60 protein-coding genes, 1 tRNA gene and 1 other RNA gene (2 of these 62 only partly in view) are annotated in these 55,469 nt (G+C 62.2%); 24 read left to right on the top strand and 38 right to left on the bottom strand.

What is annotated here, in order from left to right:
- From rnhB to V8P86_RS12300, 4 genes are all read right to left on the bottom strand, one after another.
- Positions 1–466, bottom strand: partial view of a ribonuclease HII gene (gene rnhB / locus V8P86_RS12315; protein WP_336327569.1) — the 5' portion only. 167 nt of this gene lie to the left of the window's left edge; only the first 466 of its 633 coding nucleotides appear in the window; it begins with the start codon at positions 464–466; its stop codon lies beyond the left edge, outside the window.
- Positions 467–526: 60 nt separating this feature from the next.
- Positions 527–745, bottom strand: a complete 219-nt coding sequence (locus V8P86_RS12310) for a YgaP family membrane protein (RefSeq protein ID WP_336327568.1) — start codon at positions 743–745, stop codon at positions 527–529.
- A 33-nt stretch (positions 746–778) separates the two neighbouring features.
- The gene (locus V8P86_RS12305) at positions 779–946 is read right to left on the bottom strand and encodes a hypothetical protein (RefSeq protein WP_336327567.1); all 168 of its coding nucleotides are present in this window, start codon (positions 944–946) and stop codon (positions 779–781) included.
- 98 nt (positions 947–1,044) lie between these two features.
- Entirely contained in the window at positions 1,045–1,212 is a 168-nt protein-coding gene (locus tag V8P86_RS12300) for a hypothetical protein (protein WP_336327566.1), read from the bottom strand.
- 134 nt (positions 1,213–1,346) lie between these two features.
- Between V8P86_RS12300 and V8P86_RS12295 the strand changes: the two genes are divergently transcribed.
- Positions 1,347–2,258 carry a DUF7351 domain-containing protein gene (locus V8P86_RS12295; protein ID WP_336327565.1) on the top strand — a complete coding sequence of 304 codons (912 nt, stop codon included), beginning with the start codon at positions 1,347–1,349 and terminating at the stop codon, positions 2,256–2,258.
- Here V8P86_RS12295 and lipP1 read toward each other — a convergent pair.
- Positions 2,255–3,214, bottom strand: a complete 960-nt coding sequence (gene lipP1, locus V8P86_RS12290; protein ID WP_442909392.1) for a LipP1 family hormone-sensitive lipase — start codon at positions 3,212–3,214, stop codon at positions 2,255–2,257. The two genes, V8P86_RS12295 and lipP1, sit on opposite strands and share 4 nt — an antisense overlap.
- 170 nt (positions 3,215–3,384) lie before the next feature.
- On the opposite strand from lipP1, the gene V8P86_RS12285 reads away from it, so the two are divergent.
- Positions 3,385–4,812, top strand: a complete 1,428-nt coding sequence (locus V8P86_RS12285; RefSeq protein ID WP_336327563.1) for an arylsulfotransferase family protein — start codon at positions 3,385–3,387, stop codon at positions 4,810–4,812.
- Positions 4,813–4,867: 55 nt separating this feature from the next.
- On the opposite strand, the gene V8P86_RS12280 is transcribed toward V8P86_RS12285, so the two are convergent.
- Positions 4,868–5,014 carry a hypothetical protein gene (locus V8P86_RS12280; protein WP_336327562.1) on the bottom strand — a complete coding sequence of 49 codons (147 nt, stop codon included), beginning with the start codon at positions 5,012–5,014 and terminating at the stop codon, positions 4,868–4,870.
- A 150-nt stretch (positions 5,015–5,164) separates the two neighbouring features.
- Between V8P86_RS12280 and V8P86_RS12275 the strand changes: the two genes are divergently transcribed.
- Both V8P86_RS12275 and V8P86_RS12270 read left to right on the top strand, forming a co-directional pair.
- A complete protein-coding gene (locus tag V8P86_RS12275; protein WP_336327561.1) occupies positions 5,165–5,815 on the top strand; it encodes a helix-turn-helix domain-containing protein in 651 nt (216 codons plus the stop codon).
- Positions 5,816–5,890: 75 nt separating this feature from the next.
- A complete protein-coding gene (locus V8P86_RS12270) occupies positions 5,891–6,226 on the top strand; it encodes a HalOD1 output domain-containing protein (protein WP_336327560.1) in 336 nt (111 codons plus the stop codon).
- 49 nt (positions 6,227–6,275) lie between these two features.
- Here the strand turns inward: V8P86_RS12270 and V8P86_RS12265 are convergent, their stop codons facing one another.
- Positions 6,276–6,800 carry a DedA family protein gene (locus V8P86_RS12265; protein ID WP_336327559.1) on the bottom strand — a complete coding sequence of 175 codons (525 nt, stop codon included), beginning with the start codon at positions 6,798–6,800 and terminating at the stop codon, positions 6,276–6,278.
- A gap of 40 nt (positions 6,801–6,840) precedes the next feature.
- Positions 6,841–7,842 carry a lysylphosphatidylglycerol synthase transmembrane domain-containing protein gene (locus V8P86_RS12260; protein WP_336327558.1) on the bottom strand — a complete coding sequence of 334 codons (1,002 nt, stop codon included), beginning with the start codon at positions 7,840–7,842 and terminating at the stop codon, positions 6,841–6,843.
- Between the two features lie 109 nt (positions 7,843–7,951).
- Here V8P86_RS12260 and V8P86_RS12255 point away from each other — a divergent pair, with 109 nt between their 5' ends.
- The 11 genes from V8P86_RS12255 (at position 7,952) to rad50 (ending at position 23,491) form a co-directional block, all read left to right on the top strand.
- The gene (locus V8P86_RS12255; protein WP_336327557.1) at positions 7,952–9,502 is read left to right on the top strand and encodes a sulfatase; all 1,551 of its coding nucleotides are present in this window, start codon (positions 7,952–7,954) and stop codon (positions 9,500–9,502) included.
- 98 nt (positions 9,503–9,600) lie between these two features.
- On the top strand, positions 9,601–10,458 hold the full coding sequence (locus V8P86_RS12250; protein ID WP_336327556.1) for a hypothetical protein: 858 nt from the start codon (positions 9,601–9,603) through the stop codon (positions 10,456–10,458).
- A 21-nt stretch (positions 10,459–10,479) separates the two neighbouring features.
- Positions 10,480–11,451: a glycosyltransferase family 4 protein gene (locus V8P86_RS12245; protein ID WP_336327555.1), complete on the top strand. Its 972-nt coding sequence runs from the start codon at positions 10,480–10,482 to the stop codon at positions 11,449–11,451.
- Positions 11,452–11,479: 28 nt separating this feature from the next.
- The gene (locus tag V8P86_RS12240; RefSeq protein ID WP_336327554.1) at positions 11,480–12,541 is read left to right on the top strand and encodes a glycosyltransferase; all 1,062 of its coding nucleotides are present in this window, start codon (positions 11,480–11,482) and stop codon (positions 12,539–12,541) included.
- A 170-nt stretch (positions 12,542–12,711) separates the two neighbouring features.
- Complete coding sequence (locus V8P86_RS12235; protein ID WP_336327553.1) at positions 12,712–12,885, top strand: hypothetical protein; 174 nt, start codon at positions 12,712–12,714, stop codon at positions 12,883–12,885.
- Between the two features lie 17 nt (positions 12,886–12,902).
- A complete protein-coding gene (locus V8P86_RS12230; RefSeq protein WP_336327552.1) occupies positions 12,903–15,083 on the top strand; it encodes a hybrid sensor histidine kinase/response regulator in 2,181 nt (726 codons plus the stop codon).
- A gap of 141 nt (positions 15,084–15,224) precedes the next feature.
- A complete protein-coding gene (locus V8P86_RS12225; RefSeq protein WP_336327551.1) occupies positions 15,225–16,694 on the top strand; it encodes an ATPase domain-containing protein in 1,470 nt (489 codons plus the stop codon).
- Between the two features lie 10 nt (positions 16,695–16,704).
- Entirely contained in the window at positions 16,705–17,712 is a 1,008-nt protein-coding gene (locus tag V8P86_RS12220; protein WP_336327550.1) for a sensor histidine kinase, read from the top strand.
- Position 17,713: 1 nt separating this feature from the next.
- Entirely contained in the window at positions 17,714–19,486 is a 1,773-nt protein-coding gene (locus tag V8P86_RS12215; RefSeq protein ID WP_336327549.1) for a PAS domain S-box protein, read from the top strand.
- Between the two features lie 73 nt (positions 19,487–19,559).
- A complete protein-coding gene (gene mre11, locus V8P86_RS12210) occupies positions 19,560–20,813 on the top strand; it encodes a DNA double-strand break repair protein Mre11 (protein ID WP_336327548.1) in 1,254 nt (417 codons plus the stop codon).
- Positions 20,810–23,491 carry a DNA double-strand break repair ATPase Rad50 gene (rad50, locus tag V8P86_RS12205; protein WP_336327547.1) on the top strand — a complete coding sequence of 894 codons (2,682 nt, stop codon included), beginning with the start codon at positions 20,810–20,812 and terminating at the stop codon, positions 23,489–23,491. The genes mre11 and rad50 overlap by 4 nt, the downstream gene beginning before the upstream one ends.
- A gap of 1 nt (position 23,492) precedes the next feature.
- Here the strand turns inward: rad50 and V8P86_RS12200 are convergent, their stop codons facing one another.
- The 5 genes from V8P86_RS12200 to V8P86_RS12180 all read right to left on the bottom strand — a co-directional run bounded on the left by V8P86_RS12200 (position 23,493) and on the right by V8P86_RS12180 (position 27,485).
- A complete protein-coding gene (locus V8P86_RS12200) occupies positions 23,493–24,260 on the bottom strand; it encodes a DUF5781 family protein (protein WP_336327546.1) in 768 nt (255 codons plus the stop codon).
- Positions 24,261–24,327: 67 nt separating this feature from the next.
- Positions 24,328–24,627: a DUF8036 family membrane protein gene (locus tag V8P86_RS12195; RefSeq protein WP_336327545.1), complete on the bottom strand. Its 300-nt coding sequence runs from the start codon at positions 24,625–24,627 to the stop codon at positions 24,328–24,330.
- A 2-nt stretch (positions 24,628–24,629) separates the two neighbouring features.
- Positions 24,630–24,905 (bottom strand): ArsR/SmtB family transcription factor, encoded by a 276-nt coding sequence (locus V8P86_RS12190; protein WP_336327544.1) that lies wholly within the window; start codon positions 24,903–24,905, stop codon positions 24,630–24,632.
- A 47-nt stretch (positions 24,906–24,952) separates the two neighbouring features.
- Positions 24,953–26,428 carry a molybdopterin-dependent oxidoreductase gene (locus V8P86_RS12185; protein ID WP_336327543.1) on the bottom strand — a complete coding sequence of 492 codons (1,476 nt, stop codon included), beginning with the start codon at positions 26,426–26,428 and terminating at the stop codon, positions 24,953–24,955.
- Between the two features lie 13 nt (positions 26,429–26,441).
- Positions 26,442–27,485 (bottom strand): hypothetical protein, encoded by a 1,044-nt coding sequence (locus V8P86_RS12180; RefSeq protein ID WP_336327542.1) that lies wholly within the window; start codon positions 27,483–27,485, stop codon positions 26,442–26,444.
- Between the two features lie 461 nt (positions 27,486–27,946).
- Between V8P86_RS12180 and V8P86_RS12175 the strand changes: the two genes are divergently transcribed.
- Positions 27,947–30,136 (top strand): elongation factor EF-2, encoded by a 2,190-nt coding sequence (locus V8P86_RS12175; RefSeq protein ID WP_336327541.1) that lies wholly within the window; start codon positions 27,947–27,949, stop codon positions 30,134–30,136.
- Between the two features lie 197 nt (positions 30,137–30,333).
- Here the strand turns inward: V8P86_RS12175 and V8P86_RS12170 are convergent, their stop codons facing one another.
- Together V8P86_RS12170 and V8P86_RS12165 are read right to left on the bottom strand one after the other, a co-directional pair.
- Positions 30,334–31,224, bottom strand: coding sequence for a hypothetical protein (locus V8P86_RS12170; protein ID WP_336327540.1), 891 nt, complete (start codon positions 31,222–31,224; stop codon positions 30,334–30,336).
- Positions 31,225–31,314: 90 nt separating this feature from the next.
- Positions 31,315–32,049, bottom strand: a complete 735-nt coding sequence (locus tag V8P86_RS12165; protein ID WP_336327539.1) for an NAD(P)/FAD-dependent oxidoreductase — start codon at positions 32,047–32,049, stop codon at positions 31,315–31,317.
- Between the two features lie 68 nt (positions 32,050–32,117).
- On the opposite strand from V8P86_RS12165, the gene V8P86_RS12160 reads away from it, so the two are divergent.
- On the top strand, positions 32,118–32,648 hold the full coding sequence (locus tag V8P86_RS12160) for a type II toxin-antitoxin system RatA family toxin (RefSeq protein ID WP_336327538.1): 531 nt from the start codon (positions 32,118–32,120) through the stop codon (positions 32,646–32,648).
- On the opposite strand, the gene V8P86_RS12155 is transcribed toward V8P86_RS12160, so the two are convergent.
- From V8P86_RS12155 to V8P86_RS12080, 16 genes are all read right to left on the bottom strand, one after another.
- Positions 32,645–32,896, bottom strand: coding sequence for a DUF7312 domain-containing protein (locus V8P86_RS12155; protein ID WP_336327537.1), 252 nt, complete (start codon positions 32,894–32,896; stop codon positions 32,645–32,647). The two genes, V8P86_RS12160 and V8P86_RS12155, sit on opposite strands and share 4 nt — an antisense overlap.
- A gap of 39 nt (positions 32,897–32,935) precedes the next feature.
- Positions 32,936–35,095, bottom strand: a complete 2,160-nt coding sequence (gene metG / locus V8P86_RS12150) for a methionine--tRNA ligase (RefSeq protein WP_336327536.1) — start codon at positions 35,093–35,095, stop codon at positions 32,936–32,938.
- Positions 35,096–35,148: 53 nt separating this feature from the next.
- On the bottom strand, positions 35,149–35,589 hold the full coding sequence (locus V8P86_RS12145; protein WP_336327535.1) for a hypothetical protein: 441 nt from the start codon (positions 35,587–35,589) through the stop codon (positions 35,149–35,151).
- 303 nt (positions 35,590–35,892) lie between these two features.
- Complete coding sequence (locus V8P86_RS12140) at positions 35,893–36,261, bottom strand: DUF7534 family protein (RefSeq protein WP_336327534.1); 369 nt, start codon at positions 36,259–36,261, stop codon at positions 35,893–35,895.
- Between the two features lie 68 nt (positions 36,262–36,329).
- Entirely contained in the window at positions 36,330–37,400 is a 1,071-nt protein-coding gene (locus tag V8P86_RS12135; RefSeq protein ID WP_336327533.1) for a M20 family metallopeptidase, read from the bottom strand.
- 11 nt (positions 37,401–37,411) lie between these two features.
- The gene (locus V8P86_RS12130) at positions 37,412–37,552 is read right to left on the bottom strand and encodes a hypothetical protein (protein ID WP_336327532.1); all 141 of its coding nucleotides are present in this window, start codon (positions 37,550–37,552) and stop codon (positions 37,412–37,414) included.
- A gap of 57 nt (positions 37,553–37,609) precedes the next feature.
- Positions 37,610–38,845, bottom strand: a complete 1,236-nt coding sequence (lysA, locus tag V8P86_RS12125; protein ID WP_336327531.1) for a diaminopimelate decarboxylase — start codon at positions 38,843–38,845, stop codon at positions 37,610–37,612.
- A gap of 45 nt (positions 38,846–38,890) precedes the next feature.
- Positions 38,891–39,058 (bottom strand): hypothetical protein, encoded by a 168-nt coding sequence (locus V8P86_RS12120; protein WP_336327530.1) that lies wholly within the window; start codon positions 39,056–39,058, stop codon positions 38,891–38,893.
- 95 nt (positions 39,059–39,153) lie between these two features.
- A complete protein-coding gene (locus V8P86_RS12115; protein WP_336327529.1) occupies positions 39,154–39,276 on the bottom strand; it encodes a hypothetical protein in 123 nt (40 codons plus the stop codon).
- Entirely contained in the window at positions 39,276–39,698 is a 423-nt protein-coding gene (locus V8P86_RS12110; RefSeq protein ID WP_336327528.1) for a metal-dependent transcriptional regulator, read from the bottom strand. The genes V8P86_RS12115 and V8P86_RS12110 overlap by 1 nt, the downstream gene beginning before the upstream one ends.
- An 82-nt stretch (positions 39,699–39,780) precedes the next feature.
- On the bottom strand, positions 39,781–40,257 hold the full coding sequence (locus V8P86_RS12105; RefSeq protein ID WP_336327527.1) for a ferritin-like domain-containing protein: 477 nt from the start codon (positions 40,255–40,257) through the stop codon (positions 39,781–39,783).
- Between the two features lie 129 nt (positions 40,258–40,386).
- Positions 40,387–40,696: signal recognition particle sRNA (gene ffs, locus V8P86_RS12100), an RNA gene on the bottom strand.
- Between the two features lie 51 nt (positions 40,697–40,747).
- Positions 40,748–41,344 (bottom strand): class I SAM-dependent methyltransferase, encoded by a 597-nt coding sequence (locus V8P86_RS12095; protein WP_336327526.1) that lies wholly within the window; start codon positions 41,342–41,344, stop codon positions 40,748–40,750.
- A 373-nt stretch (positions 41,345–41,717) separates the two neighbouring features.
- Positions 41,718–42,821, bottom strand: a complete 1,104-nt coding sequence (locus V8P86_RS12090; protein ID WP_336327525.1) for an outer membrane protein assembly factor BamB family protein — start codon at positions 42,819–42,821, stop codon at positions 41,718–41,720.
- Entirely contained in the window at positions 42,818–43,831 is a 1,014-nt protein-coding gene (locus V8P86_RS12085; protein ID WP_336327524.1) for a M48 family metalloprotease, read from the bottom strand. Before V8P86_RS12085 ends, V8P86_RS12090 begins: the two co-directional genes overlap by 4 nt.
- 199 nt (positions 43,832–44,030) lie before the next feature.
- Positions 44,031–44,103: transfer RNA gene (locus V8P86_RS12080), tRNA-Gln, on the bottom strand.
- Positions 44,104–44,270: 167 nt separating this feature from the next.
- On the opposite strand from V8P86_RS12080, the gene V8P86_RS12075 reads away from it, so the two are divergent.
- Both V8P86_RS12075 and larE read left to right on the top strand, forming a co-directional pair.
- Positions 44,271–44,870, top strand: a complete 600-nt coding sequence (locus tag V8P86_RS12075; protein ID WP_336327523.1) for an IMP cyclohydrolase — start codon at positions 44,271–44,273, stop codon at positions 44,868–44,870.
- A gap of 44 nt (positions 44,871–44,914) precedes the next feature.
- Positions 44,915–45,772, top strand: coding sequence for an ATP-dependent sacrificial sulfur transferase LarE (gene larE / locus V8P86_RS12070; protein ID WP_336327522.1), 858 nt, complete (start codon positions 44,915–44,917; stop codon positions 45,770–45,772).
- Here larE and V8P86_RS12065 read toward each other — a convergent pair.
- Positions 45,769–46,398, bottom strand: coding sequence for a histidine phosphatase family protein (locus V8P86_RS12065; protein WP_336327521.1), 630 nt, complete (start codon positions 46,396–46,398; stop codon positions 45,769–45,771). The two genes, larE and V8P86_RS12065, sit on opposite strands and share 4 nt — an antisense overlap.
- 83 nt (positions 46,399–46,481) lie before the next feature.
- On the opposite strand from V8P86_RS12065, the gene V8P86_RS12060 reads away from it, so the two are divergent.
- From V8P86_RS12060 to thrC, 3 genes are read left to right on the top strand one after another with little or no spacing between them, the layout of a single operon-like run.
- A complete protein-coding gene (locus V8P86_RS12060; protein ID WP_336327520.1) occupies positions 46,482–46,718 on the top strand; it encodes a DUF8001 family protein in 237 nt (78 codons plus the stop codon).
- Positions 46,719–46,764: 46 nt separating this feature from the next.
- The gene (locus tag V8P86_RS12055; RefSeq protein WP_336327519.1) at positions 46,765–47,151 is read left to right on the top strand and encodes a helix-turn-helix domain-containing protein; all 387 of its coding nucleotides are present in this window, start codon (positions 46,765–46,767) and stop codon (positions 47,149–47,151) included.
- 55 nt (positions 47,152–47,206) lie between these two features.
- Positions 47,207–48,466, top strand: coding sequence for a threonine synthase (thrC, locus tag V8P86_RS12050; protein WP_336327518.1), 1,260 nt, complete (start codon positions 47,207–47,209; stop codon positions 48,464–48,466).
- On the opposite strand, the gene V8P86_RS12045 is transcribed toward thrC, so the two are convergent.
- Positions 48,448–48,639: a hypothetical protein gene (locus V8P86_RS12045; protein WP_336327517.1), complete on the bottom strand. Its 192-nt coding sequence runs from the start codon at positions 48,637–48,639 to the stop codon at positions 48,448–48,450. The two genes, thrC and V8P86_RS12045, sit on opposite strands and share 19 nt — an antisense overlap.
- A gap of 69 nt (positions 48,640–48,708) precedes the next feature.
- Between V8P86_RS12045 and V8P86_RS12040 the strand changes: the two genes are divergently transcribed.
- Positions 48,709–49,686 (top strand): CPBP family intramembrane glutamic endopeptidase, encoded by a 978-nt coding sequence (locus tag V8P86_RS12040; protein WP_336327516.1) that lies wholly within the window; start codon positions 48,709–48,711, stop codon positions 49,684–49,686.
- Between the two features lie 121 nt (positions 49,687–49,807).
- On the opposite strand, the gene radA is transcribed toward V8P86_RS12040, so the two are convergent.
- From radA to V8P86_RS12020, 4 genes are all read right to left on the bottom strand, one after another.
- Positions 49,808–50,854: a DNA repair and recombination protein RadA gene (gene radA / locus V8P86_RS12035; RefSeq protein ID WP_336327515.1), complete on the bottom strand. Its 1,047-nt coding sequence runs from the start codon at positions 50,852–50,854 to the stop codon at positions 49,808–49,810.
- Between the two features lie 161 nt (positions 50,855–51,015).
- Entirely contained in the window at positions 51,016–52,089 is a 1,074-nt protein-coding gene (locus V8P86_RS12030; protein WP_336327514.1) for a hypothetical protein, read from the bottom strand.
- 38 nt (positions 52,090–52,127) lie between these two features.
- The gene (locus tag V8P86_RS12025) at positions 52,128–54,056 is read right to left on the bottom strand and encodes a heme-binding protein (RefSeq protein ID WP_336327513.1); all 1,929 of its coding nucleotides are present in this window, start codon (positions 54,054–54,056) and stop codon (positions 52,128–52,130) included.
- A 59-nt stretch (positions 54,057–54,115) separates the two neighbouring features.
- Positions 54,116–54,535, bottom strand: a complete 420-nt coding sequence (locus V8P86_RS12020) for a universal stress protein (protein WP_336327512.1) — start codon at positions 54,533–54,535, stop codon at positions 54,116–54,118.
- A 311-nt stretch (positions 54,536–54,846) separates the two neighbouring features.
- Here V8P86_RS12020 and V8P86_RS12015 point away from each other — a divergent pair, with 311 nt between their 5' ends.
- The gene (locus V8P86_RS12015) at positions 54,847–55,425 is read left to right on the top strand and encodes a hypothetical protein (protein WP_336327511.1); all 579 of its coding nucleotides are present in this window, start codon (positions 54,847–54,849) and stop codon (positions 55,423–55,425) included.
- 5 nt (positions 55,426–55,430) lie between these two features.
- Here V8P86_RS12015 and V8P86_RS12010 read toward each other — a convergent pair whose 3' ends face one another.
- On the bottom strand, positions 55,431–55,469 hold the final stretch of the coding sequence (locus tag V8P86_RS12010; RefSeq protein WP_336327510.1) for an acyltransferase. Its footprint extends 861 nt past the window's final position; the window shows 39 of its 900 coding nt (coding positions 862–900); its start codon lies off the right edge, out of view; it ends in the stop codon at positions 55,431–55,433.

The raw sequence follows: 55,469 nt of genomic DNA, 5'->3' as shown, positions 1-55,469 counted from the left end.
CGGTGGCCAGTTTGTCGACGTGTGCCTCCCGTGCGACCTTGGCGAGAATACTCGCCGCGCCGACGATCGGATACTGCTCGTCAGCGCCGTGTTCGGCACGCAGATCGACCGAACAGTCCAGTTCGCTGGCGACGCGGCGCTCGAAACGGACGGCGTTGGTGTCGCCGGCGTCTGCGTAGCCCGACAGGCCGTCTTCGACGACGCCAGTGAGTGCTTCGCCGTGACCGGCGACGGTGAGTGAGTTCATATCGGTGTCGGGATCGTCGATGCGCTCGACGGGAATTTCGACGATTTCGGCGGTGGCAACCTCCCGAATCGCGGTATCGAGTTCCTGGCGGCGCTGGGCCTCGATATCTTTCGAGTCGCCGACATCCGCTGGCAGTTGCTCGGGGTCGGCCCGCACTGCGGCGACGAACATCGACCCGAGAACGGGCCCTTTGCCTGCTTCGTCGACACCGAACTCCATACCGCGAGTGCGAGACCGGAGAATAATTTTCTTGTGATGTTCCCGTTTGCGAGGGGCCGGTCACTCGGTATCTGTGCTCGTATCGAGTCCAAGTGCCTTGTTCAGCCCGCAGAAACAGGTCACGGCGTTGATTCCGAGTCCTGCTGCCGCGATGGCCGCGACCGTGCCCAGCGAGCGCCGACCCGCCCGCAGCGCAGAGAGGGCGACGATTGTGAACCCGACCGCCAGTACTGCGCGAACGATACGGTCCGTTCCGCCGACGTTTCGTTCGATCTCCATACTACCGTCTTAACGCGCCAGCATCTTGAAATTTCAGTCGACTTCTTCGATCAGAAAGGCCGCTGAGCCACAGATCCGGCACTGGTCGCCGTGCCGGACCGCGACGACCTGCCCGCCGCAGTTGAGACAGTGCAACAGCGTGCGATTCGGCTGGTCGAGTGCATCTCGGATTGCCTCCGTCTGTGGCGAGATGAACGGCATCTGTCGGAATCACCTGTCTTATCATGTGAACGATTCGATTAAATATCCGATTTCCAGTTAGTTGCCGGATCGATTCAGTTACGGTTCGACTACGGTTATCAGTCGTACTGCTCGACGATGACGGCCTCAGAGCTACAGCGGAGACAGGAGCCACCGTGTCGGATCGCGACGATCTGTCCGCCGCAGTTGAGACAGTGCAGCAGTCGACGGTTCCCCTCTGCCAGCGCCTGCTCGATTTCTTCGGTCTGTGGTGGGATCAGCGACATCTGGCGTCAATCGGACGTTCATACGGTCTATGGGAGTAAATATCCACTGTCGGCCGGAGTCGAAGACATACTCTTTCGGTTACAATACTGAATTTCAGCGAACACTTTTGATCGTGTACCCGCAGTATCCAGACATGAGCGGAACTCGTGACGAAACGGGAGAGGGGGAACTGGCTCCCGCCGAGGCGTTCTCTGTCATCGCGAACGAGACCCGACTGGATATCCTCGAATCGCTGTGGGAGTACGAGGACCGGCCGATCAGGTTCTCAGCGCTGTTCAGCCGGACCGATCTGGACGACAGCGCGCAGTTCAACTACCACCTCCAGGAACTCACCGACCAGTTTGTCGTCAAGACCGAGGCGGGCTACGATCTGAGTCACACCGGCGGGCAGGTGATCCGCGCGCTCCGAGCGGGGACGTACACCCACTCACCGGAGGTCGATCCCTTCGAGGTCCCGGGGGAGTGTACGCACTGCGGCGGCCCGCTCGAATCAAGCTACGAGGACGAACAGTTCACGATCACCTGCCGGAACTGCGGCAAAGCACACGGGAAGTACCCCTTCCCGCCCGGCGGGCTTGAGGACCGCACCGAGGCCGAAATCGCGACGGCCTTCGACGAACGAGTCCGCCATCTGCACTGTCTGGCGGCCGACGGCGTCTGCCCGGAGTGTGCCGGCCGGATGCACACGACGCTCACCCGCCAAGGCGAGTGTTGTCTGGATGTCTCGCTACGGGCCGAGCACCGCTGTGAGCGGTGTCGGCACAGCCTCTGTTCGCCGGTCGGACTCGTGTTACTCGACGAAGCTCCCGTCGCCGCCTTCTACGACGATCACGGCATCTCGCTCACCGACCGGCCGTACTGGACGCTGCCGTGGTGTGTCGACGACGCCTACTACGATGTCCAGTCGACGGAGCCGTGGCGGATCGAGGTGGCGATTCCGCTCGACGGCGAGCAACTGCGGGTCGCGCTGGACGGCGAGTTACGGGTCGTCGAGACGACCCGCGAGTCCTGTGACGGGACGACCGAGTGCGTCTCACACGATTAGCCGTCGAGCATCGTGTCGAGATCAGCTACCACCGCATCGTAGGCGTCGTGTGCGGCGTCGATGTCGACCGGGTCGGCGATCATATTGAAAAAGCCGTGGATCATCCCCTCGAAGTTGTGATGGTGGACCTCGTTGCCAGCATCGGCCAGTCGCTGTGCGTAGGCGGCCCCGTCGTCACGGAGCGGATCGAAGCCCGCAGTGACGACCGTCGCCGGCGGCAGTTCCGACAGATCTGCTGCGAGCCGTGGACTCGCGTAAATATTCCCTTGGTCGATCTCGTCGTCGACGTACTTGTCGTGGAACCACTCCATCGTCTCCGCGGTCAGGAAGTACCCCTCGCCGTTTTCTTCGAAGGCCTCGGTCTCGGCTGCATCGCCCGCGACAGGATAGACGAGAATCTGTGCGGCGATGGCCGGGCCGTCCCGATCACGCGAGAGCAGCGAGACGCCGGCCGCGAGGTTCGCCCCGGCACTGTCGCCGGCAAGAACGATCTGTCCGGGATCGATGTTCAGTTCCTCACCGGCCCCGCTGGCGTACTCCAGCGCCGCGTAACAGTCTTTCAGTCCGGCTGGGAACGGATGCTCCGGTGCGAGCCGGTAATCGACGCTGAGAACCGGATAGCCGGTTTCGGCGGCCAGTTTCCGGGCCGGGCCGTCGTGGGTGTCGAGGCTGCCGACGACGAACCCGCCGCCGTGGAAGAAGACGATCAGTGGCGTCGTTTCCTCGTCGTCTCGGGGATCGTACAGCCGGACCGGAATTTCGCCGTCGGGGCCGTCGATGGTCCGATCCTCGATTGTCGGGAGGTCGATATCCGGGTCGGCCTGTGAGAGTTGTTCCTGGACCTCCCGGGCCTCCGGCGGCGAGAGTTCGTGAAGTTCCGGAACGTCCATCGATTCGTACAACTGGAGGAACTGCGTGACCTGTGGATCCAGTTCCGCTCCGCGCTCGGCAGTGATCTCTGTCATCATCACGCATACCGGGCGTCGGTAGCATAAATCCACCGTACAGACGGCCGGCATGGCCGTATCTCGAAGCCGGATGAACGGTTGGCCGGCCAGACTCGGCAATCGACGAACACGTCTGGAAAGCGATATTCCTAAGACGGTGCCCCGTTGAGAAGGGAGCGATGAGCGAGGAGACCGACTCACAACCCCGCCCTCCGCTGCAACGAGGCCGAGCGCTTTTGTCCGGGGCCGGTGACGCGCTCACGCGCAACCGGATCCGGGTCGCTCTGGTCCTCGTCCTCCTGTTGTCTGCCGGTGTGATCGTCGCCGGTGCAACGAGTGACGGCCTCTCGACCGCCTCGGCCGAGGCAGCACCAGACGCTCCGCCCGCTGACAATATCACCGTCATCACGGAGTCCGGCCGTGCCGGAACGCTGATCGCCTACGATACCGATGGGTCGGTACTCCACTACAAAGACGAACGCACGAAATACTTCGACGTCGACGAGGTCGAGAACACGTCGGCGACCGTCGAGTACACCGCGACGGATACGATTCACACGAGCGGGCCGTACTGCGACTCCCCGCCGTGTGCTCGCAACGTCATCGAGCGAGCGAATCTCACGACCGGTGAGACCGAGGTCATCGTCGAGCGGTACAACCACCAGGAGACCGCCGGCGAGTGGCACGACCACGTCCGCGTCAACGAGACGCACGTCCTCATCGCCGACATCCTCTACGACCGCGTGTACATGCTGAACACCGAGACGGGGATCATCGAGTGGGAGTGGGACGCACAGGCCGATTTCGACCCCGCAGAATCCGGCGGGTCGTTCATGACTGACTGGACCCACCTCAACGATGTCTCGTTGCTCGACGACGGCCGGATCATGGCCAGTCTGCGCAACCACGACCGCGTCGTCTTCATCGACCCCAAGACTGGCGTGCAGGAAGACTGGACGCTCGGCGAGGAGAACAACTACGATATCCTCTACGAACAGCACAATCCCGATTATATCCCCGAATCGGAGGGCGGTCCTGCTGTCGTCGTCGCCGACTCGGAGAACAACCGCATCAAGGAATTCCAGCGTGTCGACGGTGAGTGGGAACAGAGTTGGGAGTGGGCCGACTCACAGATCCAGTGGCCCCGCGACGCCGACCGCCTCCCCAACGGCAACACACTCATCACCGACACCCACGGCAACCGCGTGATGGAGGTCGACCAGAACGGCGACATCGTCTGGGAGGTCGGCTCGACGCTGCCGTACGAGGCAGAGCGAATCGGCACCGGCCCCGAGAGTGAGGGCGGCGAGAGCGCCGAACGGCTCGGTCTCGAAAGCCGGACACCGAGTGACAGTTCGGGCGACGAGAGCGGGAGCAGCGTCAGTTTCGACCCGCTGACCGGAATCGGACACTTCCTCGAGGACCTGCTGCCCCACCGCATCGTCAACGGCATCTACTTCGCAATGCCGGTCTGGTTCGGGGCGCCGCAGTTCGCCGCCGCCGGGGCCGGTCTGCTCGTCGGGCTCGGCTGGCTCGGCGCAGAACTCCGCTGGCAGCTTCGCGACGCCGGCGTTCGGTTCCGGCTGCCGGTCTATCGCGAGGACTGACGCAGGCGTCTCGGAGCCTTCTGCCGATTCAACGATTCGATCTGTTTGCCAGCGGTTAGCTCTGCCGTGTGACGAAGACGAGGATACCGACGACGAGGAGACCGATACCCCAGTAGACGGATGGATACGGGAGATATACGAGCAGAAGCGTCACGAGACCAGAGGTGATGAGCGACCACCCGATGGTCGTTCGAATCGTCATTGATTATCTCTCGGCTTCGGCCGAAATTGTTAATTGCTGGCTTCGATGGCTCGTCACTCGTGACCATCGGCTCTATTCGCGCGAGGAGATCTGAAAACTACCTGATTCGACAGCGACTAACTCAAAAAGATGGATAACTAACAGGTAGGCATGGCTATCGAGGCGGCGTTTACCATCAGGCAAGAGAACTTTCCGTTAAGTGCCGTCTTCAAGCAGCTAACCGACGTTACGATCGAACTGGACCGCGTCGTCCCGACGGGTGACGCAGTCGTCCCCTACTTCTGGATCTCTGCCGACGACACCGACAAACTCACGACAGACTTGAGTGCTGATCTCGGGATCAACCAAGTCAACGTAATCGATCAGGTGGAGAAACAGATGCTCGTGCGCATCGACTGGAATCTCGGCTACGAGAGTGTTCTGACCGCTATCGTGAACACCGATATTACGCTCGTTTCCGGGACCGGCACCGACGAGCAATGGACTTTCGAGGTTCGTGCGAGCGAGCAGGAGGACCTCTCCGAGTTTCAGACGTACTGCCGGAGCAACGATATTCCGATCGAGTTGACCGAACTGCACGCAATTTCGTCGCTCAGATCTGATCGAGAGTACGATCTCACAGACGGACAACGGAAAGCGTTGATTCTGGCCTATTCCAGCGGGTACTTCGACTCGCCGCGAGGCGCGACCCAAGACGATATTGCGGACAAACTCGGAATCAGCCGACAGGCAGTCTCGTCACGATTACAGCGCGGGACCCGACGCCTCGTGACGAGCACGCTCATCGTTCCCGAAGAGTGACTCCCTTACCCTTATAAAACCGTGTTGCACGAGCAAAAGCCATGTTCAACCCTGTGAATGTTCTCTGTTGAAGTAATGACAGACGCCCAAAAGATCTCTAGTAGCGTGGATATCACGGACTCGATAGACTCTGTTTGTTTCGATGCGGACGACGAACTGTTTCACGCGACGTACGACAGTGCTCGTGATTCGACGACTGTCGCGGTCGTTGCAGTGGTTGCGGCCGCTCTCGGCACGGATCCGTGTGCCCTGTCACCGCTGCAATCCACGCTGGATACGGACGCGCTCGACGACCTGGTTTCGGAGCCGCGGACCGAGAATTATAACAGTATTTCGTTCTCCTACGAGGCGTTCGAGGTGACAGTGACCAGCAGAGGTGCCATCGTGGCCGAACCTACCGAGCACACGTAGTTGGCATCGTCGCGTCCCTACTTTCTCCGTCTCGGCCGCCGACGGACAGTTAGAAAACGATAATCTGTTCGCCGGCGAGATATAGCCCTGCCAGAATCGTCTGGAAGGTCAGCGACCCCAGTGCGGAGAGGGTGACGAAGGTGCGCAGCCGCATCGTCGACAGTCCCGCTGGGAACGTACAGAGCCCACGGACGAACAGCATCGTGTTACTGATCGGGACGGCGAGCAGGCCCCAGCGGTCGAACCAGCCGTCGAACCGGTCCAGTCGATCCTCGCCAATCGGAAGCCACCCCCTCTGGAGCACGTACTCGCGGCCGCCGCGGCGAACCACGACGAACAGGACTGCCTGCCCGATTGTCGTCCCGACGACAGCGATGGCGACGACGGCGACGACTTCGGGGATGGAAGTGCCGATAAACAGAAGTGCGACGGGAACGACTAGCTCGCTCGGCATGAACCGCAGCAGCATCGTCCCCTCCAGGAGACAGAGTCCGAGCAAAATCACCAGCCCGAACTCCGAGGTGAGCCAGGCATCCAGCCACCCGGGGACGAACTCCGATTGTAACGGCAGCATCTACTCCAATTGTCTGCGGATTCCGAATATAAGGCTTTCTTCACCTGCCGAGACTCATCCCGAAGTTGGTCGCCGCGGCCCCCCCGAGGAGTACCGGCAGCCAGTAGACCACGCCGCGGTAGATGAGCACCGCGGCCGTGACCGTCGCCGCTGGCACGCCCGTCGCGGGGACGAGAATCGCGACGAACGCGGCTTCGATTCCGCCGAGCCCGCCCGGGAGCGGGGCCGCACCCGCGAGATTGCCAAGCGGGATCGCAAAGAGGACGACCGCGACCGGAACCGTCTGGCCGAGCGCCTCGAAGGCGACAAACAGCGCAACGCCTTGCAGCAGCCAGCCGGCCAGCGAGAGCCCCAACACGAGCGCGAGGCGGCCGGGACTCGTCGCGATCGTCTCGACGTGGCCGAAAAACCGCCTGGCTCGGTCCTGCAACTGGAGATCGAACCCCGAGGAGGGAACCAGTCGACCGGCCATAAACGCCACCAGTCGACTCGCGGCGTCGACCAGCGACCACCGATACCGCCAGCCCACTCCCAGCACGACACTGACCCCGAGAATGATTCCGATCGCCGAGAGGACGGCGTCTTGCACAGCCTCGCCGACGGTCGTCGTCGTCGCGTAGTAACTCACGCTGACGAGGATGAGCGTCACCGAGGAGATGACGTTGAGCACGTCGACTGCGCTGATCGCCGCCAGCCCCGTTTCGTATGGCTCGTCGGTCACCTTCGAGATGAGCAGGGCGGCGACCGGTTCGCCGCCAGCTTGGCCGAACGGCGTGACGTTGTTGGCGAAGACAGCCGCGGTGTAGACGAGAAACGACCGCCAGACGGTAACCGAAGTGTCGAGCGTTTCGAGGATGCTCCGGAGCATCAGCCCCCAACAAGCCAGCCAACAGATACCCGCGACGATGACCACTCCGATCAGTTGTGGATCGGCAGTCTGGAGCGCGGCGAGAACGTCCCGCCCACCGACGAGAAAGAGCAGGACAGCGAATATCACGAGTGTCCCGCTCGCTCCGATCACGAGTGCTCGACGCCGGTCCATACCTCCACTCCCGCTGTAAGCATCTTCAACTGTTCGGTCTTCGCGCAGGGTTTCTGACCGATAACCGAGTCCGCGGTATTTATATATGGGTACTGACAACCACGACAGGATGAGCGAGCGCTCCCCGTCGAACGTCCTCTTTGTGGTTCTGGATACCGTCCGCAAGGATCACCTCACGCCGTACGGGTACGACCGCGAGACGACGCCGGAACTCGGCAAGTTCGCCGAAGACGCGACGGTCTTCGAGAACGCCGTCGCCCCGGCACCGTGGACGCTGCCGGTCCACGCGTCGATGTTCACCGGCCGCTACCCGACCGACCACGGGGCGGATCAAACGAGTCCCTATCTCGACGACGTGGCGACGCTCGCGTCCGTTCTCAACACTTCGGGTTACGATACCGCCTGTTACTCCTCGAACGCCTGGATCACGCCGTACACCCACCTCACCCGAGGGTTCGAGCACCAGGATTCCTTTTTCGAGGTGCTGCCCGGCGACGTGCTCTCGGGACCGCTCGCGAGCGCGTGGAAGACGATCAACGACAACGACACGCTGCAATCGATTGCGAACCGACTGGTCCACCTCGGCGCGAAAGCCCACTCGATACTCGCAAGCGGCGAGGGCGCAGACTCGAAGACGGGCTCGGTCATCGACCGCACGCAGTCATTTATCGACGATGCCGACGACGACTGGTTCGCCTTCATCAACCTGATGGACGCGCACCTGCCGTACTACCCACCCGAAGAGTACCGCGAGGAGTTCGCTCCCGGCGTCGACCCCGACGATGTCTGCCAGAACTCCAAGGAGTTCAACTCCGGCGCTCGCGACATCGACGACGAGGAGTGGGAGGATATTCGCAGCCTGTACGACGCGGAACTCGCCCACATGGACGCCGAACTCGGCCGATTGCTCGACTGGCTTCGCGAGACGGGTCGCTTCGAGGACACCACGATTGTCGTCTGTGCCGACCACGGCGAACTCCACGGCGAACACGACCTCTACGGCCACGAGTTCGCGCTGTACGAGCAACTGACCAATGTCCCGCTGATCGTCTCCCATCCCGACATCGAGGAGGGCCGCCGGGAGGACCTGGTCGAACTGATCGACCTCTATCACACGCTCCTCGATGCTGCCGGCGTCGAGACGACTCGCGCGGATCGAGAGGCCGTCCCGCTGGATCGCACACGCTCACTGCTGTCGGCGGAGTACCGCGAGTTTGCGGAGCCGTCCGATCCCGGACAGGCGGCGCTCACTGAGGCCGAGGACGACTACGCGTTCGTCGAGTACGCCCAGCCGCTGATCGAACTCCACCACCTCGAAGAGAAGGCCTCCGAGGCTGGCATCACGCTGCCCGACGATCACCGCGGCTACGCGACGCTGCAGGCCGCCCGCGGCGAGCGCGGCAAGTACATCCGGGCCGACCGGATCCCCGACGAGGGCTATCGGCTGGACGACGACCCCGACGAATCGGACTCGCTCGATCCTGACGACGACGAGCGAGTCGCCGAGGCACAGGAGGTACTCGAACGGTTCGGCGAGGAAATCGACGCCCCGTGGCTCGGCGAGGGCGACGCTGGCGGCCCGACCGATCCCGACGAGGTGCTCGACGACGCCGACGAGCAGACGCGGGAGCGACTGCGGGATCTCGGCTACTTGGAATAGCGAAGTTCTGCCGATTCTGTCAGTTTTGGGCACTGTCACCTCGATAATCGTGAACCGTTAGAAATACCACCACCGACGTGATTGGGTAGAGTAACAGAATGCGATCCCAGCAGTTTCTCGAATCCGAGTGGGACTACTGTCTTGTGCTCGATTCGTGTCGCTACGATGTCTTCGAGTCGGTCTACGACGAGTATCTCGACGGCTCACTCGAACGACGCGAGAGTGTCGGCTCCTCCACCCCTGAATGGGCGTACCGCACCTTCACCGATAGCCACGACATCGCGTACTTCTCGGGCAATCCCTTCATCAACAGCCTGGGCATCCCGCTGTCGGAGCTGAAGTGGGGGGCCAGTTGTGATTACGACTGGACTGCCACCGATCACATCTCGACTGTGTTCGACATCTGGAAAGAACAGTGGGACGACGACCTCGGGACGGTTCCGCCGGAGGCCATGACTGAGGCGTTTGAGGACCATCAGGACGTCGCCGAGGAGGCCGACCGCACCGTCCTCCACTACATGCAACCGCACGCGCCGTATCTCAGCCGCGGCCAGGGCGGCAAACTCGGCCAGATCAAGGAAGGCATCAACCGACAGGCCGAATCCGACGGCGAGGGCGGTGTCGTCTCGAAGATCGGCAACACCGTCCGCCCGAAACTGGAGAAATCTCTCGAAGGCAGTTCGTTCGCCCAGAAAGCGGGGCTGTGGCTGGAGATGGATCCAGTCGAACTCGTCCGCGGTGGCACCCGCCAGACCGGACTGGAGTACCACGAACAGAACCTGCGGATCGCACTCGAAGAGATTGTCGACCTGATCGAAGAACTCGACGGCGATGTCATCGTCACCGCCGACCACGGCGAAGCATTCGGTGAGGAGGGCGTCTGGGAACACCACATCGAGACGTACATCCCGCCGCTGATGGAGGTGCCGTGGCTGGAGGTCGACGGCGTCGCCTGAGCGGAGTCGCCCACTCACACGATGTTCGTAAGCCACTATCTCGAGTTCGAGTCCCACGTCACCGGCGGCATCAGCGAATCCGTCGCCCACCAGCGCAAGATGCTCCGCAAACAGGGGATTACCTACACCACCGACCCGGATCTCAACGCCGATGTGCTCCACTGTAACGTCATGGGTCCCCGGTCGGTCTACTACGCCAAGAAGGCAGACATCCCGGTCGTCGCCCACACCCACGTCACCGCCGAGGACTTCGGAGAGAGTTTCCGATTTACGAACGCCCTGGCCCGCCCGCTACGGCCGTATCTGGAACGAGCATATAGCCTTGCGGACGCGCTGGTCTGTCCCTCCGAGTACAACCAGAATCTCATCGATTCCTATACCGACCGGCCGACGCGAGTGATCACCAACGGCGTCGACACGGAGAAGTTGGAGGGTTTCGAGGATCTGCGCGAGGAGTATCTCCAGCGGTACGACCTCTCGCCGCCCGTCGTGTTTCTGGTCGGTCACGTCATCAAACGCAAAGGACTGGAGACGTTCGTCGAAACTGCCCGTGCGCTTCCGGAGGTGGATTTCGCTTGGTTCGGACCCATCGACCGCGAACTGAAGGGTCGATCCACGAAGAAGTTGATCGACGAGTCGCCGTCGAACTGCACCTTTACGGGCTTTATCGAGGATATCCGCGGAGCCTTCGCGGCGGGCGATATCTTCTTTTTCCCCACCTACGAGGAAAACGAGGGGATCGCACTGCTGGAGGCGATGGCCGCCGGCAAACCGCCCGTCGTCCGGGATATCGAGACGTTCTCGTGGCTGACCGACGGCGAGGATGCAGTCAAAACCGACAGCGACAGCGAGTTCGTCGAAGCGATTCGGCAGTTACAGGATGACGAAGAGCGCGAGCGACTCGGCGAGAACGCCCGCGAACGAAGTGAACCGTACCATCTCGACGCGGTCGCCCCGGCGTACGAATCACTCTACGAGGAGGTATGTCAATGATAGTCGACACAATTTCGGAGGCTCAGGTATGAACGTTGGATTCTTCACAGACAGCTATTTTCCCGAAATCGACGGGGTCACCTACACGCTTCAGTTGTGGTGTGACCGGCTCAGCGAGCGCGGCCACGAGACGGAAATCGTCTACCCGGACGGCGATTACGAACCCGAGGAGGGCGAGCATCCGGTCCCATCGCTGCCGAACCCCTTCTATCCGGGCTACTGTGTCCCGACCTACCGGCGTCCGTCGAAGCTTCCCGACCTCGATCTGGTCCACTGCCACGGCCCGGGGCCGGTCGGCTGGCTGGGCGTCCATTACGCCCACAAGTACGATCTCCCGCTGGTCTACACGCATCACACCCCCATCGAGGAGTACTTCCATCAGGCACTGCCGTGGGAATCGGTCGCGGGCGTGCTGAGCGAGCGGTATCCAACGCTCGAAAGCAAGTATCTGAGCCTCTTCGACGTGGTGACAGCCTCCACCAGCCGGATCGACCGCGACGTGGATCACGTCCAACTGCCCGTCGGCGTCAACATGGAGTTCTTCCAGCCGACCGACGAGCGGTGGTACGACGGCGAGACAGTCATCGGCTATAGCGGCCGACTCAGCATGGAAAAAAACGTCGCCGAACTGTTCGAGGTCGCCGAGGAACTCCCCGAATACGAGTTCGTCATCGTCGGCGAGGGGCCGCGCCGGCCCGACCTCGCTGCGCGCAAACCGGACAACGTCACGCTCCGTGATTTTCTCCCGCGAGAGGAACTCCCGATTTTCTACTCCTCCATCGACGCGTTCATCACCGCCTCGACTGCCGACACGCTCGGCCTGTCGACGCTCGAAGCCAACGCCTGCGGCACGCCGGTCGTCGCTGCCGACGCCCCGCCGTTCGACCGAACGATCGGCGTCAACAACGGCCACCGGTACGAACCCGGCAACATCGACGCCGCCGTCGATGCCATCGAACAGGTTCTCAGAACCGACCGGGACACCCGAAGCGCGATCGAACAGTACAGCGTCGGCCGAACGATCAACCAACTCGAAACGCTCTACGAGGGACTCTGCAACGGCACCATCGAGGATATTGAACTGGACTGATCGACTCGCTGTCGTGCGACTCAACTGTGAGCAGCTATCCCGGCGACGGCCGAACCGGTCCCTGGCGAAGCTATTCTCGGAACTGATGGGATAGAAAAGACGCCCAGCGATTTTCATCACGCAGAGAGTCTGTCCGTCCATTTATAAGCAAGATTCCAGTAGGGGTGGATATGTCAGACCTAGTCGTTTCGGGGAACGAACTCGGAAGAGGGGGACGCGAGCCACAGCAGGAGACCAGCTATCCGGAGCGGACCGGTGGGTCCGGAGGTTCAGTTGCCGGCCACGACACGACGCCGTGGGGGACCTATCCACAGTGGAGAGACCACATTCGGGGTCCCCGTTAGACTGTTCACCGACACAGATGACAGCAAACACTAACCAGATCGATTGGACTGCACAGGATCTCCAGATCGGCACTGATTCCATCGTGACCACGGTGTTGTTCGTCGACGATGACGAAGACTTCGCGCCGCTGGTCGCTCGGTATCTCGAACGCGAACACGGCTTCGACGTCAAGACAGAGGCCAGTGCAGAGGCGGCCCTCGAACGGCTGGATGCCGACCCGGAGATCAGCTGTGTGGTCAGTGATTACGCCATGCCCGGCATGGACGGCCTCGAATTCCTCGATGTCGCCAAATCCCGCCATCCAGAACTGCCGTTCATTCTGTTCGCCGGACAGGGATCGGAGGAAGTCGCCAGCCAGGCGATCCGACTGGGTGCCGACGACTATCTCGAAAAGGACACCGGCGACACCCGGTACGAACTGCTGGCGACCCGCATCGACAACTGCGTGACAATCGCCCGTCAGCAACAGAAACTACAGGACATCTACGCAGCGATCGAAAACGCCGGCCACGCGATGGTCGTCACCGACGCCGACGGCACCATCACCTACGCCAACCCGACGATGGAGCAAATCTCCGGCTACGAGGTCTCCGAGTTGAAGGGGGCGACCCCTGCGCTGCTCAAATCGGGCGTCCACGGCGAGGAGTTCTACCAGCGGCTCTGGGAGACGATCACCGACGGCGAGGTCTGGGAAGGAGAGGTCGTCAACGAGCAGAAAGGCGGCGAGCGCTACGTTATCGACCAGACAATTTCGCCGATTACCGAAGATGGCGAGGTCACGGGCTACGTCGCGATCAACCGCGATATCACCGAGCGCAAGGAACGCGAGCGACAGCGGGCGTTTTTCGAGCAGGCCGTCGAACAGGTCGGGACCGGGATCGCTGCCTACGACAGCGACGGCACTATCACCTACGCGAATCCCACCTACGCCGGCATGCTCGGGGCGACTCCCGAACACCTCGAAGGAGAGCCAATCACGCACGTCAACCCCGAATTCGACGCGGACCGGTTCGACGACTACTGGGACTCCTTCGAGGAGGGGGAGATCCGTCGCCGAGAGACTGTCAACCGTCGTCTGGGGACGGACGATACCTTCCCCGTCGATACGGTCACGACACACGTGCGGATCGAAGGCGAGGAGTACCACGTCGGGACGATTCAGGATATCACCGACCGGAAGGAGCGTGAGCGTGATCTCCGGACGTTCCGCAAGGCTGTCGAACAGGCCGGCCACGGTGTGCTGGTGACCGACGTTGACGGCACAATCGAGTACGTCAACCCCGCCTTCGAGGAGATGACTGGGTTCGACCGTGAAGAGGCACTCGGCAACACGCCCGCGATGCTCAAATCCGGCGAGCACGACCAGGAGTTTTACCAGCGGCTCTGGCAGACGATTCTCGACGGCGAGGTCTGGACCGGTGAGATCATCAACGAACGCAAGGACAGCAGACAGTACGTCATCGACCAGACGATTGCCCCACTCACGGACGACGACGAAATCACGGGCTTCGTCGCGATCAACCGCGATATCACCGAACTCAAAGAACAGCGCCGAGAACTACAGCGGCAGAACGACCGTCTCGAAAACTTCGGGCGGACTGTGGCCCACGACCTTCGCAATCCGCTTAACGTCATGGATGCCAATCTCGATATCGCCCGGACCGCCGACGACCCCGAACAAGCCCACACACGAATGGCGGAGGCCATCGACCGCATGGAAACACTCATCGAGGAGTTACTCGCGCTGGCCAAACAGGGCAAAAGTGTCCTCGATCCGGCACCCGTCTCCCTCGAAACGGTCGCCCGGGCGGCGTGGGACAACGTCGACACACAGGTGATGACTCTGACTGTCGACGGCGATGCGACACTCGAGATGGACCAGTCTCGCGTTCAGGAACTGTTCGCGAATCTGTACCGAAACACCCGAGAGCACGCCGGTCCGGATGCAACCGTCCGCGTCGGGCCACTCGACGACGGATTTTACATCGAAGACGACGGCCCCGGCATCCCGACCGAAACTCGCGATGACGTTCTCAAATCTGGCTTTACCACCTCCGAGGAAGGAACCGGGTTCGGGCTGACAATCGTCAGACAGATCGCCGACGCCCACGACTGGGAGGTCGAGGTTACCGACGGCACCGACGGCGGCGCTCGCTTCGAACTCCGAACTGACGAGTCACGATCCGTGAACCAGTGAGTCCCGAGAAAACACATAACTATACTGGCCTTTCATGATGTGTGTTCACGTCTGTGAGCTTATGACGCCAGCTACGCCGCGCTCCCATCGACTTGAGAAACGACATAGAATAAATAGCTCCTGTCGTCCGAATCCAAGACAATGACACAGAAGCATCGACTGACGCAGCTATCGAGTGGGGTGTCGGGTCTCGACTCCCTGCTCAACGGCGGCTTTATCGACGGACGGCTGTATCTCGTTATCGGCCCACCCGGAACTGGGAAGACCACCCTCGGCATGGAGTTTCTGCGAACGGGCCTCGACGACGGGGAGTCGGTCCTGTTTATCCACGGTGAGGAGTCGGAGGCCGGTTTGCGTGCGAACGCCGCCGCGCTCGGAATCGATATCACGGACGCCTCGTTTCTCGATATCGGGCCGGAATCTGAATTTTTCAACGGCTCACAGTCGTACGATGTCGTCCGACCCCAGGACGTTGCCGACGAGAACCTCATCTCTGACGTGCGAACCGCCATCGAAGAGCGGGATCCGGACCGAGTCCTCATCGATCCGATCACACAGTTTCAGTATATCGAACCCAACGAGTACCAGTTCCGAAAGCGGATCATCTCCTTCGCGCGGTTTCTCAAAAACCGGGGGACGACTGTGCTCGCGACGAAGACGCCCAGCGGCCAGATGGACACGCAACTGCGCTCACTCAGCGACGGCGTGGTGAATCTCGCCTACGAGGAAGAAGAGGCGGGCCGCCGGATCAGCGTGCCGAAACACCGCGGTGTCGGCCAGCAGGATGGAACACACGGACTCGAAATCCGCGACGGTGGTGCTGAAGTCTATCCCGCACTTCTGCCGGATCAACACAGGCGAACCTTCGAGCCAACACCGCTGTCTTCCGGGCTCGACAATCTCGATACGCTGCTCGGCGGGGGACTCGAACGCGGAACGGTCACGATTGTCAGCGGACCATCGGGGGTCGGGAAGACGACGTTGGCCACGGAATTTCTTCACTCGGCAGCGACAAACGGCGACGCGGCACTGGGCTATCTGTTCGAGGAATCGCTCGAAACGTTCACCTATCGAGCAGAAACGTTCGGGCTCGACATCACAAGCCTTCGGGAAGCGGGAGCCCTGACCATCGAAGAGGTCACCCCGCTGTCGCTGTCTTCGGAGGAGTTCGCTCGGCAGGTCAAATCACAGGTCGAAGCCAACTCGCCCGAACTCGTCGTCATCGACGGGATCGCTGGCTACAAGACGGTAATCAAAGGCACCGGCGACACCGTCGATCTCCGGCGACGACTCCACGCCCTCACGCAGTATCTGACGAACATGAACACGTCGGTAATCCTGATCGACCAGCGAAGCGAGGTGATGGGGCTCCCGCAAGCGACCAGTACGAACGTCAGCTACGTTGCTGACAACATCATCTTCCAGAATTATCTCGAACTCGAAGGCGAACTCCAGCGCGTCGTCGGTGTGTTGAAAAAGCGCATCGGCGAATTCGAGACGGTGCCCCGTCGGTTCCGGATCACCGCCGACGGCCTAGATGTCGGGGAGCCGCTGACGGGGATCCACGGCGTTCTCGACGGTATCCCGGACCGAGCCGACAAATCGTGGTGAGAACCGAGCTATGGCCGAGCTCCAGTTACTTTTGCACGACGGAGGAAACCGCCACGCACTCGCCTCCGTGCTGGCGGACCACCACACGCTGGTGGTCGACGGGGACCTGCAGGACGCCGACCTCTTCATCGTCGACGAGCCCGCCCTACCCGCGTATCGAGCATCGCTGGAGCGATACCAGCACGAGCAACAGCCGGTGTTCTGTCCCGTTCTCTTGATCCGTCGTGAGCGGAGCCCGACCACGATCGATCTACCCGATCCGGCCGCCGAGACGGAGCCGTTTCTCGTCGACGAAGTCCTCACCGCTCCGGTCAACAAGCAGACGCTTCGGCGTGCTGTCGCGAATCTCCTCGCACGCCGCCGGCAGACTGAACAGCTCCAGGAGCGGACCGCACAACTCGAAGAACTCGCGAGCACGCTCCGACACGAACTCCGCAACCCGCTCAACATCCTCACGCTCTCGCTGGATACGGCACGGAACGCCAACCGCCCTGAGGCGCTCGACCGGTGTCAGCGCGCCGTCGACCGGATGGAACGGATGCTCGAGGAGACGCTGCTCATCGTCGAACAGGGGAACATCGACATCACGCTCGAACCGGTCGACATCGAAACGGTTGCGAGAGAGTGCTGGGATATCGTGTTCGATTCCGATGCCGAACTCTCCATCGAGACCGACCAGCAGATCCTCGCCGACGAGATGCGACTCCGGCAACTACTCGAAAACCTGTTCCGCAACGCTGTCGAGCACGGCGGGGCGGACGTGACCGTGACGGTCGGTCCTCTCGATGGCGGAATCGTTATCGAGGATGACGGCTCGGGGATCCCCGAAGCGGACTACGACCAAGTGTTCGAGGAGGGCTACACGACATCTAAAGCCGGCTCTGGACTCGGTCTCGCCGTCGTGAGAGCAGTCGCAGACGCACACGGCTGGGCGGTGCGGGTCACGACGGGAGGCAACGGCGGCGCTCGCTTCGAGATCACCGGAATCGAGACGAATCCAGTCGACGCCGAAACGTAATATGGCGACAGTTCAACTCCTCTTTGCCGACGAAGGCAATCGACGTGCAGTGGCATCGATCGTAGCGAAGCGACACACGCCACTCACCGACGACCAGCTTCAGGACGCGGATCTCTACATCGTCGACGAGGCGGTCTTCCCGGACTACCGGGCGGCGCTCGATGCACACAAACAGGAGACGGAGCCGGTCTTCTGTCCGGTCGTCCTCGTCCGTCGGGACCGGACGGCAGTCTCGGTCGAGATTCCGGATATTGCCGACCGAGAGCCGCCGCTGCTCATCGACGATGTCGTCCGGGCACCCGTCAGGCAACAGGCGCTGCTCCGGACGCTGAGCAACCTGCTCGCCCGGCGAGAACAGACGGAGGGGCTCACTGCAGATCTACGGGACCGGACGGCACAACTCGAAGAGGAACACGAAAAGTACCGGACGCTCGTCGAACAGAGCGAAAACGGGATCGCAGTCGTCCAGCGCGACGAGTTCGTCTTCGTCAACGACCGATTGACAGACATCCTCCACCGCGACGCGGCGACGCTTCTGGACTCGTCGCTGGAGACGGTCCTCTCCGGGGCCGATAGCGAACTCCTCGGGCGGTGTCGCGAGCAACAGTCCGCCCCGGCGGACGACCCAGCACAGTACGAACTCACGGTTCAGACGCCCGAGGGGATTGCAAAACACATCGACCTTCGGGCTTCTCGCATCGAGTACGAGGGAGCGCCTGCGTCGCTGCTGTTGTTCCAGGATGTCACCGACCGCAAACAGCGCGAGCGGGAACTGCGCCAGTTCAAAAACGCCGTCGAACAGGCCGGTCACGCGATCATCGTCACGGACGAGCGGGGAGTCATCGAGTACGTCAATCCCGCCTTCGAGGAGATCACCGGCTACGCTGCCGAGGAGGCCGTCGGATTGACGCCGCGCATTCTCAAATCCGGCGAACACGGCGAGGAACTCTACAGCCGTCTCTGGGAGACGATTCTCGACGGTGAGGTCTGGAACACCGAGATCGTAAACGAACGCAAATCTGGTGAGCGATTCGTTGCCCTGCAGACGATCGCCCCTATCAAAGACGCTGACGGCTCGATCGAGGGCTTCGTCGGCATTCAAGACGAGATCACGGATCGCCGGCTCCGCGAACAGCAACTCGAAGTCTTCCATCGTGTCCTGCGACACAACCTCCGTAACAAGGGGACCGTCATCCAGGGCCATGCCAACACGCTGTCGAGAGAGCTGACTGACGAGACGGAACTGGACCGAATCGAGACGATCCAGGAAAACGTCCAGTCGCTGATCGATGTTAGCGAGAAGGCCAACCACGTCCGTGAGGTCATCGCCGAGACATCCGATACGCAGACCCAACGTGACCTCGTCTCGTTTCTCGAACGAACCGCCACCCAGTTCAGCGACTCCTACCCCGATCGCACACTCGATCTCGATCTCGGTGCCACGACTGGGACCACGGTCGACGCGAGAGTGGCCCCCGCGCTCCAGGAACTGATCGAGAACGCGCTGAAACACTCTGACGGGCCACAGCCACACGTGACAGTCTCGCTCACCACCGACCAGCGAAAGGCGACTGTCACCATCTGCGACAACGGCCCCGGCATCCCAAACCAGGAACGACGCGCACTCGAAGAAGGGGCCGAACGGCCGCTTCAACACGGGTCCGGACTCGGTCTGTGGCTGGCGTACTGGCTCGTCCATTACGTCGGCGGCGAGATCGAAATCGATGTCGACGATCAGGGGACGACCGTCTCCGTCGAACTCCCCATGCAGTGACGGCGATCCGAACGGTTTCACTTTCAGTGTGCTCTGACAATGCCTTTACCGGATGCCGACGTAGGGCTCGGGTATGACGCGGATCTTGCATACGGGCGATACTCATCTCGGCTATCAGCAGTACCACCTGCCCGACCGCCGCGAGGACTTCCGGCGAGCGTTCGAGCGGGTGGCCGAGGACGCCATCGCCGAGGATGTCGACGCCGTCGTTCACGCTGGCGACCTCTTTCACGACCGCACGCCCCGACTCAGCGATATCATGGGCGCACTCTCCGTCTTGCGTGATCTCGACGACGCTGGCATTCCCTTTCTCGCAATCGTCGGCAACCACGAAGGGAAACGCTCCCAGCAGTGGCTCGATCTCTTCGAGTCGATGGACCTGGCCACACGACTGGGCAGCGAGCCAGTCCAACTCGGCAACGTCGCTTTCTACGGGCTGGATTTCGTCCCGCGGTCGAAACGCGACGACCTCGACTACGAATACGAACCCCACGACGCCGAGTACGCCGCCCTGGTTTCGCACGGCCTCTTCGAACCCTTCGAGCACGGCGACTGGGACGCCCGCGAGATCAGCCGGGAAGCGACCGTCGACTTCGACGCGATGCTGGTCGGCGACGACCACGAGGCCAAGACCAAGCAACTCGACGACGGAACGTGGCTCACCTACTGTGGCTCGACCGAGCGCGCGAGCGCATCCGAACGCGAGGATCGGGGGTACAACCTCGTCACCTTCGAGGAGACCGTCGATATCCGCCGCCGTGGACTCGACACCCGCGAATTCGAGTTTCTCGACATCGAACTGCGGCCCGGGGAGGGCAGCGAGCGAATCCGCGAGCGTATCGACCAGCACGACGTGAGCGATTCCGTCGTGATCGTCCGGATCACCGGCGAGGGCGAACAGGTCATGCCCGCTGGTATCGAGGAGTACGCCGATGATCAGGGGGCGCTCGCGACGCGGGTCAACGACCAGCGCGAAATCGAGGACGAGACTGACGTGGAAGTCTCCTTTGCCGATCCCGACGAGGCCGTCGAACAGCGGATCTCGGAACTCGGGCTCAGCCCCGCCGCCCGGGATCTCGACGAGACGATCCGGGCGAGCAAGGTCGCCGACTCCAATGTCGCAGACAGCGTCGAACGCCGCGTCGAGGAGTTCGTCGACGAGGCCGATTCCGGCGCGTTTGCCGCTGCGGACACCGAACAGGACGAAGCCACCTCGCCAGCAGATGCCGACGACCAGCAGGCCGACCACCCAGCAGCGGACGGGGGCGACGACGCAGCACAGACTGATGAACCAGACAGTCAGGTTACGATGGAGGATTACCTGTGAGATTCGACCGGATCCGACTACAGAACTTCAAGTGTTACGAACAGACCGACGTGCGTCTCGATCCCGGCGTGACGGTAATCCACGGGCTGAACGGCAGCGGCAAATCCTCGCTGCTCGAAGCCTGCTTTTTCGCGCTGTACGGCGCGAAGGCACTGGACAAGACCTTGGACGAAATCGTCACCATCGGGGCCGAGGAGACCATCGTCGAACTCGAATTCACCCACGACGGCGGGAGCTACCAGATCCGTCGGCGGATCAGGGTCAGCAGCGGCGACGCCAGAACGGCCGAGTGTGTGATGGAAGGGCCTGGCGGAACGACCGAAGGCGCGACCGACGTTCGCCAGCGAGTCGCCGACCTGCTGCGGATGGACACGGACGCGTTCGTCAACTGCGCGTACGTCCGGCAGGGCGAGGTCAACAAACTGATCAACGCCTCGCCGTCGACGCGGCAGGACATGATCGACGACCTCCTCCAGTTGGGCAAACTGGAGGAGTATCGTGAACGGGCCAGCGACGCCCGCGTCGGCGTCGGCCGCGTCAGAGACGATAAACAGGGGGCGCTCTCCGAGGTCGACGAACAGATCGCAGCCAAGGAGTCCAAGAATCTCCACGAGCGACGCAACGAACTGCAGACCGAACTCTCGGAGCTACGGGAGAAAATCGACAATTACGAGGCCAACAAGCAGAAAGCCGAGCAGACCCGCGACCAGGCCGACTCGATCATCGAGGAGTACGAACAGAAACGCGAGGAACTCGACGACCTCGACGAGGATATCGAATCGCTGCGCGAGGAGATCCAGTCGACTGAGCAGACCCGAGCGGAACTGGCCGACCAGATCGACGAGAAACGGAGTGCTCGCGAGGAGGCCGAACAGACACGCGACGATCTCGTCGCCGCAATCGACGGCCTCGACATCGATCCCGAGATCCTCGACAGCGAGCGCGTCGCCGAGGAACGCTCGGCCGTCGCCGAGGAGATCGACGAACTGACCGAGCAGATTCGCGAGACGAGCGTCGAGAAACAGGAGGCCGACGGCGAGGCCGAGAATCTCCGCGAGCAGGCTGAGCAACTCGAAACGGACGCCCGGGAGGCCCGCGAGGAGGCCGACGAACTCGAAGCGAACCTCGCCGACACCGAGGAACTCATCGACTCCAAACGCGAGGATCTCTCGGAGATGGCAGACGAAATCGAGGAACTGCGCAACTCCTTCGAGGATGAACCGATCGAGTTCGGCGAGGCCGAGGAGCATCTGGAGTCGATCAGCAACGAACTCTCGGAGTGTCGCGAAACGCGGGCCGAACGCGAGGCGACGCTCGAAAACGAACGGGAGCGACTCGAAGAGGCCGAGGAACTGCTCGACGCGGGCAAGTGCCCCGAGTGCGGCCAGCCAGTCGAGGACTCACCACACGTCGAGACCATCGACGAGTACCGCGAACGAGTCGACGAACTGGAGACCGAACTGGAGACCCTCGACGAGCGTATCGACGATCTCGAATCCGATCTCGAAGACGCCGAGGAACTGGCGGATCGGGAACAGCGAGTCGCCGAACTCGAATCGAACCGGGACAACCTCGAACAACTGGTCGAGCAGCGCGAATCGAACGTCTCCGAAAAGCGCGACCGAATCGAAACGCTCCGCGAGCAGGCTGAACAGGCCGACACGGAGGCCGAACAGAAGCGCGAGGAAGCGAGCGAGGCCGACGAACGCGCCGCCGACTGTCAGGAGCAAATTGCCAGCTACAACCAGCAGAAAGCGACGCTCACCCAGCGGCGGGACCGACTCGAAGAACTCTCGGATGCCCTCGACCAAATCGATAGACTCACCGAGACCATCGATCGCCTGCGGGAGGACCGCGACCAGAAGGAGTCGCTGAACGACGAGCGCCGCGAACGGCTGGCCGAGAAACGCGAGCGGCGGGACGCCCTCCGCGAGGAGTTCGACGACGACCGCATCGAGCAGGCACGGAGCGAGAAAGCAGAGGCCGTCGAGTACATCGAGAACGTCACCGAAGCGCTCGACGAACTCGAAGCGCAGCAATCGAGTTTGCAGGAGCGAATCGGCGCGATTACGAACGAACTCGACCAACTGGCGGACCTCCGGGAGCGCCGCGAGGAACTCGCCGAGACGGTCGACCGACTGGAGTCGCTGCACGACGAGACTGCTGAGTTGGAGGAGATGTACGGCCACCTCCGCGCGCAACTGCGTCGCCAGAACGTCGACAACCTCGAACGGATGCTCAACGAGACGTTCGATCTGGTCTACGAGAACGACACCTACTCGCGGATCGAACTCGACGGCGAGTACCGCTTGACGGTCTACCAGAAAGACGGCGAAGAACTCGACCCCGACCAGCTATCCGGCGGCGAGCGGGCACTCTTCAACCTCAGCCTGCGCTGTGCGATCTATCGCCTGCTCGCGGAGGGGATCGAAGGCGCTGCTCCGATGCCACCGCTGATTCTCGACGAGCCGACAGTCTTCCTCGATTCCGGCCACGTCACCCAACTCGTCGAGTTGATCGAGTCGATGCGCGACCGCGGCGTCGAACAGATCTTGGTCGTCAGCCACGACGACGAACTGGTCGATGCGGCCGACGACCTGATCACGGTCACGAAAGATTCGACGACCAACCGCTCGACGGTCGAGCGCGGCCGCGGGGAACTCGTTCCAGAATTATAGCTCAGTCCGCTGCCGGGCCGCTCCCGCCGGCGTACTCCCGCGTCGCGTCGACGAGGATCTTCCGGTACTCGCTCTCGTCGGGATCGGCCGACAGCGAGCGGAACCAGCCTTTGAACCGCTCGAAGTCGATTTCCGGCGCGTCGGCCGCGGCGGCGTGAGCCAGATCGTACAGCCGGTGGTCCGGTTCGACGAGGCTGTGGCGTTCGACCAGTCCGAGCGCGAAGGCGGCGTTGACGGCCGTGATCTCGGGATCGCTGGCTGCACTCGTTCGGGCGGCGTCGGTTCCGAACCGATCCCACGCGGGCGCTGCTGGCTGATCGGCCAGCGCCGCGGCGACGCTCGATTCGAGGAAATCGACGAGTTTGCCCGCTGGCGCGACCGCCAGCCAGAGGTCGTCCGCGTAGATATCCTTCATGTGGTTGGCGATCTGCCGGCAATGCGTGAGTTTGCGCCGCTCGACGGTCCGTCCGGCCAGTGCGAGGAAGATCACTTCCTCCATCGACTGGGTGTGTGAGGGGTGGCCGCGCTCGTGGTGGTGCATGTGCGCGAACTCGTGTAAGGCGAGTTCGCGGGCCATCGCGCTCGTCGCGGCCTGCTGTGAGATCGTCAGTTCGTGTCCCTCAGCACCGTGCTGTACGCGCGTCCGCTCGTCGGGATCCTCGACGATCCGAACGGTCACCGGCTCCGCAAGCGTCGCCTCCCGCTCGAAGAGATCCCGCGCAGCGAAAAACGGCTCGACCGGGCCTGAGCCCTCGACCTGTACGTCCATAGACGCCCCTATTTAGGGTGTGCGGCCGTATTACTGTTGCGGGGATGTGAGCGAATCACATGGGCGTTCATTTCAGCGTCACGTACGCTAGAAATCCAACGGCGATCAGTTCGAGAATACGCATCCCGAGCACGACCTGGCCGACCAGCGGGTCCGTCGAGTACAGCATCGCCATGCTGCTGAAAAAGAAGGCGATAGCGACGAGATTCTCGATCAGCCAGACGACGCTGAAGGCGAGCAAGCCGAGCACCATCGTCGAGCGGAACTGCTGGTAGTTCCGGAACCAGACGACCGCCAGCGCGGCGAGCAGGACGCTGTTGACCGCTGTGATGGCGATTCCCGCAATCGTCGGTGGGCCCATCGCCATGGTCAGTTCACCTCCTCGGCGATATCCTCAAAGGTCTCCGTGTGTCGCTCGAACTGCTCGGTCAAGAAGTACAGCTTGCCGTAGTCGTGGTCGCTTGGTTCGACGACATCGTGTTCTTCTAGCATGTCCAAATGGTGTGTGATGGTGTTGTAATCGACATCCAGTTCGCCGGCGAGTTCGTTCGCGTTCCGCGGACGCTCACGGAGGTTCCGGACGATCCTGACCCTGTTGACTCCACCGCGGCTTCCGGCAAAGAGATACCACAGGGCCTTCTCCATGTGCTGTCTACTTGTGTAAATGGGGCAATCATAGACGTTTCGACATGCTACTCGGTAACCGTTCGTTCGACCCAGCCGGCCGCACCGTCCGGCGAGGAGCCAGTCTCTGCTTCGGTCTGGAGGTTCCCTTCTCCGTCGGTGGCGCGGACGACCACGTCGTGTGTTCCGTCGGGCTCGAAGGTGTATCGCCACTGCCGCCAGACATCTTCGTCCGGCAGTGGTTCGGAGAGGTCGGCATCGACCCACGAGTCGCCGCCGTCGGTCGAGACTTCGACGCGGCTGATCCCGCGCGTGCCGGCGTAGGCGTGGCCCGCGAGTTCGATTCGGCCGTCGTCCAGCTCGGTGATGCCTTCGTCCCAGAGTTTGGCGACGGTCTTGACCTCGCCGGTGCCCTCCCAGCCGCGTTCCTCCCAGTAACCGTCTTCTTCGGTGTTCAACAGTTCGATCTCGGTGAGCCACTTGACGTTGGTCTCGCCCCAGTGGCCGGGGATCAACACCCGGACAGGGTGGCCGTGGCTGGTGGGGAGTTCCTTGCCGTTCATCCCCCACGCGAGAAAGCCCTCCGCGAGCACGTCCGTTGGGAATTGGACGTAGTAGCCATCTTCGCCGCGCAACATTGCGCAGTCACAGTCGCTCTGTGGGTCAACCGAGTCGAGCAGCGGTCGGAGGGGGGTGCCGGTCCAGGCCGCGTTATCGAGTTTCTGTTCGTTGAGGTCCTCGCCGACACAGCGCAGGGTGACGAAGCGGTTTTCGACCTCGCGGTCGATCAGATCGTCGAACTCGATAGTCCGTTCCTGCTCGACATCGCCGGTGAACGTCAGCGACCATTCTTCGCTGGTAACTTCAGGGTCGAACTCCGCGATATCGACGTTGTAGAAGCCGTCGATGGGGCTCACGAGTCCGAGCAGATCCGCGCTGGCGGTGTCGAGTTCGCTCGCCTCGGCCTCGGCGAGACGTTTGTCGGCCCCTTCGGAGTTCGGGGCGTCCCCGAGGGGTTCGCTGCCGTGCAGGAGCCGACCGGTGATCGCCGCGACGCCAGCGAATCCGACCGCTCCGGCGACAGTGCCGAGCGTTCGGCGTCGCCGCAGGTTGATAGCTCCTGTTTCCGTCTGGAACCCACCGACGAGAGTGAAGACGGCCATCGGGCCTGCGGCCGCGAGCGCCAACAGTGGCTCGCGGGTCAGCGCCACGGTGAGCAACCAGCCGACGGAGCCGGCGACCAGGCCGCCGACCAGTGGCTGTCCGATTCGGTCACCGGCGCGCAGCCCAGCAAACGAGACCAGCCCAAAGAGTCCGAGGACGGCTGCAACCGCCATCGCGATGTGGAGGAGATGGCCCGCATCGCCGACGTTCTCGATCATGAAGGTGGTGATCGCACCGGGGGTCGTGTTAACTATCCACTGGTCGACGGGTGCAACGACGAACGTCGGCGACCATCCCACCGCGACGTAGGAGCCGGCAACTGCGGTGAGGCCGGCGAGGCTGGCCGTGAGCATCTCGCGTCTGCTGGGGCGTTCAGTCATGGTCTTGTCTGTACTAGGCCTGCTCGACTGTAACGATTGGGCAGTTCACTGTCGCGGCGCCTTCCGCGAGGACGTTCGCATCGGTGGCCGAATCGAGATCCGATACGCTCTCGAAGTCAGCGTTGTCGTACGGATTGACCATCCACAGCGGCGAATAGCTGGTGTCGCCCGGCAGCGTCGCGACGACGTTGTGCGTCTGATCGCTGCCGTCTTCGGTCATGAATCCCGAGGGCGGGCCGCCGCCCTCCTGACCGGGGTTGACGTTGAAGCTGACGTAGATCGGCGAGAGCGGCATCTCGCCGTCTGATACCTCGAAACTGTCCTCTTCGAACAGGAAGTAATCGACGACCTGGCCGTCGTACCAGCCCTGCACGACTGGCGCTTCGTCGTGGTCGTCGCCGTAGTGCTTCGAGGCTGTCGAGCCCTCGGGGACGATGGGGCAGTTTTTGATAATATCCGTCTGCTGGATGTCGTAGCCTGCCTCGGTGATTCCGCTGACGCTCGTGACCGTATTCGCCTCGTACTCGTCGGGAACGGTCACCATGTTGACTCGCCAGAAATCGTTGTAGCCGGCGTCGCCGGGGATTACGTCGACGATATTCAGCTGATCCGCCACCGGGTCGCCGTTCTCGTAGAAGAAGGCGTAGATCGGTGCCGGCGCAGTGGGCTGTACGTCGAAGTTGTAGTACTCGACCGTCTCCCCGTCGGGACCGAGTCCCTGTGTGATGAACGGCCCCTGGTCGAAGTCGACCGGTTCGTCGGGGCCGGGAAGGCCGTTTTCATCGGTTCGGACGAACAGCGTTCCGGCGTCCTCGCTGAACCGATCGATCGACGCCCGCGACGCCTCCGCGGGATCAGTCGGTTCCATTCCGTCGTCTTCCATCGTGTTCTCCTCGTTTTCCATCGTCTCGCCATCCTCGCCGTCTTCCATATCTCCCTCGTCGTCCATCTCGTCGTCTGAACTGCCGTCATCGTTGCTCGTACAACCGGCGAGTGCGACCGCCGCGATACTTCCGGTCCCCAGCAGGAACCGTCGTCGCGTTTTGTGATCTGACATGCACTCGAACCGACGAGAACGATACTAAAAGCAATTTTTCAAAAACGGGACAAACTTGGTTCAGAATCCGTCGAAACTCCGTGCAAACTTTGTTCAAAATCTCGCTTTCGTCCTGCGATTACTCGAAATAGGTTGTCGGCTATCGCTCTATGTCTGGTATCTTATACTACCGCGTAGATCCCGGATTCTTCTCGGTTCGTGGTATGGCAAGCTTTAGATGTGATCATAGACGCCCGACCACGAAACACCGTTACTTCGCGTTGCTCGTGACGTGCTTCGGACTCGCAAACAGCACGAGTCCGAAACACCGACACTTCACTTCGTTCGTGTCGAGCCCCGCAGTCGCGTGGCGACTGCGAAACACTGCCACTCCCTCCGGTCGTGGCAAGCTTCGAGTTCGCTCGAATCGCGAACTCGAAACACTATCCTTTTGACTCTCCTACCGGTATGCCTCTGTAATAATGGGCCGACGAAAGAAAATTGTAGAGGAATGCGAGTCGCTGATGAATACACCGGAGAACATCCGGAACATTGCCATTGCAGCACACGTCGACCACGGGAAAACGACGCTGACGGACAACCTGCTCGCGGGGGCGGGGATGATTTCCGACGACACCGCAGGCGAACAGCTCGCGATGGACACTGAAGAGGACGAGCAGGAACGTGGGATCACCATCGACGCAGCAAACGTTTCGATGACCCACGAGTACGAGGAGACGAACCACCTGATCAACCTCATCGACACACCGGGCCACGTGGACTTCGGCGGTGACGTGACACGCGCGATGCGCGCAGTCGACGGTGCACTCGTGGTTGTCGACGCTGTCGAGGGCGCAATGCCACAGACCGAGACAGTGCTCCGACAGGCACTCCGCGAGGGTGTCAAACCGACGCTGTTCATCAACAAGGTCGACCGCCTCATTTCGGAACTGCAGGAAGGCCCCGAGGAGATGCAGGAACGGATGACCGAAGTCATCCGCGACGTGAACGACCTCATTCGCGGGATGACCGAAGAGATGGACGATATCAACGACGACTGGACCGTCTCCGTCGAGGACGGTACCGTCGGCTTCGGATCCGCGCTGTACAAGTGGGGGGTCTCCCTGCCGTCGATGCAGCGAACCGGCATGGACTTCGGTGAGATCATCGACCTCGAACAGGCCGACAAACGACAGGAACTCCACGAGCGAACGCCGCTTTCGGATGTCGTGCTCGACATGGTCTGTGAGCACTTCCCGAACCCCGTCGACGCACAGCCCCGTCGTATCCCGCGGGTCTGGCGTGGCGACGCCGACTCCGACCTCGCAGAAGGCATGCGACTCGTCGACGAGGACGGCGAAGTTGTCTTCATGGTCACCGATATCTCGATGGACCCCCACGCTGGCGAGATTGCCACGGGTCGTGTCTTCTCCGGAACGCTCGAGAAGGGCCAGGAACTCTACGTCTCCGGAACTGTCGGCAAGAACCGACTCCAGAGCGTCGGGATCTTCATGGGCGGCGAGCGTGAGGAAGTCGACGAGGTTCCTGCCGGGAACGTCGCCGCCGTGACTGGACTGGCCGATGCAATCGCTGGCTCGACAGTTTCCAGCGTCGAGATGACGCCGTTCGAGTCCATCGAACACATCTCGGAGCCTGTCATCACGAAATCCGTCGAGGCGAAGAACATGGACGACCTGCCGAAACTCATCGAGACGCTCCAGCAGGTCGCAAAGGAGGACCCGACAATCGACATCGAGATCAACGAAGACACCGGCGAGCACCTGATCTCCGGGCAGGGCGAACTTCACCTCGAAGTCGTCACCCAGCGTATCGAGCGCAACCAGGGCATCCCGGTCACGACCGGTGAACCGATCGTCGTCTTCCGCGAAGCGCCGCAGGAATCCAGCCGCGAGGTCGAGGGAATCTCCCCGAACCGTCACAACCGCTTCTACATCACGGTGACGCCGCTTGACGGCGACGTGGTCGAAGCGATCAAGCAGGGCAAAGCGTCGATGGACATGCCCGAACTCGAACGCCGTGAGGCACTGCAGGACGCTGGCCTCGACAAAGACACCTCCCAGGATGTCGAGCACATCCACGGCACGAACATCATCATCGACGACACGAAAGGTATCCAGCACCTCAACGAGACGATGGAGCTGGTCATCGAAGGATTCGAGGAGGCACTCAACGACGGGCCGCTGGCCGCCGAACCGGTCCAGGGCTCGCTGATCCGTCTCCACGACGCCCGACTCCACGAGGACGCTATCCACCGCGGTCCGGCACAGGTCATCCCCGCAGTTCGCGAATCGCTGCACAACGCCCTGATCGACGCGAAGATCAAACTCCTCGAACCGATTCAGGAGGTCCGCATCGATGTGCCAAACGACCACATGGGCGCGGCAAGCGGCGAGATTCAGGGCCGACGTGGCCGCGTCGACGACATGTACCAGGAAGGCGATCTGATGGTCGTCGAAGGCGTCGCGCCGGTCGAAGAGATGATTGGTTTCTCCTCGGACATTCGCTCCGCGACCGAGGGTCGAGCGAGCTGGAATACCGAAAACGCCGGCTTCCAGGTCATGGCCGACAACCTCCAGCCAGAGACGATCACGATGATCCGAGAGCGCAAGGGAATGAAGACCGAACTGCCCGAAGCGATCGACTACTTCTAAGGAGCCACTTTTTCCCGTTCGGGTCGCCTTCGGCGACCGCGTGACGGTACAACCGTCACGCTATGAGGTTGCGGGCCAGCGGCCCGCAACCCACTCACGGCAAAAACTTGGGGAAAAAGAGCTGAACGCTCACTTCGTTCGCGTTCAGAAGATTGTGCTTGTCCGCGAACACAGCGGACTCCTTCCATAGACACCGATTATTCGTCGGACTGCTTCTCATTGCCGCGCATCTCGTAAATCTCTTCGGCCATCTCGATCAGTTTCTCTTCGGCCTCCTCCGGACTCATCTCGTCGGGAAGTGACCGCGCGTTACGTTCGCGGCGCTCGTGTTGGTCCGGCGTCTCTGACCGGCGGCGAGTTCGCTTCTCGGTGAAGTTCTCGTCGTCGACAGAGTGCGCTTCGTCGGTAAACATCTTGACGCCTTTCGCGGCGGCCTCTTCGCGTTCTTCGTCAGGGACGGTTTCGACGCTTGCGCTGGCCGCGATCATCTCGGCGTCGGGGCCGAGCAGTTCGTCGAGTTCGCGCCAACTGAGCCGGAGCAGTTCGCCTCGATCCACCAGCCGCGGCAAGGAGGGCAGCCGATGGAGCGAACAGCAGACATCCGAGCGCTCCTCCGGCGCGACTGCCTTCTCCACGGCCAGACTCTCCGCGAGAATCAGCGCCGCCTGTGCCTCGCGGCCGCCGTAGACGGGCATCTCTTCCAGTCCAGCGAGGCTGACAATCGTCTCGTCGCGCTTGCGTGACCCGCGATCGAAAATCTGCGTCTGGACGTGATAGCTGAACGGCGGTAGCTCCGTCCCGTCGACGGTATGTGTGCGTCGAATCCGGTTCCAGCAACCCCACGCGGTTTCTCCCTCCAACTTCAGCTCTGATTTTTCGAGCACGGCGAGTTGGCCATCCTCCCCGACGTAGGACTTGATCGTACAGGTCCCGCCTGCCGGCTTTCCGGGGTTGTTCTCGCGGTCGACGATGGTCGTCCCACTGAACGTGAAATCATTGTCCGGCAGGACGCGATCCGGGAGCAGCGACTCGATATGTCTCGTCACCCGACGATTGTACAGACGGCCTGGGTTCGAGCGACTACTCATTGCTCCCCTGTTCGTCTCTCCGTCACACGCCGGTGTATGCTAATCTTCCCCTCTAAGTATCAGTGGTGATAATAGAGGGTGGATCTTCCCTCAGTCTTCGCGGACGCTGGGGTGTTGAGTCGGCTCCTCGGGGTAGCGCTCTGTGAAGGCTTCTTGCATCCGGTCGAGCGTCTCCGCCTCGCGGCGAGCGCGTTCCTCGTCGTCGATTTCCTCACAGCCCGGCGGCACCTCCCGGCCGCGGTCGGTGAAGTAGCCTTCGGGGGCGACCCAGTCGTGATAAAATGGGATTTCGGAGTCGTGGATCACCGAGAGGGCGACTTTCGCGCCGTGGCCCGCGGCGACGACCGTCTGGTGGGGTTGGCCGGCAACCCGGCCGGCGGCGTAGAGTCCGTCGACACCGGTCGAGCCGTCCTCCTCGATATCGATGTACTCCTTCGAGCCGCGACTCGTGATTCCGATGCCGTCGATGCCATCGAGATACTCCGTGTCTGCCCAGGAGGCACAGATGACGTACTCGCTTCGGCGCTGGTCATCCGCCGTCTCGATGACGAATCCTTCGTCGGTGGATCGGATCGCGGTCACGACTCCGTCGCGAATTCGACAGTCGTTTCGTTCAGCCTGTTCGCGGGTCAGTTCCAGAAACCGTCGTGCGCTCACGCCGGCCGGAAAGCCGGGGACATTCTCCAGGTGGGCGTTGCGGTTCAGGATCGATTCGCCGTCGTGTACCACCTCGGTGTCGAGTCCGGCGCGGGCGGCGTAGATACCCGCAGTCAATCCCGCCGGGCCGGCACCGATGATCGTCACAGCAGGCGTATCCTTGCTCATACCCGCCGTAGGAAGCCGGTCTATATGTGCCCTGCCACTTTAGTTGCCCCACGCCCTCACTGTAGGGTGTGGATCGTCTCGAAGTCAGTACGCTCGTGTATCTGCCGCCGGAGGAGATCTACGACTTTCTGGTCGATTTCCCTCGGTACGCAAAGTACTCGGAGTATCTCGACGACATCCGCCGGTACGGCGACGGCACGCCCGAGACGGAGTACGATCTCACCTTCGCGTGGTGGAAACTCAGCTACACCGCCCGGTCGAGAGTCACCGGAGTCGAGCCGCCAGCGCGCATCGACTGGGAACTAATTAAGGATCTCGACGCCAGCGGTTACTGGGGCATCGAACCCGAACCGGACGCCGCCCCAGAAGACGAGCCGACAGCTTCACGCGTCCGGTTTTACGTCGAGTTCGATCCGGCATCGGCCAGTGCTGGTGCGATCGACCTGCCCGCGCTCACCTCGTTCGACTGGGTCGTCGATAAGGTGACACCAAAAATCCGCGCCGAGGCCGAACAGATCGTCCGCCGGATCGTCCGTGATCTCGAAGGCCGACGGCGAGAGGTCCCCCTCGAGATCCACGAGACGCCCCAGTCGGTCTAGATCCCGAGGATCGCACCGGTAATCAGGATCACGACAATCAGCACGCCAAGCACGACGAAGACAGCGTTTTCGAGGTCGATATCTCCGGGCTCCAGTGGCTGGTTCCGTTCGAGCGTTCCGGCGATGTTGCCGTCGCTCTCTGTGTTCTGTTCTTCCTGTGGATCCGGCTTCTCTTCCGGACTCACGTCTTCGACGGAGAATTTCCAGTCGTCGGCGTCCTCCTCGTCTCCGGTCGGCGGTGCTGCCATACTCTATTTACTTGATCGAGAAAGAAAAGTCTGCTTCGACTACCGGACCCGCGTGCCCAGCGGCGCGTCCTCGTGGGTCGTGAGCAGATCGGCCTCCTCGCCCGCTGCGAGGACCATCCCGTTGGACTCGTAGCCGAACAACTCGGCTTTCTCCATATTCGCCAGCAGGATGACTCGCGTTCCGGGCAATTCGTCGGTATCGTGGAGCTGTTTGAGTCCGGCGACGACCTGGCGCTGGTCGATACCGATGTCGACCTCAAGCCGGACGAGTTCGTCGGCGTCTTCGATCGGTTCCGCGGCCGTGATCTCACCGACGCGCATGTCGACTCCCTGGAAATCCTCGAAGCCGATACGGTCGTCTTCGAGCGCGGGCAGGTCGACCTCCCCGTCTTCGGCGTCGTCGTCAGCGTCTTCGCCGTCGTCACCCGACTCGGAAACTCGCTCTCGGAGTTTCTCGTTGAGTCGTTCGATGGTCTCGTCTTCGACCTGCGTGAACAGCTCCTCGGGTTCGTCGAAGTTCTCCGGCGGCTCTTCGAGGGCAGCCGAGAGTTCGGGGTCGTGGACGGAGCCGTCCTCGCCGAGTTGGGCCCAGAGATTCTCGGCCTTCTCGGGCATGACCGGCTGCATCAACAGCGCACAGGCTTTCGCGAGCTGGACGCAGTCGCGGATGACCTGGGCGGCCTCCTCTGGGGAGTCGTCGACGAGATTCCACGGCTCGTTCTGCTGGATGTACTCGTTGCCGAAGTCGGCGAGGTCGACGGCGACCTGCCCCAGCGTCCGCACGTCGTACTCGGCGACAGCAGTCTCGAAGGTCTCGACTGCCTCCTCGATTCGCTCGACGACTTCCTCGCTCGGGTCGGCCTCGGGCGTGCCGTCGTAGTTGCGGTGTGCGAACAGGAGTCCGCGGTAACAGAAGTTACCGAGGTTGCCGACGAGTTCACCGTTGACTCGCTGGGCGAACCGATCCCACGAGAAGTCCACGTCGTTTTCCAGCCCGCTCCCGGTCGCGGTGTAGTACCGGAACAGATCCGGGTGGAAGCCTTCGTCGAGATACTCGGTGGCCCAGACTGCACGACCCCGGGAGGTCGACAGCGACTTGCCGTCGATGCCGACGAACCCGGTCGCGAGCACTGCCCGCGGTTCGTTGTAGCCCGCGCCGCGCAACATTGCGGGCCAGAAGACGCAGTGGTGCTGGATGATGTCCGGGCCGATCAGGTGGATAATCTCACCGGAGGTGTCGGACCACTCCGCTTCCCACTCCGTTCCGTGGGCTTCCTCGCCGTCGATCTTCCAGGCCTGCTCCCAGTCGAAGGCCTCGGCACCGACGCTGTCGGTGTACTGTTTCGTCGAGGAGACGTACTCGATGGGCGCGTCGACCCAGACGTAGAGAACGAGGTCATCCTCCGCTCCGGCGGCGGTGCCGCCTTCGCCTCGTTGCTCCTCCGGAGCAACGCCACCCGGATAGTCGATGCCCCAGTCCATATCGCGGGTGATACAGAGGTCTTCGAGTTCGCCCTCGATCCACTCACGCGGCTGGCTCTGGGCGCGCTCGGTTCCTTCGAGGCGGTCGAGAAAGCCCTGGAGATACTCCTGGAAGTCCGACAACCGGAGGAACTTGTGCTCGCGGGTGCGGTACTCGGCGGGGTTGCCGGTGAGCGTGCTCGTCGGATTCTCGACCTCGCCGGGTTCGAGGTGGCGCTGACAGCCCTCGTCACACTCGTCACCACGGGCCTTCTCCCCACAGTACGGGCAGGTTCCCTCGACGTACCGATCCGGCAGCCACTGGTCGGCATCCGGATCGTAGGCGACCTGAATCTCCTTTTCGTGGATGTGGTCGTTTTCGATCCAGGATTCGACGAATTCCCGAGTGACCTCGGTGTTGGTCTCGTCGTCGGTGTGTCCGTAGTTGTCGAACTCGACGTTGAACTGCGGAAACCGCTCTTTGTACTGTTCGTGATACTCCAGGGCGAACTCTCGCGGTTCGACGCCTTCCTCGGCGGCGTTGACCGCGACGGGCGTCCCGTGCATGTCTGACCCACAGACGAATGCTGTCTGCTGGCCGACACGCCGGAGCGCCCGACTGAACAGATCACCAGCGACGTAGCTCCGCAGGTGGCCCACGTGGAGATTTCCGTTGGCGTAGGGCAGCCCGCAGGTGACCACCGCTGGCTGGTCTGTTGGCAGTTTGTCGTGGCTCATGGTCCATGATGGGACGTGCGCGATAAAAAGCCGGCCGATTCGCCCTCGCTCGCTCAGTGTCCTGCAATAGTGTTGGCCAGTTCCGCCCAGTGTTGAAACGCCCAGTAACACAGCCCTGTCCCGACGAGTCCGGCGGCGAGAATGTAGATCAGCAGTTGCGAGGAGAGAACCGCTTCGGTATGCTGGAGGAGATAGACGATCCCTTCACCGCTGAGGATGACGAGAACGAGCGCGATGCCGGTCGCGAGGAGCGCCCCGCTGAGGACCTCGCTGGCCCGCCCGACCAGCGACTCGAACCCGATGACTGCCACGACGAAACTCACCGCCATCAGCAGCACGTAGTAGGGGATCCGACCGGCGACGCCGCTGACCCGGCCCGTGGCATGCCCGACGATCCCGAGGAAACTCGCGGTCAGCACCGCCGTCGAGACGACGACGAACAGCCCGGCCTGCACGAACGTCTCGGAGTCGACCGCCTGGTTTTGGGTCGCCATATGCTATCGTCTGACAACTACGTGAAATGGATACTGGTGAGAGGGCCCGTCTGAGCCCAACCGACTGTCCCGGCCTCCACATCCGAGAGGTGGAGTACTCCCGCTCTCGGTGTGCCACCGATTTCCCCATGTCGGCAAACACGCCCAATCCGAAGACGGCGATCAGTGAGCCTGACTGCAAAGATCAACAACGACGTAGCTCCGCAGATAACCACTGCTGGCTGGCCTGTCGGTCGGTTTGTCATGACCCGTGGTCCACGGTGGGGCCTGCGGGATACAATGCTAGCCGAATCTTCGACGACTCTAGCCTGGGCCTGATGATAATGCGGCACGCCGGTCTTGATACACTATCGCGTGCCCACAGACGAGTGCGGCCGCGAGCGCTGCGAGACCGCCCCCAATACCGATACCTGTCGGCGTGAGCACGGATCCAACGAACCAGATAAACAATCCGACCGCAGTACTCACGATGAGAAATCGCCCGAAATTGTGCTGTGAATCGGTGCGGTAGACGAGGACGTACGCAGCGACGAGCACGATTGGAACTGCGCCGGTGGCGTACACCAGCTGTGTGTATGGGTCTGGCGGCGTCATCGTCGAGCCCAGCACGAACGCGACGACGACAAGTCCACCGACGCGGCCGAGAAACCGACGAGCGGCAGCGGTGTCCATACACAACGTTGTCTTTATGGCTGAATAAATGCTCGCTGACGGATCTTCGTAGAGCTCTGCAAAAGCGTTCAGCCGAGAACAGATTCGACCGTCTCCTGGACCGCCCGTGCTGCGGCCTCCACGGCCGAAAGGTGGACGTACTCCCGCTCTCCGTGTGCCACGGGTCCGTTCTCGTCGGCGAGGACGCCCGGGCCGAAGACGACGACCGGCGCGTCCTCGGCAAAATACGAGGCTTCCGTCGCAGCGCCGAACGGCCGGCACTCGCCGCCGCTCGCGGCTGCCAGCGCCTCGACCAGCGGCTCGTCGCGGTCGGTCGCGAAGGCCTCCGGAGCGGGCATGTTCGGGCGGACGAGTCCGACCTCCAGATCGTAGCTGTCGGGAAGCCAACCGTCCAGATGCGCCCGCAACCCGTCGAAGAATCCATCGACCGTTTCGGGTGGAACCGTCCGCCGGTCGAACTGAATCGTACACTCGCCGGGAATCTGGTTGATCGCCTCTCCGCCTTCGATCATCGACGGCGTGAGCGTCGGCCGGCCGAGCAGTTCGTGCGCGCCCGGTCCGCGCTCGTCGTCGTACGACTCCAGTGCCTGGAGGATCGGTGCCGCCGCTCGAATCGCGTTCTCGCCGTTCGCGGGGTCGCTGGCGTGGCCGCTCTCGCCGTGAATCCGGACTTCGCCCTCGAACTGGCCGCGGGCGGCGAGACACACATCCAGATCGGTCGGTTCGCCGACGATGTAGCCGTCGGCGTCGAGGGTGTCACCCAGATGGGCGCCGCCGGTCTGAGTCGTCTCCTCGTTGGTCGTCACCGCGAGGGTGAGTTGGCCCGACTCGATCTCTGCGTGGAGAAAGGCATCGAGAAACGCTGCGAGCGGGCCCTTGGCGTCGCAAGCCCCGCGCCCGCGGGCGATGTCGCCGTCGCGCTCGTAAGGGATGTGTGGCGGGACGGTGTCGATGTGTGTGTTCAAAACCAACTGTTCGCCCTCGCCTCTGTGTGCGATGACGTTACCTGCCTCGTCGATTTCGGGGTCCTGTCCCGCGGCGTCGAGGGTCTCGACGAGCAGGTCCCGCATCTCCGTCACGTCCTCGTGGGAAGGCGTCGAGACGGCTTCTTCGTGGAAGGTCTGGAGTTCGAAGCTCATCTAGCGGCGCCTCAGGCGAGGGTGACCACCGCGAGTGCGACCCCGGCGACGATAACGAGCGCTGTCCACAGGAGCAGTATCATGTAGACGTGTTTGACGTACTCACTATCGTCGTCGACTGGCATGATGATGAAGTCAGGGAGACGGCTCATGGTCGGCCTTGGCCCCCTGGCTATAAAAATCCGAACGAACTGGATCGGTCGAGTCCGTCAGGAGTCGAACCCGGTCTCGACCCGGGTCACGTCGTCGAGTGTCTCGCGTTCGCGGACGACGCGCGCACCATCGCCGTCCAGCGCCACCTCGGCGGGCCGGGGCTGTGAGTGGAACTGGTTCGCGAGTTCGTAGCCGTACGCACCGGCGTTACCGATGGCGAGCAGATCCTCCTGTTGTGGCCGTGCAATCGGTCGGTCTGTACAGAACACGTCCGCGCTCGTACAGCACGGCCCGCCGACCGAGACCGGTTCGGGCTCCCGATCCGGCGCGCTCACGTTTCTGATCGGGTGATAGGAGTCGAACATCGCCGGTCGAATCAGTGTCGCCAGCGAGGCATCGACGCCGACGACCGTCGCCGTATCGGTCTCTTTGATTGTGTTCACCCGCGTCAGGATGAGTTCGGCGTCGGCGACGACGTACCGGCCGGGTTCCAGTGCCAACTGCGCGTCGAGGTCGCCAACCGCCTCGCGGACTCGCTCGCCGACGACGGACATGTCCAGCGGTTCCTCGCCTTCGCGATAGGGGACGCCGAAGCCGCCGCCGATATCCAGAAATTCGAGATTGCCGACTTTCCGGGCAACGTCAGCGACAGTCTCGATGGCTCGGCAGTGATCGTCCAGATCATCGTGCAACACGCCGCTGCCGACGTGAGCATGGAGGCCGACGAGACCGAATCGCTCGCGCAGTTCCTCGGCCAGTTCGGGTACCTCGGCTTTCGGAATGCCGAACTTCGCATCCTTGCCGGTAGCGACTTTCTCGTGGTGGCCGGTGCCGATGCCGGGGTTGATCCGGATGGCGACGCGGCCGTCGTAGCCCGCCGCTTCGAGGCGGTCGAAAGTGTCCCGCGCGCCGGCTGTGACGGTCAGCCCCGGATGGTCTGCCCCCAGTTCGGCAGCGTACTCCACATCTGCTTGTGGTGGGTTGACTGCGGTGTACTGCAGCGTGTTCGGATCTGCGCCGGCGGCAATCGCTCGCTTGAGTTCGCCGCTGGCTGCACATTCGATATCAGCACCGGCATCGAGCAGCGTTTCCAGCACTGCGCGGCCAGTGTGTGCCTTCGCGGCGTACATGACGTGGGCGTCTGGAAACGCCGACGCGAACCGCTGGTAGTTCGCTCGGACGCGATCTGGGTCGAGCACGTAAAGCGGTGTGCCGTGTTCCTCGGCGAGCGCTTCGAGCCGACTGTGATCCCAGTCAGCGAGCCGACGAATCGGCGGACCGGTGGCTGTCATTGTTCATTCGTCGGTTCTCGGGCGATTGAATGCTTCGATTGCCCGTCAGTCTCCGGAGTTTTGCCCGGGAATATCCCGCCCAACGTGATTCGTCTCCGGCGGCTCTGGCCGTTCGGTCTCCCCGCCGCGACTCGTGAACCACATGACGCCGTAGGCGACGAGTGGAAAGACGAACAGTGCAATCAGTCCCGCCACAATCACGATGATGTTCATGTGGATTCACCCAGTTATGGGTAGGGCTGGCCGAAGCTTATAGATTACTAACATTTTCATTCTCAGTGCTGAAAGCAGCATTTATATACCGGAACTCAATCGTCGCCGAGAATCCCCCATCTGGTCAGTACGAAGAGGACGAGATAGCCGATCAGGCCGAGGATGAAGATGACTATGGGGATGAGAAAGGGGCCGACCGTTTCGACTGCCGCGACCATCAGTCGGCGTCGCATTCAAGCAGCGCACAGACGTCCGACTCGGCGTCGAAACAGTCCGGACACTGTGGCTGGCGGTCGATGATCGTATCCAGCCGTTCCGCGACCGTCTCGTCGATGACGGGTTCGAGTTGGCGGGCCTCTGCCCGGAAATCCTCGACTTCGAGTACTTCGACGAGAAAGCGCTCGATGATACAGTAGTTCTGGAGGGCGTCTCGCGCTCGCACGATTCCTTCGTCGGTCAGTTCGACGCCCTTGTACTTCTCGTGTGAGCAGAGTTCCTGCGTTTCGAGTTTGCCGATCATCTCGTTCGCGCTGGCCGGACTGACATCGAGCATCTCCGCAATCGAGCCGGTCGATGCCGGGCCGTTTTCGATCTCCTGGACAAGATAAATCGCCTTGAGATACTGATTTGCTGTATTCATTGGTTCCCCCCACGGGTCGCCTCCGGCCGCGTGGCCGGAGCAGTTTCCGGACAACACTGGTCGACCGCAGTGGCTCGCGCTGTCATGTGCCTTGTTCCATCAGTTCGGTAACTTCTTCGACGCCCGCCTCCTCCTCGGCTCGGATCTCTCGGAGAATCCCGAGTAGACGGTCGCGGTCGATACTGAATGTCGCATCCGACTGCTCGACTGCGTCGATCAGGTCGTCGTAGAACTTGTAGGCCGTCTCTTCGTTGCAGAGTTGGTCGTAGAGCACCCCGTCGAAATCCTGATCGGCCTCGTACTGCTGTTCGACGAGCGGCTGAATCTCGTCGAATGGAATCGTTTCCGCGTCGAGTTCGTCGATCACGTCGTCGATCCGTTCGCGATGTCGCGCCGACTCCTCGGCCGCCTCCTCCAGCATTGCCCGAACGTCGTCGTCGATGACGTCGGATTCACAGTGTTTCGTGGCCCGAGCCTCGACGACCTCTTCGAGGACGGCACCGATCTGGAGCAAGCGTGCGAGTTGATGATCCGACCCGACCGGCGACTGGAGGCTCATCGTGACCGCCTCCGTGGCCGGGTGCATCGCCAATACATACTCGTAGTTGAGGTACACGACGACTTAAGCAGTTCCCTCTTCGGCTTCGTCCTGACGCCAGCGCTGTCGCTCACCAGTTGTAGAATGTGGAAATGGACAGCCAGGATTGCGCGGCGTCTGACCGCGGGTAGTCCCGCGTGCCTCCTCCACCCCGCGACCCTACGAGCGACAGATGTCCAGTGCTCCGCTGCTCGCTTCCGCGCCTGGCGGACTGGCACCGGTTAACTGGGCGCCTGTGTCCCTGCAGACACAGCCATCCAGACCTCCGTCCCCGCAGGACGAGGCTTCGACGTTGGCTTGCGGGGCCCACGGCCGTCTGACCGCACGCCCCCGGCGTTCGGTCCCACTTGAGGCCACACGTGGCGAGGAGCGGGGCCTAACCGCCCGACCTAGTCCATCTGAACCTACCACGGGTTGTCATAAGGACCTTTCGATACAAGGGACGGGACAGCTACGACCGCGTCGCGAAGACGAACTCGGTACTGCTCCCGAGCGGATCGTCTGCCATCTCTGTCTGCACATCCTCGAAGCCAGCCTCCTCCAACTGGGTCAGCGCCTGCTCGCGGCCCGGTGCGGAGAAGAACATCGAACCACCCATCCAGCCCCGACGTGTCGTCTCGAAGCGGCCGCCGGGCAGCGTCATCAGCAAACGCCCGCCGGGACGCAGGACGCGGGCGAACTCCTCGTACACTGCGGGATGTTCCGCCCGCGGAACGTGAAAGACGGCGTGGTAGGCTGTGATCCCATCCATCGATCCCCCGACAATCGGCAGACTCGCCATATCCCCCTGCAGTAGCACTGATTCGGGAACTGTCTCACGTGCCAACTCTAACGCGTCCCGCGAGATGTCGACTCCGACGCTCCCCGCCGGCAGGTTGGCGAGCGTTCGCGCGCCGTCACAGGGGCCGATATCCAGTATCTTCGGATCGGCCGGCAACGTCGCCAACAGATCGTCGATCAGGTCCGCGTCCGACCCCGACGGATCACGATTGTGTGCGTACGTTTCCGCGACGGTATCCCACGCCTCGCGGAGTTGGTCTCGATCCATACCTGTAATTGGCCTCGACCGGTATAAACCCGGGTCCGCTGGCTCCAGAACGACCGCAGTACTCACCGATCCAACTGAGTCTATGCAACTAGTTCACACACCATGTACAACTATTATAAACCGCGCGTCCGTTGATATAAATATGTCAACACAACGGTCGACCGATCCGGCGGCGCATCGGTGTGCATGTGGTGAGACCTTCGAGAGCACCGAGGAGCTTCTCGACCACGCCCGGGAGGTACACCGATTCTCGCCGCTGTAGCCATCCCGTTGTGAACGCTTCCGGACCGCCCTGAAACCGCGACTCGGTTATTCCGGCCCCGACACGACAGCCACGCGTAGCGACTATTCTGCCGATCCGTCTCGCTTGCCGTCACCAGAACAGTCCGCGGCGCTGGTCAGTCCGCTGGACGCAGATCAGATCGCCCGACTCGAAGAGATACCAGACGAGTTCGCCGTCGATCCAGCCATCGACCTGCTGACAGTCGCCACAGAACCCACCCGACGAACAGAGAGTGAGGTCACGGTTCCACCGCTGGCCGTTGGGACTGAAGCCGTGTAGTTCACAGCCCGGAACATAGTATCCCCACTCCGCGGCCGGAAGGAATGAACCGCTGGATGTCGAGATATCTGCGTTCCACAGCGGCGCTCCGGTCGTCTCGAAGGTCCGTACTTCCGATGTCGAGCGCAAGCCGAGTACCTCCCCCTCTACGGTCAGCGTCGTCCACAGCCCCTCGGCCGGTTGTTCCCACAGTCGCTCGCCGGTCGCCGGATTGACAGCCCACACCTCAGTTTCGTCGGTGAGATACAGTCGTTCGGCGTCTGTGGTCACGAGCAGATCGTCGCCGGTGCGATGGTAGGTCTCCGTGCCTGACTCGTCGATTACTCTGAGCCTGTTCGCGGTGTGTATCACGGTGGCCCGACCGACGACGAACAGGTCCTGCAGGTCGTCGACGACTCGCTCCCACAGGAGTCGTTCACTGACCGCGGCCACGCCTCCGCTGGTGGTCACCGCCACCAGTTCGGGGCTGCCGGCGATTGGCGGGCCGGCGTCTGGGAGTTCGGCACTCCACTCGCGCTCGCCTTCCGTGTCGTCACCGCTCGGTGCGACCGCTTCGACGCGGGACCCGTCGTCGACGAGATAGGCACCGGCTCCCGCGAGAGTGGCGGCGGTGTACGTCCCGGCACGGCTGTACTCCCACTGTGACTCGCCGTTGAGATCGAATGCGGACAGGTCAATTTCTGAATCCGGCGGATCTTCGTCCGGGAGCGACGGCCTGATCGTATTATCACGCTGTTTCGCGACGAGGATCCGGTCGCCGTCACGCAGCACGTCTTGGGTCTCGATTCCGAACAGCGATCTGCCGGTGAGGGATTGACGCTCGCGAATATCCCCGGTTCCGTAGGCGTACCCACAGCCAGCCAGTCCGGCCGTCAGACCGGCAGCGATCCCACCCAGTACCTCGCGCCGGTTCATTCCATCTCCCCCGCCAGTTCGTACAGGCGGTCGACTCGCTCGCTCGTCGGCGGATGCGTCTCGGGGAAGATGTCCGTCGACACGAGTTCGGCATCGGTGAAAGCCCGCGATTCCAGCGGCGCGGCGTACAGCGCTTCGGCGCCGCCATCGAGCGCCCGAAGGTCCTCGTCCGGCACGTCTTCCATCGTCTCGTCCATCGTTTCGAGCGCGCTCGCCAGGGCCGCGGGATCGCCCGTCAGCGCTGCGGCCCCGCGGTCCGCGGCGAACTCCCGATACCGTGAGAGCAACCGGTGAACGAGTACACTCGCGGCCCAGAACAGCGCGGAGACTGCTAGCGTCATGAGCGCGGTCGCGACGAGCACGATAATCGCCTTCGCCGCGCCGCCGTCGTCTCCGCCCGAGGAACCGCCGGCGAGCGAGCGCGGGAGTCGATACAGCAGGTACGCGGAGACGATTGCGAGGTAGTACGTTACTGTCGGAAGCACCCATGCGACGGTCATAACTGTGGCGTCGCGGTTCGTGAGATGAGCGAGTTCGTGCGCCAGCACGGCGGTCAGTTCCTCGTCGTCCAGTTCGTCGAGCAGTCCTGTCGTGAGTACGATTGTCCCCTCACCGGACGGCCCCCTGACTGCCGCTGCGTTCGGCGCGTCGTTGTCGGTGACCGCGACCGCCGGCGGTTCCACGTCGGCCTGCTGGGCCAACCGCGTCACCGCAGCGTGGAGTTCGGGGTGGGAACTGCTGCTGGTCTCCCGTGCGCCGATCGAGCGCAGCACTGTCTGCGGGCCGTACCGCGCCTGCACGGCCAGTCCACCCACCACCACGACGACGGCGAATCCAGGTGCGACGTAGAAATGCCCGTAGTACGGTCCGTACCCCTGTGATTCGAGAATGGGCACCAGAAACCGATTGACCGCGAACTCGAAGGCGTAAATGAACAGAAACGGGAGAGCGACGACCAGCACCGCCGTGAGCAGTAGTCGACGCCGGAGGGCGGAATCATCGGGGAGCATCGGAGGCTGCCGGTGGGTTCGTCACAATCCACTATAAATTCCTGGCTGCTGTCTCTTCGCGTGCAACAGCACCTCTCTGGAGTTTGCTTCGGGAGGAGAATAGTTCCGGGAGGATTCGAACCACGGTCGTTTCGACACGCTTCACTCCCAGCTTCGAATCCATCGAAGAAGATCACTGCTCACTGCCGTTCGCAGAGAATAGTTCCGGGAGGATTCGAACCTCCGTCGTAGCCCCCAGAAGGCTACATGATTGGCCACTACACCACGGAACTTCGCATTAATTCGTAATTGGTGATCGTACTTATGTGTGTCGTAATCGCTTCCCGGGAGGCGCAAAATGTGCTTTCCGGTGGCAGTTCGCACAACGAATCTCCCACGTCTCTATCTCTCTGAACTGCGTTCCGACACCTACATGCCCGCGCGCCCGACACACCGAGATATGTACGTTGGACGCTTCGTCGTCGTCGGGCCGGAGGTCGGCGCATACCGCGTCTCTTCGCGCTCGTTCCCGAACAGACAGGCAATCGACCGCGACGGCACCATCACCGTCGGCCCCACCGAGGAGGCCGAAGAGACCGACAACCCCTACATCTCCTACAACTGCGTGCAACTGACCGACCGCGGCGCAGTCATCGGTAACGGCTCGCACGTCGACCCTATCGCCGAGAAACTCGAACTGGGCTATCCCGCCAAGGACGCGCTGGCCGAACCGCTGCTCGCGCTGGATTTCGAGAAAGACGACTACGACACACCGCGCATCGCCGGCATCGTCGGGTTGACCGACGACCCCTCCGCGAACGCAGAGCCGGCGGGCTACATCGGGACGGTCCGACGAGACGCACTGTTGGTCGAGGAGGTCACGGAGCCGACGCTGGTCGCCACCTACGAGGAGGACAGCCCAACCAAATTCAAACTCGACGCCTTCGATGCCGCCGGTGTGGCCCGAGAACTGTACGACCACGAGTTCGAGCATCGTGTCTGTGCGGCCGGCGTCGAGTACGCGGACGGCGAGTTCGAGACGGCTATCGTCAACGAGTAAGGCGGGTGCGACGCGTTTTTGCGCTGTGAGCGAGAAACAGGGCTATGACCGAAGCGAAACTCGACGCCGCTCGGGCGGACCTCGCGGAGCGCGACGGCGTACTCGTCGCCTTTTCGGGCGGGGTTGATTCGAGCGTCGTCGCCGCAATCGCCCACGACGCGCTGGGCGAGGATGCCGTCGCCTGTACAGCGCGCAGCGAAACCCTCCCAGAAGCGGAACTCGACGACGCGAAACGAGTCGCCGAAGAGATTGGGATCCGTCACGAAATCGTCGAGTTCAGCGAACTCGACAGCGAGGCGTTCATCGCCAACGACGACCAGCGCTGTTATCACTGCCGGACGATGCGACTCGGGGCGATGTTCGACCGCGCCGAGGAACTCGGGATCGATGTCGTTTGTGACGGCACCAACGCCTCTGATCCCGGCGAGGGCCATCGTCCCGGACTGCAAGCCGTCGACGAACTCGACGCCTACTCGCCATTGCTCGCCCACGAGATCAGCAAGGAAGAAGTTCGAGAGATTGCCGAGCAGTACGACCTTTCCGTCGCAGACAAGCCATCGATGGCCTGTCTCTCCTCACGCATCCCGACGGGACTCGAAGTCACCGAGGAACGACTCAGCCGTATCGAGAAGGCCGAACGACTGCTCCGGACGTGGGGCTTCGATCAGTTCCGGGTACGGGATCACGATGGCCTCGCGCGCATCGAAGTCTCCGAGGAAGAACTGGACGTGGCGCTGGATCCCGACTTCATCCGCGCGGCGCGCGATCACATCGCTGATCTCGGTTTCGAGCACGTGACGCTGGATCTGCACGGCTACCAGACCGGCAGCGTCAGTCCGGCGACCGAGGACTCCGACCTGCAGGAACCCGACCCGCTCGAAGCGGAGTATCCGACCGACTAGGGCTCGTGTGGCGGGACCGTCTCGAAGAGCAATTCGTTTTCCCGAATAATCTCGTTCTCCGGAAGTTCGACTTCCGTCACCGAGCAATTATTGATGCTGTATCGTTCGATTGCGCTGGGGATATCGAGACTGTTGAGCCACGCGAGCACCACGGTAATCGGGCCGCCGTGGGTCACGACGAGCGCCGTTCCAGTTGACTCCTCGCGCACCTCTTTCCAGGCGGCGAGGACTCGCTGGTACATCTCGACCAGTGTCTCGCCGCCTTCGGGGCGCTCTTCGAGCGCGAGCAGCCCGTTGTTGTACTCGAACGCTGGGAAGCGACTTTCGAGTTCACCCCATGTGAATCCCTGATAGACGCCCAGTCCGCGCTCGCGCCAGGCCGATTCGAACTCGGGTTCCGGTTCGATCGCTGCGTCGCGGATGCCAGCAGCAGTCTCTCGGGTCCGCAGGCTATCGGAAGCGACGATACGGTTGATATCGCAGTTCGCTGCGAGTTCCTTGCCCAACCGCTGCGCCTGTTCGTGGCCCCGGTCGTTCAGCGCCGTCGGTGCCCAGCCCTGTAATCGACCTTTTCGGTTCCAGTCCGTCTCGCCGTGGCGTACCAACAGGATGCGCTCCGCAGTCACATTCACAGCGTAGGGCGGCAGTGATTTGACTCCTCTGTATTCAAAACGGGTCACTGAAATGGAGCCTCCTCGAATGAGCCGATATGAGCGACCCGCTCGTCGTCGAGGCCGGCGAACTGACCGTCGAAGAGATCATGACCGCGATCGAAGACGGTCGGCGCGTCGTCGTTCGCACGGAGTTTCTGGGCTCCGAACACGAGGTTACCCTCCGATACAACGGTGATATCTACTACTGTGATACCCCCGCTCGCCTGCACAAACACGACTCCGCCAGCGAGATGCAGACCTGCCTGCGCCAACAGGGCTACGCCGAGCAGTGAACCGCAGAAACTGAGATTTTATTCGCCCGGAGGTGCAACGGCTGGTATGGTTGATGCCGACCCGTCTCCGGCGAAGTTCCGGGAATTGATGCTCGACGAAGAGCCGGACCTCCGCGAAGTGCTCGCCTGCGTGTTCAACGTCCAGCGCCACGAGGCCAAGACTTACGAGACACTCCTGGAGCATCCGGGCAGCACCGTCGAGGAACTGGCCGCCGAACTCGACCGGGACCGCAGCAACGTCAATCGCTCGCTGTCGACGCTGCGAGAGAAAGGCCTCGCTGCCCGCGAACGACGCCTGCTCGACGGCGGCGGCCACGTCTACCAGTACTCCCCGACCCCGCTGCCGGAGGCCCGCGAACTCATGCACGAGACGCTTGATGCATGGGCCGACTACGTCCACGACCGCATCGACGAGTTCGGCGACGAAGCATAAGCCGCCCCAGTATCTAACCGCCTGACTTTTGGGTTCCGGGGACAAGACCTGTATAATGGCTAACCTCGAACTGACCGCAGACGAACCCTCCTGCGCGTCGGATGGCGTCTGGCTGAGTTGTATCGAGTGTTCGGAGACGTTTGCGCCGTTTGCGGACGTTCGGTACACCTGCGACGACTGTGACGGCTTACTCGAAGTTCGGTACTCCGACCTCCCGACGTGGAATGACTTCGAGGGCGAACGCGGCGTCTGGCGGTATGGGGCCGCACTGCCGGTCGACAACGGCGTCAGTCTGCCCGAAGGCGGCACCCAACTCCACGACGTGCCGGGGCTGGAAGACGAAATCGGCGTCGACCGCCTCCGAGTCAAACACGAGGGGATGAACCCGACGGGTAGTTTCAAGGATCGGGGGATGACCGTCGGAACTCGCGTCGCACAGAAAGTCGGCGTCGAGCGACTGGCCTGTGCCTCGACCGGTAACACCAGCGCTGCACTGGCCGCCTACGGCGCGCGCGGTCGGATGGAGACGCTCGTGCTGCTCCCGGCGGGGAAAGTCGCCGCCGGCAAGGTCGCACAGGCAAGCCTCCACGGCGCGCGCATCCTCGAAGTCGACGGCAACTTCGACACCTGTCTGGATATCGTGCAGGATATGGCCCAGCGCGGCGAGGTCTACCTGCTCAACTCGCTGAACCCCTTCCGACTGGAGGGCCAGAAGACCATCGGGCTGGAGATCATGGAGCAGTTCCACGAGGAAGAGGGTGATTACCCCGATCGGATCGTCCTGCCGGTCGGGAACGCGGGCAACACCGCCGCGCTGTACAAGTGTTTCCGCGAACTCGTCAAAAGCGGCGCAATCGAGGAGGAAGACGTGCCCAAACTAACGGGCGTCCAGGCCGCCGGGGCAGCGCCGATGGCCGAAGCCATCGAACACGGCTGGGAGGAACACGAACGCTGGGACGACGTCGAGACTCGTGCGACGGCCATCCGCATCGGCAACCCGGTCAACGCACCAAAGGCGCTCCCAGGAATCCGCGCGACGGGTGGCACTGCCACCGCAGTCTCCGACGAGAAGATCACCGAGGCACAGCGTGACCTCGCGGGCGAGGGTGTCGGCGTCGAACCGGCCTCCGCGGCGTCGATTGCCGGCTTGCGAAAACTCCGTTCGGAGGGTGTCGTCCGCGACGATGAGCAAGTCGTCTGTCTCACGACGGGCCATCTGCTCAAAGATCCCGAGGCCGCCGCCGAAGCGGGTGCCGACCCCGAACCCGTCGGCGGAACGACCGCAGAAGTCCTCGATTATCTCGAATCGAACTGATCGCCGTCGGTTTCCTCCTGCTCTTCTCCGTCTCTCTCGTCGTCCGCGTCGTTCTGGTTAGGATCCCACTCCGAATCGCCGGTATTCCCGCCGTGGGAGGGGTGATCCGGGACGTGAGAGAGAAACGCGCCCTGCAAGAGTCCTTTGAGTTTGTCGAGGAGGCTGTCGGACATACGTAATAGTTGGTAGGACGGAGGGATAAGTACTGCCAGGATTAAGTGAGTGGGCCCGCCAGGGCCGGTATGGACGAGAACCTTCGCCGGGGACTCTCGCAGGTCTTCTGGAATTCTGAGGAGCGACGGCCCCGCGCCCCGCTTCGGTTTGCCATCTCGTTCGTACTCGTCTTGCTGTTTGCCCTGTTGCTGGGCGTCGTTGCCGTCATCGTCGGGCTCGGTGTCGGGACGCTCGGCCCGCTGTCGGCAGCACTCGCTGAATTGGCCTCGCTGATTGCACTCGTCGTCGCTGTTCTCGGGATGAGCTGGATCGTTGACCGCCGCCGATTCAGTGATCTTGGCGTCAGTCTCGACCGGGAGTGGCGACGTGAGTTCGGTGTCGGACTCGCGGTCGGAGCGGCGATGGTCGCCCTCGTCGCGACGGCGATTCTGCTTACCGTCGGCGAGATTTCCGGGACCTTCCTCACTCGTGATGGCGCGCTGTTTTCCAATCTCTCGGTCCCTGTCGGTCTGCTCGTCGCCGCCGGCTACTTTCTCGCAATCGGCGTGCTGGAAGAACTCGTCTTCCGCGGCTACCTGCTCGTCAACGTCGCCGAAGGAGCCCGGATCGCACTGGATAGCCGCCGTGCTGTGCTGCTCGCGGTCGGGGTCAGTGCGGCACTGTTCGGCCTCGCTCACGCCAGCAACCCGAGTGCGAGCGTCGTCAGTACGCTCAACATCACACTCTTTGGCCTTCTGCTCGGCGGCGCGTACGTCTTCACCGACTCGCTCGCGCTCCCCATCGGGATCCACACGGGCTGGAACTTCGTCCTCGGCCCGATTTTCGGCCTGCCGGTCAGCGGACTGACCAGCAGCGTCGCCGTCCTCGCCGTCGACCCCGGGACCCGCTCCGTACTGACCGGCGGCGAATTTGGCCCGGAGGCCGGCCTGTTCGCGCTCGGCGCGCTCCTCGTCGGTGCTGGCCTCCTCGCAATCTGGATCCGACACACCGGCAGCCTTTCTATCAGTGAACAGGTCTCCGAACCCGATCTGTGGACGCGTTCGTAACGAATTTCTGACCCCCTTATTTCGGATCGAAACCCGGTCACATCGTGTGGTTCGTTTGCACGAGTTATACTTTCACTCTGCCCCGTCAGACACGTATCAGAAAACCGGTTGTTCTTCCGGGTTACTCCTCGACGAGACCGTCTCCGGAGACGCGCATCACTCCCTCACCGTCGGCGAGGTTCGGCGCGTCGACCAGGCGAACGATCCGCTTGTTGTTCTTGGATTTGCGCAGGTAGATCCGGAAGGTGGAGGTGTGACCGAGGATGTTTCCGCCGATGGGCTGGGTCGGGTCGCCGAAGAAGGAATCGGGGTTGGAAGCGACCTGGTTCGTGACGAGGACAGCGGTATTGTTCAGGTCGCCGACACGCATCAGGTCGTGGAGGTGTTTGTTCAGTTTCTGCTGGCGCTCGGCGAGTTCGCCACGACCGACGTACTCCGCGCGGAAGTGGGCGGTCAGTGAGTCCACACAGAGCAGTCGGACGGGGAACTCGTCGTCCTGGCTCTCGCCCGCAATCTCCTGGGCCTTCTCGGCCAGCAGGATCTGATGATTGGAGTTGAACGCCTTCGCGACGTGAATCTTGTCGAGAATCGCCTCGATGAGTTCAGTCAGCAGTTGTTCGTCTTCGGCATCGGCCTCGCCTTCCTCGGCGACGCCGTGCAGGACCATCGTGTCCTCGATGACCTCGTCGTCGAGGCCACGGACCATGTCGTCGATTCGCTCGGGCCGGAAGGTGTCCTCGCTGTCCATGAAGATGGCACTTCCTTCGAGGCCGCCGTGTTCGGTCGGAAGCTGGACGTTGACCGACAGCTGGTGGGTGACTTGGGACTTCCCGGAGCCGAACTCGCCGTAGACTTCCGTGATCGACTGCGTCTCGACGCCGCCGCCGAGCAGTTCGTCTACCTCGTCGACACCCCAGGTGAGTTTGCCGATCTGCTCTCGTCGCTCCAGTACCGTCGCGCCGCTCTCGAAGCCGCCGATGTCTGCGGCCTCTCGGGCCGCCTGAATGATATCCGCCGCGCTAGATTCGCCGATATCCGCCGTGTTCGAGAGTTCGCCCGGGCTCGCGACCGCGATTCCCTGGTAGCCGTCGAAGCCGTTCTCTTTGAGTTTCTCCGCTGTCGCCGGACCGACGCCCGGCAGCTCTTCGAGGTCTTCCTGTGTTGCCATACGCGTCGGTTGTGCCCCCTTGTACATAAAGCCCCGTTAACAGCGGACTGAAAGTGAAACTGCCGGACGGAATCGTGGCTCCGAGCGAACGCGGCCGAACGTTTACGAACAGTGACGACTCTGCGTGGTCGGCTTGATAGCGAAGAACGGCGGGGTTCGGCTCAGACTCCGCTGAAGCTCTCGAACTCCGTGGTCGGGAGTGTCTGTGTCACGACGTAGAAGTTTCCGTCGAGGGATGCGGACACCTCGCCTGCGTCGTTCCGTGCCGGCGGCGGGAAGTCGTCGCTGTCGCGTGCTGCCACCGCGCTCGATTCGTCGATGAACGGGAAAATCGTCTTGCGTTCGGTCTCCGACTCTCCGACAGTTGTGCCGCCGATTGCGCCGAGCAACCCCTCTGGTGGTTCGCTGCCGGAGGAGCCACTATTGACGAACTTCGTTCCGTAGGTGAAACTCACGAACGAACTCCCGTCGACCTTGCTGAACAGTCGCGCGATCTGGTCGTCGGTCTCGTGGACTCGCTCGGTCTCTCCGGCCCCGGCGTCGGCGAACTGTTCGATGACTTCTGTCCCCTCGTTTTCGCTCGTCTGTGGGACGTAGAGGACGGTCGACTCGCTCACCCCGACGCTCAGTCCGGGTCGGTCGTCTGTCCGTCCCTTCGTCAGGATCGTGAACTCGCCGTACTCGCTCTCGCCGTCCCACTCCGTGTCCCTGTAGTTCCGGTATTCGCTAATAATCGCCTCGGGGTCGAAGGTTCCAGTACAGATCACGGTCTGGTCGAAAAACTCGAAATCCGGCTCTCGGATTGGCGTCTGAAGCCGGATGTACTCGTCGACGGACCCCTCCTGTATCAGCGGCAGCGCGTCCTCGCGGGGGACACTCTCTGTGGCGGACTCCGAGAGGCTATCTTCGATTGATCGCAACTGTGCGCCGTCGAGGTAGACGAAGGCGAGCCTATCGACAGAGCCGTCCGTTGTCGTGGCTGGCTCCGGGATCCATCTCGTGTATGGCTGATCGACGACGGTGATCGACTCCGTTTCGTCATCTTCTGTCACCGATTCGTCATCGTCCTCACTGTCGGGTTCCGAATCTTCGGGCTGGTCGTCCGAGTCGCCCGCTGGTTCGTCGTCCGTCGACGACCCGTCCCCATCTCCCGAGTCCTCAGAGCAGCCGGCGAGCGCGAGCGCGACCGATGCTGCGGCGGTCTTCAGCACTGATCGCCGTCGCTGTTCGTTCATGCATCATACGAGCAAGAAAATGACATATATGGTTTCTGTTACGCCAGGAACACGTGCCGGGGCTTGTCGTCGAGCACTTCGCGGCCCCAGTCGACGGTGTCGGTGAAGGCGTCCGACCGGAAAAACTCCATCGCGTTCTCTTTGGAGTCCCACCGGCTGGCGATGAACATATCGTTCTCGTCGTCGACGTTCGTCAGCAGTGCCGTCGAGCGATGGCCCTCCATCTCGCCGAGCAACTCTCCTACGTCGGCGAATTTCTCGACAAATTCTTCCTGGTAGTCGGGCTTGACCGTGTAGAACATCCCCATCGTCTCGAAGCCGTCGCCCTCGTCGGCCCAGCCGACGATGTCCGGCAGATCGCTCAGATACTCGCTTGCGGTGTTCGCAGCGTCTGCGGTCTCCCAGCGGCTAACCACGGCCGCGTTGTCGCTGTCCGGATCGTCGTACACGTCGGTTCCCTCGTGGGTGTCGTAGCGGTCGAAGCCGTCGCTTAGGTCGGCGACTTCCGCGGTCAGTTCGTCGAGGTCGGCCTCGGAGTACAGCACGAGCGCGTAGATATCCTCGCCGTGGGGCTGGCCGGCGTAGACGTCCAGATCGGCGAGTTCCTCGCGGATTTCGCCGGCATCGCCGCCCGCGGAGCCGTGTTCTTCGTGTTCGTCGGCGGCCTCACCGTCGCCGAGCGATCCGCGGTAGCCGTCGTCGACGCCGGGCAGATCGGTCAGGAAGCCTTCAGCGGTGTCGGCCGCTCGTTCGTTCTCCCAGATGCTGACGATGGCGGAGCGACCGCTCTGGGCACGGACGACCGTCTGTCCGTGCGTGTCGTAGTGATCGAAGTTCTCGCGCAGTCCGTCGACTTCGTCGGCGAGTTCCTGCGCGTCCGCGTCCGAGTAGAGTACGAGGCCGAAATCGCCGGCTTCGTAGCCCTCGCCCTCACGGATGCCGAGTTTGCCGAGTCGACCCGCCAGGTCGTCGGCTTCTTTGGTGATGCTCTCGCCGTCGCCACCCATCGGCGGGCCGCCTCGGCCGCCGTCGTCGCTGTGTTCGTCTTCGTCGTCGTGAGCGTGTTCCGCGTGACTCTCGTTGTCACCGTGTGTCTGCTCGTCCGCGCCGTGACTGGTCGCCTCACCCGGATGGATCGGTCCCGCGGCGTCGAGGTCCGTCTCGACATCGCCGTCGGCAGGCACGACTTCTCCGGCCATCAGCGCGGGCAGATCACTCGGGGCGATCCGGCGGCCGATGTAGAACGAGCCAAACTCCGCGAACTGCGAGGTGGAGGGATCGAATCGCATCTCGTAGAGCAGATCTTTCATATCGACGAGGTCGTCGCCCCACAGGGTCACACCCCACTCCCAGTCGTCGAGCGCGATTGCGCCGGTGATCATCTGGATGATCTTGCCGCCGTAGTCACGGCCGATATCGCCGTGGGCCTCCATGTGCTCGGCCCGCTCCTCGAAATCCATATCGTACCAGTTCTGGTCGGGCTGGCGGCGTTTGTCCATCGGGTAGAAACAGACGTGGGTTGCGTCGGGAATCGTCGGCTTGAGCCGGGTCTGGATGTAGTTGTACAGCCCCGAGTCTTCGTCGAGTTCACCCTCGAAGTAATCACGGGCATTCTCGGAGTAGCCCGAGGCCTCCGTTACGGAGACGAAGGATGTCTCGCGTTCGGTGAAGCGGGCGAACTCCGTCTGCTCGAACTGCCGTTCGAGCGCGCCGATGTGGGCGCTACTCGGCCGAAGATGCAAGATGAGAATGTCGGCCTTGTGCCCGAGGATGGAGTACAGCGCAGAGTCTCCCGCATCGGCGTCTGCGACGGCGAGACGGCTGTCGAGGTGCTCGGTTACCTCCGCGAGTGCGCGCTTGCGTTCGCGGTCTGTCGCGTCACGCCACGCGTCCCAGTCAATTGTCCGGTAATCGTGCAGTGCATACCAGCCTTCGTCTGTCGGCGGCGGGTCGCGTGCTTCTGGCATACACAGGCGTACGGCCCAGTACCCAAGAATGGTTTCGTTTGTTCCCGATGCACCGAGGCTCAGACGACGATGACCGGAATATCCGTCTCGTGGATTACCGTCTCGGTTGCGCTGCCGAGTAAGACGGTCTTGAAATCGGACTGTCCACGTTCGCCCATACAGACCGCGTCGATTTCGTGCTCGTCGAGATAGGCGAGAATTTCTTCGGGTGGTGCCCCCTCCTCGATTGCCGTCTGGACCTCGATGCCCGCCGCAGCGGCCCGCTCTCGTACGTCGGCCAGTTCGCTCTCCCCATCTTCCCGGAGCACTTCCCGCCGCTCGTCGGGATCGATGATCGCGTTGTCGTAGGCGGTCCGCGTCTCGATGACGTACAGCGCGTGCAGCGTCGCGTCGTATCGCTCCGCGAGATCGATCGCGTGCGTGACTGCGGTGCGCGCATGCTCGCTTCCGTCGACTGCGACGAGAATCCGTTCGTACATACTGGGTGTACACACGCCCGGCCCTAGTATTTCGTGGTCCGGTTCTGACCGCACGAAGACTCCGACCTGATTTCGCGTTGCTGCTACTGCTGTGATCTCCGACGCTGCGCTCTTCAGAATATCACAGATACTGCGAATATTGCTAAATATCTACACATCTGGTTACTCTTTCCTCTCAGAATTTGTTATATTTACTCAAACTCCTCTAATGATATAAGGATAGACTTCATGAATGTACCGCACAGACTCCGCGCTGGAGACGTACTTCCCGGGGGCGAGAACGCGCCTTCGGAGATGCGGAACCACCTGCCATGACTGATTCGACACTCACCCGTGCCAATCTCATCGCACAGATGGTCCCCGACGACTCGGTAACGACAGATATCCTCGCGGACGACGAGCGCCAGTTCGAGAACGGACGACTCGCTGTTGATCCGCCCATCGACTATCTCGACGAAAGCGAGAGTCCGGCGTATATTCTGACAAACAACAAGAAGGGTATCGGACTGGGAACCAAAGGGAACACAGTTTCGCCCGACTCGGACCGGGGCACAGTGATCATGATCACGGGGCGACGGATGATCTGTCTGGTGGGACAGGACGGTGACGATCAGACGTATAGCATCCCACACGACGCTATCGCCTGGGTTTCCTACCACACTGGCTTCTTCTCGAACCGCCTCGAAATTCGGACGCCAGCGAAGGGGTATCACTGCTGGGCGGATCGAACGACACCCGAGGACCTACTGTCTGATATCACCGACTACATCGACGACCGCCGGTCCGAGGATCCCACACCGATCGCTGGAGATAGCGAAGCCAGCGTCTACTCGTGGCGGGGCGATACAGTGAACAAGAACGACAGGGCGACCGACTCGGGCACGGACTGAGACGCTCAGCCCTCGCCGGGCGCGGAGAGATCACGGCCGAACTC

It is taken from the genome of Halovenus anhuiensis (assembly GCF_037080055.1).
Taxonomy (GTDB): Archaea; Halobacteriota; Halobacteria; order Halobacteriales; family Haloarculaceae; genus Halovenus.
This window is presented reverse-complemented; position numbering and strand designations above follow the sequence as displayed.

Excerpts from the sequence above, each read along its gene's own strand:
- V8P86_RS12310 (WP_336327568.1), bottom strand. The coding sequence starts at position 745 with ATGGAGATCGAACGAAACGTCGGCGGAACGGACCGTATCGTTCGCGCA.
- V8P86_RS12305 (WP_336327567.1), bottom strand. The coding sequence starts at position 946 with ATGCCGTTCATCTCGCCACAGACGGAGGCAATCCGAGATGCACTCGAC.
- V8P86_RS12300 (WP_336327566.1), bottom strand. The coding sequence starts at position 1,212 with ATGTCGCTGATCCCACCACAGACCGAAGAAATCGAGCAGGCGCTGGCA.
- V8P86_RS12295 (WP_336327565.1), top strand. The coding sequence starts at position 1,347 with ATGAGCGGAACTCGTGACGAAACGGGAGAGGGGGAACTGGCTCCCGCC.
- V8P86_RS12285 (WP_336327563.1), top strand. The coding sequence starts at position 3,385 with ATGAGCGAGGAGACCGACTCACAACCCCGCCCTCCGCTGCAACGAGGC.
- V8P86_RS12280 (WP_336327562.1), bottom strand. The coding sequence starts at position 5,014 with ATGACGATTCGAACGACCATCGGGTGGTCGCTCATCACCTCTGGTCTC.
- V8P86_RS12275 (WP_336327561.1), top strand. The coding sequence starts at position 5,165 with ATGGCTATCGAGGCGGCGTTTACCATCAGGCAAGAGAACTTTCCGTTA.
- V8P86_RS12270 (WP_336327560.1), top strand. The coding sequence starts at position 5,891 with ATGACAGACGCCCAAAAGATCTCTAGTAGCGTGGATATCACGGACTCG.
- V8P86_RS12265 (WP_336327559.1), bottom strand. The coding sequence starts at position 6,800 with ATGCTGCCGTTACAATCGGAGTTCGTCCCCGGGTGGCTGGATGCCTGG.
- V8P86_RS12260 (WP_336327558.1), bottom strand. The coding sequence starts at position 7,842 with ATGGACCGGCGTCGAGCACTCGTGATCGGAGCGAGCGGGACACTCGTG.
- V8P86_RS12255 (WP_336327557.1), top strand. The coding sequence starts at position 7,952 with ATGAGCGAGCGCTCCCCGTCGAACGTCCTCTTTGTGGTTCTGGATACC.
- V8P86_RS12250 (WP_336327556.1), top strand. The coding sequence starts at position 9,601 with ATGCGATCCCAGCAGTTTCTCGAATCCGAGTGGGACTACTGTCTTGTG.
- V8P86_RS12245 (WP_336327555.1), top strand. The coding sequence starts at position 10,480 with ATGTTCGTAAGCCACTATCTCGAGTTCGAGTCCCACGTCACCGGCGGC.
- V8P86_RS12240 (WP_336327554.1), top strand. The coding sequence starts at position 11,480 with ATGAACGTTGGATTCTTCACAGACAGCTATTTTCCCGAAATCGACGGG.
- V8P86_RS12235 (WP_336327553.1), top strand. The coding sequence starts at position 12,712 with ATGTCAGACCTAGTCGTTTCGGGGAACGAACTCGGAAGAGGGGGACGC.
- V8P86_RS12230 (WP_336327552.1), top strand. The coding sequence starts at position 12,903 with ATGACAGCAAACACTAACCAGATCGATTGGACTGCACAGGATCTCCAG.
- V8P86_RS12225 (WP_336327551.1), top strand. The coding sequence starts at position 15,225 with ATGACACAGAAGCATCGACTGACGCAGCTATCGAGTGGGGTGTCGGGT.
- V8P86_RS12220 (WP_336327550.1), top strand. The coding sequence starts at position 16,705 with ATGGCCGAGCTCCAGTTACTTTTGCACGACGGAGGAAACCGCCACGCA.
- V8P86_RS12215 (WP_336327549.1), top strand. The coding sequence starts at position 17,714 with ATGGCGACAGTTCAACTCCTCTTTGCCGACGAAGGCAATCGACGTGCA.
- mre11 (WP_336327548.1), top strand. The coding sequence starts at position 19,560 with ATGACGCGGATCTTGCATACGGGCGATACTCATCTCGGCTATCAGCAG.
- V8P86_RS12200 (WP_336327546.1), bottom strand. The coding sequence starts at position 24,260 with ATGGACGTACAGGTCGAGGGCTCAGGCCCGGTCGAGCCGTTTTTCGCT.
- V8P86_RS12195 (WP_336327545.1), bottom strand. The coding sequence starts at position 24,627 with ATGGCGATGGGCCCACCGACGATTGCGGGAATCGCCATCACAGCGGTC.
- V8P86_RS12190 (WP_336327544.1), bottom strand. The coding sequence starts at position 24,905 with ATGGAGAAGGCCCTGTGGTATCTCTTTGCCGGAAGCCGCGGTGGAGTC.
- V8P86_RS12185 (WP_336327543.1), bottom strand. The coding sequence starts at position 26,428 with ATGACTGAACGCCCCAGCAGACGCGAGATGCTCACGGCCAGCCTCGCC.
- V8P86_RS12180 (WP_336327542.1), bottom strand. The coding sequence starts at position 27,485 with ATGTCAGATCACAAAACGCGACGACGGTTCCTGCTGGGGACCGGAAGT.
- V8P86_RS12175 (WP_336327541.1), top strand. The coding sequence starts at position 27,947 with ATGGGCCGACGAAAGAAAATTGTAGAGGAATGCGAGTCGCTGATGAAT.
- V8P86_RS12170 (WP_336327540.1), bottom strand. The coding sequence starts at position 31,224 with ATGAGTAGTCGCTCGAACCCAGGCCGTCTGTACAATCGTCGGGTGACG.
- V8P86_RS12165 (WP_336327539.1), bottom strand. The coding sequence starts at position 32,049 with ATGAGCAAGGATACGCCTGCTGTGACGATCATCGGTGCCGGCCCGGCG.
- V8P86_RS12155 (WP_336327537.1), bottom strand. The coding sequence starts at position 32,896 with ATGGCAGCACCGCCGACCGGAGACGAGGAGGACGCCGACGACTGGAAA.
- metG (WP_336327536.1), bottom strand. The coding sequence starts at position 35,095 with ATGAGCCACGACAAACTGCCAACAGACCAGCCAGCGGTGGTCACCTGC.
- V8P86_RS12145 (WP_336327535.1), bottom strand. The coding sequence starts at position 35,589 with ATGGCGACCCAAAACCAGGCGGTCGACTCCGAGACGTTCGTGCAGGCC.
- V8P86_RS12140 (WP_336327534.1), bottom strand. The coding sequence starts at position 36,261 with ATGGACACCGCTGCCGCTCGTCGGTTTCTCGGCCGCGTCGGTGGACTT.
- V8P86_RS12135 (WP_336327533.1), bottom strand. The coding sequence starts at position 37,400 with ATGAGCTTCGAACTCCAGACCTTCCACGAAGAAGCCGTCTCGACGCCT.
- V8P86_RS12130 (WP_336327532.1), bottom strand. The coding sequence starts at position 37,552 with ATGAGCCGTCTCCCTGACTTCATCATCATGCCAGTCGACGACGATAGT.
- lysA (WP_336327531.1), bottom strand. The coding sequence starts at position 38,845 with ATGACAGCCACCGGTCCGCCGATTCGTCGGCTCGCTGACTGGGATCAC.
- V8P86_RS12120 (WP_336327530.1), bottom strand. The coding sequence starts at position 39,058 with ATGAACATCATCGTGATTGTGGCGGGACTGATTGCACTGTTCGTCTTT.
- V8P86_RS12115 (WP_336327529.1), bottom strand. The coding sequence starts at position 39,276 with ATGGTCGCGGCAGTCGAAACGGTCGGCCCCTTTCTCATCCCCATAGTC.
- V8P86_RS12110 (WP_336327528.1), bottom strand. The coding sequence starts at position 39,698 with ATGAATACAGCAAATCAGTATCTCAAGGCGATTTATCTTGTCCAGGAG.
- V8P86_RS12105 (WP_336327527.1), bottom strand. The coding sequence starts at position 40,257 with ATGAGCCTCCAGTCGCCGGTCGGGTCGGATCATCAACTCGCACGCTTG.
- V8P86_RS12095 (WP_336327526.1), bottom strand. The coding sequence starts at position 41,344 with ATGGATCGAGACCAACTCCGCGAGGCGTGGGATACCGTCGCGGAAACG.
- V8P86_RS12090 (WP_336327525.1), bottom strand. The coding sequence starts at position 42,821 with ATGAACCGGCGCGAGGTACTGGGTGGGATCGCTGCCGGTCTGACGGCC.
- V8P86_RS12085 (WP_336327524.1), bottom strand. The coding sequence starts at position 43,831 with ATGCTCCCCGATGATTCCGCCCTCCGGCGTCGACTACTGCTCACGGCG.
- V8P86_RS12075 (WP_336327523.1), top strand. The coding sequence starts at position 44,271 with ATGTACGTTGGACGCTTCGTCGTCGTCGGGCCGGAGGTCGGCGCATAC.
- larE (WP_336327522.1), top strand. The coding sequence starts at position 44,915 with ATGACCGAAGCGAAACTCGACGCCGCTCGGGCGGACCTCGCGGAGCGC.
- V8P86_RS12060 (WP_336327520.1), top strand. The coding sequence starts at position 46,482 with ATGAGCGACCCGCTCGTCGTCGAGGCCGGCGAACTGACCGTCGAAGAG.
- V8P86_RS12055 (WP_336327519.1), top strand. The coding sequence starts at position 46,765 with ATGGTTGATGCCGACCCGTCTCCGGCGAAGTTCCGGGAATTGATGCTC.
- thrC (WP_336327518.1), top strand. The coding sequence starts at position 47,207 with ATGGCTAACCTCGAACTGACCGCAGACGAACCCTCCTGCGCGTCGGAT.
- V8P86_RS12045 (WP_336327517.1), bottom strand. The coding sequence starts at position 48,639 with ATGTCCGACAGCCTCCTCGACAAACTCAAAGGACTCTTGCAGGGCGCG.
- V8P86_RS12040 (WP_336327516.1), top strand. The coding sequence starts at position 48,709 with ATGGACGAGAACCTTCGCCGGGGACTCTCGCAGGTCTTCTGGAATTCT.
- radA (WP_336327515.1), bottom strand. The coding sequence starts at position 50,854 with ATGGCAACACAGGAAGACCTCGAAGAGCTGCCGGGCGTCGGTCCGGCG.
- V8P86_RS12030 (WP_336327514.1), bottom strand. The coding sequence starts at position 52,089 with ATGAACGAACAGCGACGGCGATCAGTGCTGAAGACCGCCGCAGCATCG.
- V8P86_RS12025 (WP_336327513.1), bottom strand. The coding sequence starts at position 54,056 with ATGCCAGAAGCACGCGACCCGCCGCCGACAGACGAAGGCTGGTATGCA.
- V8P86_RS12020 (WP_336327512.1), bottom strand. The coding sequence starts at position 54,535 with ATGTACGAACGGATTCTCGTCGCAGTCGACGGAAGCGAGCATGCGCGC.
- V8P86_RS12015 (WP_336327511.1), top strand. The coding sequence starts at position 54,847 with ATGACTGATTCGACACTCACCCGTGCCAATCTCATCGCACAGATGGTC.